Genomic DNA, 55,992 nt, shown 5'->3' with positions numbered 1-55,992 from the left:
GCCAAACGTTTCGCCTCGTGCCGGGCGCCAGGACGACATCGCGTTCGTCGGCCCGTCCCACCTCGGACGGCGGGACCGCGGGCAGCAAGGGTATCGGCGCACCCACGACCTGCCGACGGCCGCCGCGCAGCTTGCCGTACGCCTTGGCCGAGGTACAGCTGATGCGTCCGCCGCCGCGGGCGAGAACGGTGCCGAACCGGTGCAGGAGCAGTTCGACGTGCATGGAACCGATGCTCCCGCGCAGGCGCTTGATCCGGGAGCAGGTCACGTCCACCGTGATGTCCCAGGGCTCGTCGCCGAGCAGCAGCTGGCCGGGCTCGGAGACGTACGCCAGCTCCCACATCACGAACTGGTCCCCGTGCGGGACGCCGAACGCCGCGTGCCCCAGCAGCATCGTGGTCTGTCGCATGGTCTCCGCGATCAGCAACGGGTCCTGGTGGCGGCCCGCCACGGGCGCGAAGAACCGGTGCGCCCGCGGCCAACGGGCCGACACCGAGAACTGGGTGTCGGTCTGCCGGGTCCAGCCGACGGGAAAGACGTCCTGTGCGTCGTGCCGGTGGACCATGCGCCCCAGCAGGTCCGCGTCCACCTGTCTGCCCCTCGGCGTCGTCCCGTCAACTCCGCGTACGGCGACGGATTCGAAGGCCCCGACGTCCTCGGGCCGTGCCGAGGCGCTGTTCGAGATGAGTTGAACCATGAATCTTCCTCCCAGGGGATCCATACCGGGAGGGCAGTCGGCCTCCGCAGTAAGATACTGACAGTCCGGTTTTCCTATCCAGCCATATCGGGTGCTGACCACGCCACGGCTGAGAGAGACTTGTAGCTGATGGCACAGCAGGCGCGCGCGATCCAGACCCGACGGTCGATCCTGGTGGCAGCCGCCGCCGTGTTCGATGAACGTGGCTACAGCAGTGCCACCATCAGCGAGATCCTCGCCCGCGCCGGTGTCACCAAGGGTGCGCTCTACTTCCATTTCACGTCGAAGGAAGACCTCGCGCTCGGCGTGATGGACGTCCAGTTGGACGGCGACCCGCTCCCGCCCCAACTGACGAAGCTTCAGGAACTGGTCGATCAGGGCATGCTGCTCGCCTACCGGCTCCGTCACGAACCGCTGGTGCGCGCCAGCGTCGGACTGGCCATGGACCAGGCGGTGGAGGGGCTGGACCGCGGCACCCCGTTCCGTGCCTGGATAGACAGGCTCGAACACCTGCTGAACGCGGCGAAGGAGCAGGGCGAACTGCTGCCTCACGTCAACCCCCGCGAGACCGCGGAGATGCTCGCGGGATCCTTCTCCGGCATCCAGGTCATGTCCCAGGCGCTCTGCAAGCGCAAGGACTTGGGGCATCGCATCTCGGTCCTTCTGCATTTCGTACTGCCGAGCATCTCGACGCCGTCCGTGCTGGCCACGCTCGACATGGCCGAGGACCGCGGCGAGCGGCTGTTCGGCGCTCTCGACACGGTACCCAGCCGGGCCGGTGCCACCGGCTGACGTCCGCGCACCGATACGTGCGATCCGGTCCGTTCAGCGGACCCGGGCGAGAAACACGTCGGTGACCCGGTGACGGTCACCGTTCACCGCGGCGTTCACCGCGGCCGGGTGGCCCCGAGCCGCGCGTGGGCGAGCACCCCGGCGGCCGTCTCCCGCGCGTATCCGGCGCGTCCGGTGTCGTACGCCTCGGCGGCCCCGCCGAAGTCCCGCCCGCTCGGGCTGTGATGCTGTCGCCGTGTCATCGGGAACCTCGCCTGCCGTCGGGGCGGACGGGGGGAAGTGCCCCGCCCCGTACCGGCGATGCCACCCGGCGCCGGGTGGCGTGCGGGGCGCCGCGGGACGAGACTGGGGCGTCCGGTGGGCGCCCGCCCACCCCCGGCCGGACCCGCTCCCGGCGGGTCCGGCCGGGGCACCCGGAACACGACCCGAGACAGGAGTGGCGGATGTCCGTCCGCAGAATCGTCCCCAACCTCCGTACGACGACCGACGGTCCGGAGGCCGCGATGGAACGGAACGCGGAATTCTACGGCCTGCTGGGACTCCGGGAGGTCATGAACCACGGCTGGATCATGACGCTCGCCTCCCCCGCCCACCCGTCGGCCCAGATCAGCGTCATGGGGGCGGACGCGACGGCGCCGGTCGCCCCGGACCTGAGCATGGAGGTGGACGACGTGGACGCGGCCCACGCCGCCATGGTGGGGAGCGGCGCGGAGATCGTGTACCCCCTGCACGACGAGGAGTGGGGGGTGCGCCGTTTCTTCGTCCGCGACCCCGACGGCCGTGTGATCAACGTGCTGGGCCACCGGTGACCGGCGCCGCCCCGGGGGCGGCGCCGTCGTACGGGAGGATGCGCCGCAGCAGCCCCTTCGGGTGGCCCCGCTTGCGCCACTCCCGCGGGTAGCCGATGGAGACCTCCTCGAAGCGCACCCCGTCGTACCAGGTCGTACGGGGGATGTGGAGGTGGCCGTAGACCACGGCCGCCACGTTGAAGCGGCGGTGCCAGTCGGCGGTGAGTTCCGTGCCGCACCACTGGGCGAACTCGGGATACGTCAGGACGTCCATCGGCTGCCGGACCAGGGACCAGTGGCCGGCGAGGACCAGCGGGATCTGCGGATCGTGTGCGGCGAGGCGCTGTTCGGTCTCCGCCACCCGGGCCCTGCACCAGGCGTCGCGGCCGGGGTAGGGGTCGGGCCGGAGCAGGTACTCGTCGGTGCACACCACCCCCGTCCGGTGGGCGTACGCCAGGGACTCCTCCTTGGTCGTGGTGCCCGGCGCCCGGAAGCTGTAGTCGTAGAGCGTGAACACGGGTGCCACGGCCACCGGCCCCCCGGGGCCGGACCACAGCGGGTACGGGTCCTGCGGGGTGGTCACCCCGATGGTCCGGCACAGCTCGACCAGGTACTCGTACCGTTCCCGGCCCCGCAGTTGGACGGCGTCGCCGTTGACGGTCCACAGTTCGTGGTTCCCGGGCGTCCAGATCACCCGGGAGAACCGGTCCGCGAGCAGGCGCAGCGCCCATTCCACGTCCTCCGCCTGCTCGGCGACGTCGCCGGCGACGATGAGCCAGTCCTCGTCCGTCTCCGGTCGCAGCGACTCGACGATGGGGCGGTTGTCCGCGATCCCGACGTGCAGGTCGCTCACCGCCAACAAGGACCCGCGGTGTGCATCGGCTCGATCGGACATGGAGAACCCTTCCCAGGAGGCAACTGCACAAGATCGTGCCTCATGAGCGGGCCCGGCGCAGCAGACATCGGGCTTCGGCACCTCACCGCCACGGACTTCGGCCCGTCACCGCCCCGGGCCCCGGCGTGTCACCGCCGTCGTGCGGTGCGACGAGGGGCCCCTCACCCGAGGGCGGCGCGGAAGCGGTCGCGCAGATCGGTGAGACGTTCCTCGGGTTCGTCGGCGAAGACGAGTCGCAGATGGTCCGCGCCGCGCGGCCCCCAGCCGGTCATCGGGGTCGCCGCCACCCTTCCCCGCCGGAAGAGCCGGTCGGACGCCTCCCGGGGGGTCAGGCCCAGGGCCGTGGTGTCGACGAGGAGGGACCAGCCGCCGTCCGGGCGGACGCAGGGATAGTCGGCGAGTTGTCCGAGGACGAGCTCGCAGCGCCGCCGCCAGATCTCCGTGGCGGCGGCGACGTCCTCGTCCGCGTCCGGGGCGTTCAGGGCGGCGGCCACGGCCTGCTGCGCGATGCCGACCTGGCAGACGACGTTGGTCATGCCGACCAGGCCGACGTCCGCCATGATGCGTGCCGGGCCGACGACCCAGCCCACGCGCCAGCCGATGAGGCGCAGTTCCTTGGACGCCGATCCCACGGTGATGGTGCGGTCGGCCAGGCCGGGGTGGGCGGCCGGGGGCTCGGGGCGCCGCCCGTCGAACCTGATCCGTTCCATCGCCGCGTCGTGGACGATCCAGCAGTCGTACGGGGCGACCGCGGTGGCGAGGGCCTCCCAGTGACGGTGGTCGAGCAGGGCGCCGGTGGGCATGGCCGGGGCCATCACCAGCACCGCGGCGGTGTTCGGCCCGACGGCCGCGGCCAGTTCGTCGGGGTCGACGGACCATCCGGTCGGGCCGGGGGTGCAGGGGACGTGCCGGGGCACGCCCCCGGCCAGCCGGATCCGGTTGATCAGCCCCGCGTAGACCGGGTCGCACAGGACGACCTCACGGCCGGGTTCGACGGTGGCCAGCAGGACGTTGAGCACTCCGTTGAGCCCGCCCGCGACGCTCACGCACTCGGTGGCCGGGTCGTAGGCGCGGCCGGTCATCCGGCCGACGTGCGCGGCCGCCGCCTCGCGCAGCCCGGAGTGTCCCCGGAACGGCAGATAGCTGTTCGCGGCGTCGTCGTCGATCGCCGCGTGCGTGACGTCGAGGGCCGTTCTCGGCGGCCGGACATCGGTGTCGAGGTTCTCCATGCGCAGCAGGTCGGGATCGTGGGCCGCGTCCGCGGCGTCACCGATCTCGTCGACTCCGATGCCCGGGATGTACCGCAGACGCGACACGCTCATGACGACCACCTCGGCTCGCCGGTCGGGCGGGACGGCGGGATCGCGGTCGCTCCGGCCGCGCGACGGACCCCGAGGCGTTCCATAAACAGAACGTTCTGTTCGTGGAACAATAGGTCCCGCGAACGGTTCGGTCAACGGACCGCGGGGCGGAGTGGAGGAGCGGCGTGGAACCGGCCGACCAGGTGGGCCGCCGCCTGAAGGAACTCCGGACCGGACGGGGGCTGTCGCTCTCCGAACTGGCGCGGCGGTCCCGGGTCGGCAAGGGGACGCTCTCCGAGCTGGAGAACGGACGGCGCAATCCCACGCTGGAGACCCTGTACGCCCTGACCACCGTGCTGGGTGCCCCGCTCAGCGCGGTCATGCCCCTGGCCGCCGTCTCCGGCGGGGCATGCGTCTCGGGCAGCGCCGTGGACGCGGTCCTCATCGACCGGCACGAGAACGCGGACGCCGTCACCGAGGTGTTCCGGGTGCGGATCCGCGCCGGAAGGACGCAGACCTCCGCCGCCCACGCCCCGGGCACCGAGGAACACCTCATCGTCCTGGCGGGCACCGCGCGCGTCGGACGGACCGCCTCCCCGCTCTCGGTGGGACCGGGCGGACACGGCGGCTGGGCCGCCGACGTACCGCATCTGTACGGCGCCCCGTCCGGGGACGTCGAGGCGATCCTGACCGTGCGCTACCCGGCCGGGGCGCCTACCCCCGCCCCCGCCCCCGGGGCGGTTCCCCCAGATGTACCGCCCGGTGCACGACCTGCGCCAACTGCCGGGCGTCCTCGGTGAAGGTGTCGACACGGATCACACGCCCGTCGCGCAGCCCGATGCGGAAGGTGAGGCCCCTACCGCGGGCCTCGGCCAGGGGACGGCCGTCGCCCCCGCCGCCCCCCACCTCGGCGATGTCCTCCCAGGGGATCAGTTCGGCGGCGCCCGCCACCCGGTGGGTCAGCCCCCGCTCGTGGACGTCGAAACACTGCTCACGGGTGCGGAACGCCTGCACCAGCCGCCAGATCCCCAGGCCGCAGCCCACCAGGCCCACCCCGAGCAGCAGTCCCGCCAGTTGCGGAGCGCCCTCGGTGGTGCCGATCGAGGCGACCGCCACCGGCACCCCGAAGGCGAGACCCACGGCGCCGACGACCAGCAGGACACCCGCCTGCCGCAGACGCCTGCCGCCGTCGGTGCGGTGCTCACGAACGAATCCGCCCAACCGTCTGGCCGCCTCGGTGCGCCGCATCGAGCCCCCTCCACCCTCGTGAACATCCCAGAAGTGCGTTCCCGGCCGGACGGGCCCATCCTCACGCCGGACACCGGGGAAACACAACACACCCGTCGCCGTCTCCGCCGCACACCGTGACGGGCGCCTCCCCGCGGCGGCCGTGCACGGATTCCTCGTCCCGGAAACGGCAACAAAGGTTGTCCGGGAGGGCGACGGACCGCACGCTTGCGGCGGAGGTGATCGCCATGACCGGCGCCAACAATCTCACCAACGACCGAACCTCGTACGACGTCATCGTGATCGGCGGTGGGGCGGGTGGGCTGAACGCCGCGCTCGTGCTCGCCCGGGCCCGTCGCACCGTCGCCGTCGTCGACGCCGGGGAGCCCCGCAACGCCCCCTCGGCCCACATGCACAGTTTCCTCTCCCGTGACGGCTTCTCCCCGCTCACCCTGCTGGAGGTCGGCCACGCGGAGATAGCCCGCTACGGGGCAGTCCGGATCGACGGCAGGGTGGACCAGGTGGAGGCCGGGGAGGGCGGGGGGTACGTGGTGCGCCTGGAGGGCGGCGCGACGCTGGGCGCCCGGCACGTCGTACTCGCCTCGGGCCTGCGCGACGAACTGCCCGAGATCCCCGGCGTGCGCGCGATGTGGGGGGCGGACGTGCACTTCTGCCCGTACTGCCACGGCTACGAAGTCCGCGACCGGCCGATCGTCGTGCTCGGTGTGCACCCCGCCTCCCCCGGGCAGGCACTGCTGCTGCGCCAGTGGTCGCCCCACATCGTGTACGTCCCGCACAGCCTGCCGCTCACCGACGAGGAGCGGGAGCGCATGGACGCGCGCGGGGTCGACGTGGCCGAGGGGCCGGTGTCCACCCTGCTCTCCGAGGACGGACGGCTGCGGGCGGTGGAACTCGCCGACGGGCGGACGCTGGAGTGCGACGGGGTGTTCCTCTTCCCGAGGATGACCCCGAACGACGGGGCCTTCGACGGCCTCGGCTGCGAGGTCGACGAGCAGGGCTGGCTGGTCACCGACCGGGCCGGTCGCACCAGCCGCCCGGGGCTGTGGGCCGTCGGCAACGTGGTGGACCCGCGCGCCCAGGCCGTCTCCGCGGCGGGCATGGGGGCGGCGGCCGCCTTCGCGCTCAACCACGACCTCGTCGACGAGGAGATCGAGCGCGACCTCGCCGCGCACCGCGCCGCCGCCGAGCGGTCGCCCGTTCCCGCGCCCTGAGAGTCCGTCGGGCGACGGCAACGGCGCCCCTCCGCCGAACACCCGCCTCCGGCGCGTCCACCGGGGCGGGTGCTCAGCGCTTCGGCCTGGCCCGGACGTGCATCCGCTCGCCCTGGCGGCCGAAGAGACTCAGGACCTCGACCGGGCCCTCCCCCGTGCTGCCGAACCAGTGCGGCAGCCGGGTCTCGAACTCGGCGACCTCGCCGGGTTCGAGGACCAGGTCGTGGTCGGCCAGGACGAGACGCAGCCGCCCGGAGAGCACGTACAGCCACTCGTGCCCGTCGTGGGTGCACAGCTCGGGGGCGGCGCGGCTCGCCGGAAGGATGATCTTGTAGCTCTGCAGCGGACCCGGCTGGCGGGTCAGCGGCAGCACGGTGTTGCCGTTCACCGCGTGCGGCTTGAGCCGGACGCGCGGGTCGCCCACGTCCGGGGCTCCGACCAGTTCGTCAAGGGGCACCTGATGGGCCTGGGCTATGGGCAACAACAGTTCGAGGCTGGGGCGGCGCTGGCCCGCTTCGAGGCGTGACAGCGTGCTCTTGGAGATACCGGTGGCCTCCGACAGCGCGGCGAGGGTCACACCGCGGGCGGTGCGCACCCGCTTGAGCCGGGAGGCGACCGCGGACAGGGCCTGGGCGATGGTCGAGGGCTGATCCACGTCGGCATTAGACCGGCCGGTTCCCGAAACCGCAATGACGGAAGCCGATTTGGTGCCGCGCCCCACCCCGGCGGGCGGGGCGGGGCGGCGCACGGCCCGCGCAGAGCCTGCCGGGTGGCCTTCGGCCCGGCAAGAGGCCGCCCGGCGGGCTCTCAGAGACCGAGGGACCTGCCGATCAGCTCCTTCATCACCTCCGTCGTCCCGCCGTAGATCGTCTGCACCCGGCTGTTGGCCCACTCCCGGGAGATCGCGCTCTCCTTCAGATAGCCGTAGCCGCCGTGGAGCTGGAGGCAGCGGTTGGCGATGTCGACCTGGAGCTCCGTCGTCCACCACTTCGCCTTGGCCGCGTCGGTCACCGAGAGCCGCCCGGCGTTGAGTTCGGCGACGCAGTGGTCGAGAAACACCTGCGCGATCGTCAACTCGGTGTCCATCGTTGCGAGTTGGAAACGACTGTGCTGGAAGTTGCCGATGGGCCTGCCGAACGCCTCGCGCGTCCTGGCGTACTCCAGGGTGTCCGCCAGCATCCGCTCGGCCGCGCCCACGGCCACGGTCGCGATGCTCAGCCGTTCCCGGGGCAGCCCGGCCATCATGTAGGCGAGACCGGCGTTCTCCTTGCCGATCAGGTTCTCGGCCGGCACCCGGCAGTCGTCGAAGAACAGCTCGCAGGTGTCGCTGGCGTGCCAGCCCAGCTTCTCCATCCGCCGCCCGCGGGTGAGACCGGGCGCGCCGCGCTCCACCACCAGCAGGCTGATGCCCTGCGCGCCGCGCTCGGGGGCGGTCTTGGCGGCGACCACGATGACGTCGGAGTTCTCGCCGTTGGTGATGAACGTCTTCTGCCCGTTGATGACGTAGGAGTCGCCGTCGCGGACCGCGGTCGTGCGGATCTCGGTGACGTCGGAACCGGCGTCGGGCTCGCTCATCGCGATCGCCGCGACGAGCTCGCCCGAACAGAGCCCGGGGAGCCACCGCTTGCGCTGTTCCTCGGTGGTCCGCCCGGTGAGGTAGGTGGCGATCACGTCGTTGTGCGCCACGAAGCCCGGTGCCGTCGCCCGCGCCCACATGATCTCCTGCGAGAACACCACCGGGTACCGGTAGTCCGGCTCGCCGCCCCCGCCGTACGCGGGGTCCACACCGATGCCGAGGAGCCCCGCCCGTCCCGCCCCGCGCCACACCTCGCGGTCGACGATGCCCTCCCGCTCCCACCGGGCGTGGTGCGGCATGACCTCGCGCCGCAGGAACTCCCGGCAGGTGTCCCGGAACTGCTCGTGCTCGGCCTCATACCTGCCGCGCGCCATGCGGATACCCCTCTCCGGGTTCGGTGTCGTCGAGGATGGTGGTCAGGGTTTCCTTGGGACACCGCACTGCCGCGAAGTGGCCGCCGTCGATCTCGACCCGGCGGGTCGGGGCCGAGCTGTGCGCGGACCACTGCCAGACCTTCTCCGGCGGTGCGTACGCGTCCTCCCGCGCGGCGATGAGGGTGAGCGGGAAGTCCACCCGCAGCCCGGACGCCTGCTGGGCGAACTCGCCCCTGACGGCGTCGTCCTCCCTGAGCATCCGCAGCAGGATGCGGCTCATCGTCGGGTCGGCGAGCACGGCCGACGGTGTCCCCCCGTCGTCGGCGGTCCTGGCGAGCAGTTGCTCGTCGGGGACGTCGTCGAGCAGCGGGCCGGGCCGCTGGAGGCCGGGCGGGACCGCCCCGGACAGCACGGCCCGTTCCGGTGCCACACCGACCTGGCGGGCCACCTCCGCGGCCACGGCCAGGCTCGTCGTCGAGCCGAAGCTGTGCCCGAAGGTCACCCAGCGCGGACCCGGTCCCCGCTCCCCCTCCGCCAGCAGATCGGCCACCACCGGCTCGGCCATGGCCCGCACCAGTGCGCGGAAGCCGACGGCCCGGCGCTCCTGGCGGCGGGTACCGCGGCCCGGCGCGTCCACGCCCCGGACCAGCAGGTGCGGTTCGCCGAGGGGCTGCCAGCCCCGGTAGACCAGCGAGGTCGCCCCGGCGTGCGGAAAGCAGTAGAGCCGTACCGGGGAACTGGATACATACGGCACAGTCACTCCTTCACACTCCGGGCCAGCTTCTCGGCCAGCATCAGCGTGGTCAGATTGGTGGGCGCGCTGGGGACGGCCGGGAAGAGCGAGGCGTCGACGATCCGCAGGTTCTCGGTGCCGTGCACCCGGCCCTCCTGGTCGGCGACCGTCCACGGATCGGTCCCCGGCCCCATCCGGCACGATCCGGACGCGTGCCAGCCGGGGTTCATGATGTGGCGGACGCCGCTGCGCACCACACCGTCGTTGGCGATCATCCGATCGCTCCAGAACTGCGTTCTGGTCAGCCGGCCCGCCAGGCCGGGGGAACGCAGGAAGCCCCAGGCCCGGCGCACACCGTGGCACAGTCGCTCGACATCCTCGGGGTCGGTGCCCAGGCCCAGTTCGATGACGGGCGCGGCGTGCGGGTCGGCGCTGTCGAGGAAGACCCGGCCCCGTGAGCGCGGGCGCATCAGCATCACCGAGATGCCGACGACCAGGGGCCAGCCGAGGCGGTCGACGAAACCGGGGATGGTGTGGCTCTCCACGTTGTTGAGCAGTCCCAGCTGGACGTCCACGTCGTCGTCGAAGCCGCTGCTCATCCTCGCCGCGACCTGACGCCAGGGCAGGCCCGCGGTGCACACCCCGTCGGCGGGCCTGGACCAGATGACGACCGAGGGGTGGTCCACCAGGTCGCGGCCGACCCCGGGCAGGTCCGCCACCGGGGTGATGCCCAGGGCCCGGAGCAGCCCGGCGGCGCCGACGCCCGAGCGCTGGAGGATGACGGGGGTGCCGACGGCCCCGGCGCCGAGCACCACCTGCCGCGCCCGGATCGTGGTGAGCGCGCCGTCCAGTTCGGCCTCCACGCCGACGGCCCGGTTCTTCTCGAACAGCACCCGGGTGACCCGGACGCCGGTGCGCAGATGGAGGTGGGGCAGGCCGCGGGCGTCGGCGAGGAAGGCGGTGGAGGCGTCGATGCGTTCGCCGTCCACGACGTTGCCGGGGATCGGGCCGACCCCGGCCTCGTCGCCGGAGTTGAGGTCGGGCAGATCGGCGACGCCCCGCCGGTTGCACTCCTCCCAGAACGCCGCGTCCAGCGGGTGCACCCGGTCGCGCGGGGTGCGGTGGATGGGCAGCGGTCCGCTGTCGCCGTGCAGCCGGCCGGGGAAGTCGGCGTCGTTCTCGATGTCCTTGTAGAACGGCAGCACGTGCTCCCACGACCAGTCCGGGTTGCCGGCCGCCTCCCAGGCGGCGAAGTCGCGGGGCAGCCCGCGCAGGGCGATGGCCCCGTTGACGGCGGAGCCGCCGCCGACCACCTTGCCGAGCTGGTAGGGGAAGCGTTCCCACAGGGCCCGGGCCGGCGGCCGGCCGCCGGCCGCCCTCGTGGGGTCCGGTGCTCCGGTCCGTCCCCGGAGGATCTCCTCCCAACGGCCGCTGGTGCGGAGGTTGGCCCGGTAGTCCCAGTTGTAGCCGTCCAGGACGAGCCGTCCGGCGTCGGCCAGGGGGTGGGTGCGGTCCCGGGGGCTCGGCTGGTCGCCGCCCGCCTCCAGGAGCAGGACGTTCCCGGAGTCCCGGGAGGCGAGCCGGGCGGCGGTGACGGCTCCGGCGGAGCCCGCGCCGACGATCACGTGACTCCACTCGCGTACCGAGGTGACGGGGTCGGGGGTGGTGTTCACGCCGCGGCCTCCTCGGCGGTGGCGACGAGTTCGGCGAACGAGACGATCGACGCGTTCATGAAGAGGCTCTCGACCATCTCCTGCTCCATGTCGGCGTCGATGCCGAACTCGGCGCGCAACAGGCCGAGCAGGCCGACGGCGTGCAAGGAGTCGCCGCCGATGTCGAAGAAGCCCTCCTCCACGCCGAAGTCGCCGTGACCGAGCTGCTGGGACCAGAGGGCGAACAGCCGCTCCTCGACGCCGCTGCGTGGCGCCACCCGCCCGGACCCGGTGTCGGAGTCGTCGTTCCACGGTGCCGGGAGCGCCTTGTGATCGATCTTCCCGTTCGTCGTCAGGGGAAGGGTGTCCAGGGTCAGGAAGCGGCTGGGCACCATGTAGCCGGGCAGCAGGGCGGTCAGCGCCTCGCGCAGCACGGCCGGGTCCGGGTCCGTCCCGGGTTCGGGCACCACGTACGCGGCGATCTGCCGCTGCCCGGTACGGGCGTGGGCCGGTGCGGTGACGAGCGCGGTGCGCACCCCCGGTTGACGCAGCAGGGCCGCCTCGATCTCGCCCAGCTCGACCCGGTAGCCGTTGATCTTCACCTGGAAGTCCTCGCGGCCCAGGATCTCGATGTCGCCGCCGGGCAGGTACCGGCCGAGGTCGCCGGTGCGGTAGACGCGCTCCCCCGTGACGGGGTGGCTCGGGAAGCGTTCGGCGGTGCGGACGGGGTCGCCCAGGTAGCCCTGTGCCACGCCGACGCCGCCGATGTGGATCTCTCCGGTGACCCCGACGGGGGACTCCTCAAGCCACTGGTTGAACACGTGCATGGTCTGGTTGGCCAGCGGTTTGCCGTACGGGATGCTCGCCCACTCGGGCCGCACGGTCTCGATCGGGTGGTGGATCGACCAGATCGATCCCTCGGTGGCGCCGCCGAGGCTGATCACCCGCATCGCGGGGAGCTTCTCCCGGATGCGGTTCGGCAGGTCCACCGGAATCCAGTCGCCGCTCAGCAGCGCGAGGCGCAGTCGGCAGCCGCGCGGGACTCCCCCGGCGCCGAGCGAGTCGATCCACATCCGCATCGGCGCGGGGACGCTGTTCCAGATGGTCACGCCGTAGCGGCCGATGAGCTGCGACCAGTGGGTGATGTCGTTGCCTCGGGCCGGGTCGGGCACGACGACGGTGCCACCGGCGCCCAGGACGCCGAAGAGGTCGTACACCGACAGGTCGAAACCGGCCGGGGCGAGGGCCATCGTCCGGTCGTCCTCGCCCACCGAGAAGCGCCGGTTGATGTCCTGCACGGTGTTCGCGGCGCTCCGGTGGGTGATCATCACGCCCTTGGGCTCGCCGGTGGAGCCCGAGGTGAAGATGACGTAGGCGAGGTCGTCGTGGCCCTGCCGGCGCTCGGGCGCCTCGGCGGAGCACGTCAGGGTGGCCTCGTCCTCGGGGGTCACCACCAGCACGTCCCGCGGCCAGGTCAGGGTCTCGCGCAGCTCCGGTTCGGTCACCACCGACCGCACACGGCATCGGGCCAGCAGGCTCAGGCGCCGTTCCTCGGGCAGTTCCGGGTCGATGGCCACGTACGCGGCGCCGGTGTGCAGCACCCCGAGGAGCGCGGAGAACTGCGCGGCGCCCGGCCGCATCGACACCGCGACGATCTCGTTCGGCGCGGCGCCGGGGCCGCTGAGCAGCCGGTGCGCGATCCGGTGCGCGTCCTCGGTGAGACGGCGGTACGTGGTCTCCGCGCCGGGCGTGATCACCGCGATCGCGTCGGGGCGGCGCGCCGCCGCCTCGGCGACCAGCTCGTGCAGCAGGGCGGGCGGGATGTCCTCGGCGGTGGCGTTGGCCCGTCCCCGCTCCTCTGCCTGGGCGGTCGGCAGCGGAACGATCCCCCGGGTGGCGTCCCAGACCGAGGCGTCGTCCACCAGCCGGTCGAGCAGCGTCAGGTACGCCTCGAACATGGCCTCCGGCATGCCCTGCGGGAACAGGCCCTCGACCACGTTCCAGTTCACCGAGAGCCGTCCGTCCCGCTCCAGGATCTGGTTCTCCAGCCATACCTGGGGGGTCCGGCTGTGGTCGTGGACCAGCTTCCCGAACGGCTCCGGCCGTCCCGCGCCCGGTGCGTCGGCGCCGAGGGTGCTGGAGAAGACCACGGGCATCGACACCCGGCCGTCGTCCTTGCGGCGGGCCAGGTCGCGCAGCACCCGGATGCCGCCGTACGCGCAGTGCGCGAGGTCCTCCAGCGCCCGCTGCTGCACGTCCCGCGCCCGCTGCTCGAAGGTCTCCTCGGGCCGGCCTCCGACGGCGAGCAGGCCGGGCGCGAGGAAGTCGCCCACGATCTCGTCGAGTTGCGGGTGCAGTCCGAGGCGGTGGAACTGGGTGACGGTCAGGGTGAACTCCTGCCGCCTCGACCAGGTCCGCACCACCTCCGTGTAGGCGGCGAGCAGCACGCCCGACGGGGTGAGCCCGTGCCGGTCGGCCGCCGTCCGCAGCGCCTGCCAGCGCTCCGGCGCGAGCATCGCCCGGTGCCGGGCGAACCGGGGGACGCCGAGCTGCTCGGGCACCGCGGCCAGGGGGAGTTCGGGGGCGGGGGGCAGCGTGTCGAGGCGGTCCGCCCAGTACGCGGCGGCCGCCTGGCCCAGGGCGCCGTCGCGCAGTTCCTCCTGCGCGAGCACGTAGTCGCGGAACGACAGCTCCGGCGGTTCGGGCCGCCACCCGGGCTCGTCGTAGAACCGGCGCCACTCGTCGAGGAGCAGGTGGAGGCCGCGGATGTCGAGGAAGAGCAGATCCACGGCGAGGTGGAGCCGGACCAGGTCGTCGTCGAGCAGCGTGGCGCGGATGTCGAAGAGCGGTGCCCGGTCCGTGGGCAGCAGACCGTCGGTCAGACCGGCGCGGATCCTGTCGGTCCCGGCGGTCCGGTCCTCGGCGCTCCGGCCCCGCAGGTCCGTGACGGGGATGACGTACGGCGCCACCTCGTCCGCGGCGAGGACGCGTTGGGTCCGGTCCGGTCCGACCACGGTGCGCAGCGCGTCGTGCCGGTCCACGACCTTCCGCAGTGCCCCGGTCAGCCGGTCCGGGTCGAGACCGGGACAGTCGAACTCCAGGTAGTACTGGCTGGAGATGCCGCCGAGTTCCAGGCCCTTGTGGCGGCCGATCACGTAGGCCTGCTGAATGTCGGTGAGCGGGAACGGCTCGTGACGACGTTCCGGCTGCGGCTTGAGGTGCGGCAGCAGGGCCTCGTCGAGGCGGGGGTGAACGGCACCGCCGCGCAGCTTCGCGAAAAGATCCTCCATCGAAGTCTGCCTCTCCTCGTCAGATGCCTCGGGGGCATTCGATTTCCGATACGGAAACGGAGGTTAAGCAGGGCTGCAAACGGCCTCAATACGGTCCGACCGCAGGGACGACCGTAGGGTTTGGCCGGCACTCGACTGCCGCTGGACCCGCAATGGACTTCCTCTGCGCAGCCCATTCGGGACCATTGACCGGCGAGGGGAGCGCGGCGACATCATCGACGCATGGGAATGGAGAACTCCCCGGGGACAACCGGGAAACGCATCCTCGTCGGTGCCACCGGATCCATTGCGGTGACCCGGCTTCCGTCATATGTCGAGGAAATACGCCGACAGATCACGGGCAGTACGTTCACCGTTCTGCTCACGCACACCGCGGCCTCATTCATTTCACCCGAGAGCGTCGCGCTCTTCGCCGAGCGGGTGGTGTCCGGGGAATCCCCGGCGGACTGGCCGACCGACAAGCCGTCCCGGCTCGCCGCCGACCACGACATCCTCGCGGTCCTGCCGGCCACGGCCCACACGCTCGCCTCCGCCGCGGGCGGCGCCGCGCCCAACCGTCTGATGACGGTCGCGCTGTCGGTGGACTGTCCCGTCGTCTACTTCCCGGTGATGGGCGCCAGGATGTGGGCCAAACCGGCGGTCCGGCGGAACGTCGCCCGGATCCGCGAGGACGGGGGGCTGGTCAACGAGCCGGAGTGGCACGACGGTTTCGACCCGACCACGGGCAACGTCAGCCACCACCCCGGCCTGCCCTCGCCCGGGACGGTGGCCAAGGTGCTCGACGAACTCCTCTCCGAACGGCGCTGAGCCGAGGAGCGGCGACACCGGCCGCCCCGCCCGCAGGACGCGTGAGGCCCCGCCGGTCCGGCGGGGCCTCACGCGTCCTGCGGGCGGGGTCAGGCGGCGATGGCGGTCGCCTCGACCTCGATGAGGAAGTCGGGTTCGGCGAGCGTGGCGACCCCGACCAGGGTGGTGGGCCGGATGACGTCGGCGCCCAGTTTGGCCGCCGCGCGTTCGGCGCCCGCGGTGATGGCGTCCCACTTGTCCAGCGACCAGTCCACGACGTAGACGGTGAGGCGCAGGACGTCGTCGAAGGTGGCGCCGGCCGCGGCGAGGCCCGTGGCGATGTTGAGGTAGACCTGCTCGGTCTGTGCCGCGAGGTCGCCCATGCCCACCGGTTCGCCGTCGGCGGTGCGCGGGGTCTGGCCGCTGAGGAACACCACCCGGCTGCCGGTGCCGACGGCCATCTGCCGCCAGCCGTAGGGCTTGGGAAGGCCGGGAGGGTCGATCGCCTCGACTGCCATGGTTTCGTCCTTTCGGGAAGTGCCGTGCGGGCGGGCGTCGTCGCACCTGCCCGCACGGCGGTCATGTGGTTCGGAGGGAAGACGTCGGGGTGCCGCGGTACGGGTCCGGCGCTCAGCGGTACTCGCGGCAGGTCGCGTAGTACTTGTGCAGCAGGCTGACGAGTTCGGGGTCGAAGCGGGAGGCGAAGAGCAGTTCGGCCGGCGGGGTGTACTCGGGGTCCAGCTCGTTGGCCCAGGCGAGCGTGGCCGGCCGCAGGTCCATCTCGATCCAGTGGTGCCACTCGACGGGGATCGTCCAGTCCTGTTCGTAGCCGATTCCCATCTGGTGGTCGATGAGGAGGTCCACGATCTGCTCGCGGGTCCCCGCCTTGATGGGCTGCCGGAGGGGCGCGAACCTGTCGAGGTCGGCCCGGGGCTGCTCGCCCAGGATCCGGGCGGCGAAGTCCTGGGCCAGGAGCGGGGAGAGGTGCAGGCCGTCGCGGTAGGTGCCGGTCATGATCCACAGGCCGTCCATGCCGCCCTGTCCGAGCAGCGGGAAGCCGTCCATGGACACGGGGCGGTTGCCGACCTGGACCTTGGCGACGTCGCTGTTCCAGAGGCTGCGGCGGACCTGGCGGTGGGCGCACTGGAGGAGGAAGACCAGGTCGCGCATCTCGGCCGTGTCGCGCGGCTCCACGGAGATGACGTTGGTGGCGCCGAGGTAGACGTGCCCGTCGGCGCGCGGGACGACGTGCAGACCGCAGGCGAAGGAGCGGTTCGGGGTCCGGATGACGCTGTCGGGCGTCGTGCCGTCCACGGTCCTGATCAGGGAGGAGACGCCGTAGCCGCTGACGAGACGGGGTACGCGGGGGCCGATGGGAAGGCTGTCCAGGAGTTCCTGGCTGCGCGCGCCGGCGGCCAGCGTGACGTGGTCGGCGCCGATCGTGCGCCCGGAGGCCGTGACGACTCCGGTCACCCGGTCGCCCTCGTGCACGACGCGGGTGGCGAATTCGGGGACGAGGGTGGCGCCCGCCCGGACGGCCGCCCGCTCCAGCCGTTCCAGGAGGGCCGTGGCGTCGACCGCGTGCTCACCGGGTATGTGAAAGGCCTTCAGCGGGCGGGAGATCGGTTCCGCGTCCACCCAGTCGAGGTCGGTGGGCTCGACGTCCTCGAAGGGTTCGGCGTAGCGGGTGAGTTCGGCGCGGATGGCGTTGTAGTTGGCGTCGTCGATCTCGGCGGTGCCGATGGTGTTGAGGACGACGGTGGTGCCCTCGGCGGTCTTGACGGAGGCGCCCTCGGTTCCCGCCTCCAGCTCCGCCAGCCACTGCGGCCACAGTTTGGTGGCCTCGATGCCGAGTTCCAGCTTGGCCCGGCCGTGCTCGGTGGACAGCAGCGAGGTGGTGACCTCGCCGAAACAGCCGAGCATGGCTCCGGCCGCGGCCGAGCCCGCCCAGGGGCGGTGCGGCTGGCCGAGCACGGCGACGCGTTGTCCTCGCTGTGCCAGGACCCAGGCGAGCGAGAGCCCGAGGACTCCGTTGCCGACGACGGCGACGTCGAAGCCGGTGGCGTGCGCGTTCCCGTTGGCGCTCATGACATGTCAACCTTCCGGGGCGGTCGTGTCGCCCAGTCGTGGATCGAATGCGGCTGAACTGGTTCTCGTGCCTCCGGGGCTGTCCCGGGCGGCCGGGAATACGGGATCAACGGAGCCCGAACTCGTACATCGTGAAGTCCATGTCGACGATTCCGCGCTCGTTCGTGTGGGCCGCGACCACCGGGGATCCGGGGAAGTCCGCCGCGGGCAGCTCGACGGACTCGCTGCGGTGGCGGTGGCCCTCGAAGCCCGCGTCGGCGGCCGCCCTCAGCAGCTTCTCCCTGTTGCCCATGGCCTCGCTCGTGCCGAGGAAGATCCGTCCGTTCGGCGCGATGTGGGCCACCGCGTCGCGGAAGAACCTGCGCACCATCTCGTACCCGGGGTCGAAGACCGCGCGCTCGATCTGGCCTGTGCAGGCGCGGTTGGCGGGCGCCTCGATGAACGGGGTGTTCCAGAAGACGAGGTCGAACGGCTCGGCGGGCTCCAGGCCGTCGAACAGATCGCTGGTCAGCGCCGTGACGCGGTCGGACACCCCGTGCCGGGCGGCGTTGCGGCGGGTGTTCTCCGCCGCCGCCGGGTTGATGTCCAGGGCCACCACGTGTTCGCTGCCGTGCTGGGCGGCGAGCACCGCGGCGATGCCCGCGCCGCAGCCCATCTCCAGGAAGCGGATGCCCTTCTCGTACGGCACCCAGGAGGCGAAGAGTCCGGGACCGGGGTCCGTCCAGGGCGGGAACACCTCGGGAAGCAGATCCCATTCCATGTCCAGCAGTTCGAAGGTCGTCCGCGACGGACGGTCCGGACCCTGGATCTGCGACACCACCCAATTTCCGAGTTCGTAACCGAGTTTGTTGTCCATGTGAACCTCCCTCTGGGGAGCCGGCGGAGAGAGCTGGTCGGAACTCTCTCCGCGGCTCCCCGCGATGTGTGTGCTGCGGCAGACGGGAAAGGGACGCCGGACGGTGTCGCGCGGATCGGGGCCGCAGGGGCGTGTCAGTCCTCGCCGGTCTGCGGGTTCGACGCCCGGTTGCGGGTCATCGTCCGGTCGATCAGGACGACCGGGATGGTCAGTACGGCGAGCCCGGCGCCCAGCCAGGGGATGGACGTCAGTCCGGCTCCGGCACCGAGGGCGACGCCCGCGATGACGGGAACGAGGCTGATGCCGAGCTGGAACATGGAGACGGCGGTGGCTCCGGCGAGTGTCGGCGCGTTCGACGCCACGGTGAACACCCGTCCGTAGATGGCCGGGTTGAGCACGAATCCGGCGACACCCATGAGCAGGACCAGGGCGACGACGGCGACGGCGTAGTCGGCGAGGAGCGTGAGCAGGACCGACGTGACGAGGATGCCGCCGGCGCCGATGAGGAGCGCGTGGTGGGGGCGCCCGTCGGCGATCCGTCCGCCGATGGACAGACCGACGAAGGCGCCGATGCCGAAGAGCACGAGGATCGGGGGCACCCACACGGAGTCGACGTGGGTGACGTCCCTGAGGAACGCCGCGAGGTAGTTGTACGAGATCATGTACGCGGCGGTGCTCAGCAGGGTGGCGATGTACACCACCCACAGCTGCGGCTGGCGCATCGTGCGCAGTTCGCGCCGCACGCTCTGTTCCTTGGCCGCCGGGGCCGAGGGGATCGCGATCGCCGTCGCGACCGCGCCGAGGACGGTGAGCCCGACCACCGCCCAGAAACCGCCCTCCCAGCCGGTGAAGTGGGAGAGCAGCGCACCGGCCGGGCCACCGGCCACCATGGCGATGCTGAGTCCGCTGACGACCACGCCGGAGGCCCGTGCGGTGCGGTCGGGGGTGACGAGTCCGATCGCCGTGACCGCGGCGACCGCCCAGAATCCGGCGTAGGCGAGGCCGCACAGGAAGCGGGTGATGAGCAGCACGGTGAAGTTGTCGCTCACCAGGCCGATCGCCACGCAGACGGCGAACACGGCCTGCGAGATCACCAGTGTGGTCCGCCGCGGCCAGCGCAGGGTCAGGACCGCGAGGGGCGGTCCGCCGATCACCACGCCGATGGCGAACGCCGAGATCAGCGCACCGGCGGAGGAGAGCGAGATGTGCAGGTCGTCGGCGATGTCCGGCAGGACTCCGGCGAGCAGGAACTCGGCGCTGCCCATGGCGAACAGGCTGAACGCGAGCAGGTAGACCGCGAGCGGCAGTCTGTTGGAGGCCTTGGGGGAGGCCGCCTCGTGCGTTTCGGTCCGGACACTCATCGGCTGCCGCCTCCCGCCCGCTGGACCGCCGACCGCTCGGCGGAACGGGATGGAAGGCGCTCGGGACCCGTCTGCACGGCGCGGCCGTGCACCGGCCCGGGAGTGGATGAACGCATGGGCGAACTCCTTGTGTCGGATGGTTCGGGCGTGCGGATCAGGGCGGGTGCGCGCCGGTCGGCCGGACCTGGGGAGGCCGGCACCGCCGGAATCCTCCGGCGGCCGTCGGCGCGGCACGGCCGCCTCGACGGTCCGCTTGATCACGGTGATCACTACTGGTCCCCATGCTGGAACCGTGCGTGGCGGACGGGCAATATTTGTTGCCGATACCGGGACGCGCCGACGGGGCCGGCCGGGGCCGGGTCATCGGCCCGGTCATCAGGCCGGTCGCCGAGCCGGTCACCGGGTCAGTCATCCCCGGGCAGGGCCTCGCCCCAGCCCCACTTCTTGATGGTGGTACGGCTCGACGGCGCGGCCCCCCGCTGGGAGTTGGCCATCGCACGGCGGGAGCCGAACTCGATGTAGCCGACGAACGCCGAACGGAACTCCGCGTCCGCCGGAAGCCCCACGACGTCCATGGCCTCCAGCATCAGTTCCACCCATCGCGCCCGCTGCTCCGGCTTGATGGCCCGGCCCCGGTGCCGGGACACCATGTGCGGGTAACCGCCGTGGTGTTCGGTGTAGCGCTCGGGGCCGCCGAGGACCTCGCCGAGGAAGGTCGCCACGTGCTGCGGGTGGTCGTCGTCCATGTACTGGAAGAGCGGGGCGAGGAGTTCGTCCTTGCGCACGCGCCGGTAGAACTCCTCCGTGAGCCGTTCCAGCGCCTCGGCGCCGCCCATCCATTCGTAGAGGTTGGGGCTCTGTTTCGTCACTGTGTCACCTTCTCGCTCGGCCGCCCTGGGCAAAGGCGCGGGTGGTCCTGGTGTCCGTGCTGCTCGGTGCCGGTTGGTGCCGGTTGGTGCTCGGTGCCGGTTGACGCTCGGTATCCGTCGGCGCCCGGTGCTCGGCGCCCGCCGGTGCGGCGTGTTCAGGCCGCGTACAGGTCGAAGGTCGGCGTGGGTCTGCCGCCCTGGGCGGGTGTGTCCAGCCGGGGGTCGACCGAGAGCATCGCCTGGTGCAGTCGCTGGAGTTGCGGAGCGGGCTCCAGCCCCAGTTCCTCGATCAGCCGTCGGCGCAGCCTGCGGTACAGGTCGAGCGCCGCGGACTGCCGACCGGAGCGATAGAAAGCCATCATGGCCTGGGCGTACAGCCGCTCGTTGGCGGGATGACGTTCCGTCAGTTGAATGAGGTCGGACAGGAGTTCACGGTGCCGTCCGAGGCGCAGCCCGGCATCGACGAGGCGCTCGGTCACGAGCAGCCTGCTTTCCTCCAGACCGGCCGCGTGAATCCGCAGCACCGGCCCCGTCCGTATGTCCACGAACGCCGGTCCCCGCCACAACGCCAGTGCCCGGCTCAGCCGTTGGGATGCCGGCTCGTCGTCGCCGTCCGCGAAGGCCGCGTGTCCGGCCTCGGCCGCCCGTTCGAACGCGAAGGCGTCCACGTCCTCCTCGGCGATCCGGAGCAGGTATCCCCCGTGGCCGGTGGCCAGCAGCCGCCTGGCGCGGGCCGGGCCGTCCGGACCTCCGAGGGCGGCGGCCAGGATTCGGCGCAGGCGCAGGATGTAGGTCTGGAGGGTGGCGCGCGCGCTGCGCGGTGGCGCGGAGCCCCACAGCTCCTCCCGCAGGGTGGTCACCGGGACGAGCCGCCCCGGCGAGAGCGCGAGGAGCGCCAGGATCTGCCGCGCCTTCGCCGCCGTGGGGACGACCGGGACTCCGCCCGTCTCGACGTGCAGCGGGCCCAGGATCTGAAACTTCACGTGTCCTCCGTCACTCCTGCGCACGCCCGCCCGGCTTCCCGATTTCGCCGGGCGGCGGCTCTGGGAAGGAACGTAGAAGTGCGGGGGCGAGGGCCTCAATACGGTGGGACCGTAGGGCTGACCGAAGAATCTGCGCTCGTGGTCGCTCTACGGTCCCTGTGGGCCGGGCGGGTCGGCGGGGGCGCGAACCGACTCGGGGCGGGTCGGCAGCACCGCCCTCGCGGTGCCGAAGAACGGGCGGACCCCGGTGGGCAGGAAGGCCCCGAAGAACGGGAGGACCGCGAAGAACCGGCGGGCCCGGCGAACAGGCCGATCCCGGCCGAACCGGGGTCCGACCGGGATCGCGTCGCCGTCGCGTCCGTCCGTCCGCGTGTCGCGGGAGCGGTCAGGCCCGGGTCCGGCACAGGCGGGCGGTGTGCACGGTGACCGCGGTGAGGTAGAAGGCGTCGGGCCGCCACAGAATGCCCGTACAGGCGTCCCCGTCCAGGAGTTGCTCCACGGTCAGCCGGTCGACGAGGTCGAGCCGGTCGCCGAGCTCGGCGAGCATGCCGTGCAGCCGGGTGTGCAGATACCGGCGCGTGGACAGCTCCAGCGGGGCCGGGAGGTCGATCAGGAAGGTGCGGGAACCGGTGGGGACGAGTCCGGCGGACGCCAACAGGTACGACCAGTCCTCGACCACGGAGGTCGCGCCCGGCAGTTGGGACCGCTCGTCGGCGAACCGGGCTTCGAGGGCCGCGTCCAGGCGGGCCTGGAGGCCGGGGCGGCCCATGCCGATGTCACGGGGCAGGAAACGCGGCGGCAGCCCGCGTTCGGCGACGGCGACCACTCCGCCGGGTCGCACCGCGGACGCCAGGCTCCGCAGCACCGCCTGCTGATCGCCCAGGTGACGGCAGACGTTGCCGGTCCAGACCAGTTCGGCCGGTCCCAGTCGGCCGAACTGGTCCGGCCGCTCGGCCCGTCGGGTCGCGATCCGTCCGGTCAGCCCTCGCTCCGCCGCGCGGACCTCGGCCTGGGCGAGGAACGTGGCGGACCGGTCCACGGCGATGACGCTCGCCCCCGGGAAGGCGCGGGCCAGTGCGCAGGAAGCCTCTCCGGACCCGCTGCCGACGTCGAGGATCCGGCGGACCGACTCCGTGACCCGGTCCTCCGGCCCGAGCAAACCCCGCAACCAGTGCGCCGCGTCCGCCAGGAAGCCGGCGTGCGGTTCTTCCTCGTGCTCCGGCTCGGCACCGGGGGCCTCGCCGTCGAGGCCCTCGGCACGATAGATGGGTGTCATACGGTCACCTCCGGCGACCAGCATGTGGACGCCGTGGTTCCCGGACAACTCTTGTTGCCGATTCCGCAACCGGCGGCCGGTCAGTGGCCGAGCGTCGACGACAGCACGCGTCGGGCGGCCGGCGGGCGGACCAGGTCGCGTGCGAAGGTGGCCAGCACTTCCCCCCGGGCGGTGAGCGGAAAGTAGTGGTCGCCGGGGAACGTCTCCACGCGCAGGGCGCGCCGGGTGCACCGGCGCCAGCCGGCCAGCTCCGCCCCCGGGACGCTCCGGTCCCGCAGTCCGCCCATCGCGGTGACCGGGCAGTGCACGACATGGCGCGGGTCGCGCCGGTAGGCCTCCATGACGGAGACGTCCGCGCGGAGCGCGGGCAGCGCCCGGGCCGCACGGAGCGGGTCCCGGGCGACCGGGGGCATCCGGCCCCGGTCGCGGAGCCTGCGGACCATCGCCGCTTCCGGCAGATGACCGACCGACCGCTCCGGTGCCCGCCGGTGCGGCACACCGGAGCCCGACACGTAGAGCCGCTCGGCCACCGCGTCGTGCTCCCACTCGAACCGCGCCGCTATCTCGTACGCGAGGAGGGCGCCGAAGCCGTGCCCGTACAGCGCGAACGGCCTGTCGCACATGCGGGCCACGTACGGCATGATCTCGGCCAGCAGGGGTTCCAGACTGCCGCACGGGCTGGTACGCGGATGGCGGCCCCGTCCGGGCAGTTCCACGGGCGTGACGACCACCGAGGGACCGATGGCCTCGGCCCAGGGCAGGTACACACCCGCCGAGACACCCTCGAACGGGAGACAGAACAGCCGCACCGAGTTGTCGCCGCTCATCGGCTCACCCGCCCCGCGAGAAGGCCGTCCGCACCGCGTCGGCCACCGGCGCGCCGCGGGACGCCGCCGCGGAGCAGTGCCCCGTACGCGTCGGCGACCTCCTCCAGCACGCGGAGCCCCGCGCGCCGGCCCATCAGCTCGCGGGCGTACCGCCAGGCGAAGGTCCAGGTCCGGTCGTCGCGCCGGATGAGCGTGGCGCACATCAACGGCGCCCGGTCGAGGGGCAGTCCGGTGGCCGCCTCCCGGTTCAGCCGCTCGGCGAGACGGCAGTCCTGCACCTCCGGGCGCGTGGCCCGCCAGTCCACGGCCTGCATGCGGAAGCGGGCGTCCGGCCGGACGGTGCGGACGAGTCCGCCGCCCGGAGACCGGTGGAACGCGGTGCGGCACAGGGGTGTGCCGTCCAGGACCGCCTGCCAGGTCTGCTCGTACACCAACGGCAGGACGCCGCTCAGGGACAGCACGAACCGCTCGACACGACCGCCGTCGGGCGGGCCGGGGTCCGACCGCGGCAGGGCGGGGCGGATGCCCCATAACGGGCGAAGCTCCTCACTGGTCGCAGTCACGCGGACACCGATCCTTCCATCAGATTTCCGCCATTAAGTTGGGTGAATGTGCCGGGCGCCGGGGCAACACTCACAACGTGGTTCACCGGCCACCACCTCAATACCGTGCAGACCGTACCCATGCGGTCCCCGGGTACATCAATACGGTCGGACCGAAGCAATGGCCGAAGAAACACGCTTCGAATCCTCCGCGCACAAGCCGCTGTACAAATTCGACAGTCGGCCGTGCTAACGTCCCGGCTCGTCGGATGTGAGCACCTTTCACCGGAGAGCGGGGGGTGAAGAGAGGCTCCGAGCCTCCGTCATACCGTCCGGGAAACCCCTTTCCGTCAGGGCGGAGTCGACTTTCCTCCTGGCCGAAAGCCGCCTTGAGGGCACTGGTTTCGCCTGCACCGAGACACCGGCTGTCCTGCCGCACCATTGCGATGAAGAGCGCGACCACACCGGTCGGCGAACGAACGAGAGCGCCTGGTTCGCCAAGCCGGCTGTTTCGTCCGGATCATTCACTGTTGAGGCAGGAGATGTAGGGCGGTGCCCCAGGAACTGTTCGGCAGAACCGAAGAATCGAAGATCATCACCGAGATGCTGGAATCCGCGAAAGCGGGCGCGGGCTCGGGTGCGCTGATAGACGGCATCATCGGGACGGGCAAGACCTCACTTCTGCGCTGGGCCGAGGAAGCCGCCCGTGAGCGGGACATGATGGTGCTGTCCGCCACGGCGTCCCTCACCGAACAGCACTTCGCCCTGGGAGTCGTGCACCAGCTCCTCGCCACGCTGCCCGAGACGGCACAGGGCTGGGAACGCGCCTTCGCGGCGAGCGGCGCGGCCGACGGCGGGGCGGCCACGCCCGCCTACCCGCTGCTCGCGGAACTCTGCGCGGGCGTGGGCAGGGCAGCACGGCGCACCCCGATCCTCCTGACGGTCGACTCCGTCCAGCACACCGACCGTCAGTCCCTGCTCTGGCTGGGCTTCCTCAGCCGCCGTCTCGACAACCTTCCCGTCCTGCTGCTCGCCACCAAACGCTGCGGGGAGACGGCGAGCGACCAGCATCTCCTTGTCGAGTTCATGGGGGGCATCCGGCCCGACCACCACATCCACCTGCACGACCTCAGTCCGAGCGCCGCCTTCGATCTGGCCACCGCACTGTGCGGCCACAGCCACGCGTCCGTGAACGCGCTGGTCACCGACACGGGCGGCAACCCGTATCTGCTGACCGAGCAGATACGGGCCGTGCCGACGGGCCACGACTGCCCGCTCCCCGGCGGGACCGGGCAGTCCCCCGACATCCCCGCCGACCGGACCGCGGCGGGCCCGCCCGACGCGAAGATGCGTCTGGAGGCGGTCAAGGAGCGCATCATGTGCATGCTCCGGCGTCTCGCCCCGCACGGCCTGGAGGTTGCCAGGGCGGCCACCCTCCTGGACCCGCCCCTGGACCCCTCCATCCTGGCCGAACTGTGCGACGTGCCGACGGAGGAGGCCTGTCGGAGCCTCTCGCGTCTCACCGAGTCCGGGCTGCTCTGCCCCCGCGACATGAAGTTCCGTCACCCCCTCCTCGCCGGACTGCTCTACCGGGACATCCCGTGCGCGGAACGCGCCGAACTCCACCGGCTCGCCGCCCGTTTCATGTGGCGGCACAATGCCCCCCGCGAGGAGATCGCCGCCCATCTGCTGCACTCCCACCGACTGGACGAGCCGTGGATGAGCCGGCTCCTCCTCGATGTCGCGCAGGACGTGGTCGGCCGTGACCCCGCGGAGGCACGACGGCTGATCGAGAAGGCCGTGCTGCACGGCGTGCCGGACGAACTCGCCTCCCGCGCCGAGGGACTGCTGATCCAGGCGCTCACCGATCTCGACCTGCCCGCCTCCGCCCGGGCGCTCACCGAGCACGCCACCGGCGACCTGGGGCCCGACGAACGGCTCCAGGAAGCCCTGCGGCTGGCCGACGTCCTTCTGCGGCTCGACAGACCCGCCTGCGCCCGCCAGGTCCTGGAGACCGCCCGCGCGGAGATCGACATCCCGGACCCGTCCACCGCCGCCCGGCTGCGCACCTGCCTCATCCACGTCCGGCTCCACGAGGGCAGCTACCGGCCCGGGGACCCGGACGACGGCGTCGAGGGCGAGGACCGGCTGGAACAGGTCCTGCTGCTGCGCACCGCCACCGGCGATTCGGCGCAGGCGGTACGGCGGATCGCCCACCGCTTCCTGACCGGGCCCCGTGCCCCGTACTCCTCCCCCACCTGGTATCACGCGCTGCTCGCGCTGCTGTGGTCGGGCGATGCCGACGAGGCGCTGCGGCACATGGACACCAAAGTGCAACTCGCCCGCGCCGAGGGCTCCGTGACCCGGATCGCCGAGTCCCTGGCCGTACGCGGCCTGGTCCAGCTGCACCGCGGCCAGCTCGCGGACGCCGAGGGCGACGCCCGCCAGTCGCTCGACTCCCTCACCCGGATCGGCGCCGACAAGTACCACGTGGGGGCGCTCGCCCGCAGTGTCCTCATCGACGTGGCCCTGGAACAGGACGACGTCGCCGCGGCCGGCGCCCTGCTCGACGAGACCCCGCTGCCACCAGGGGAACAACCCGTCGCCTGGTGGCGGCTGTACCTCCTGCACAGCGCCGGACGCGCTCTGGCCCGGCTCGGTCAGGCCCGGCGCGGCCTCGCCCTCATCTCCCACTGCGAGGAGGAACTGGCCCGCCGCGGCGTCGTCAACCCGGCGATCCTGCCCTGGCGCTCCACCCGGTCCGCCCTCCAGCTCGCCCTGCGCGACATGGCCGCCGCCCGCCGCGCCGCCCGGGAGGAAACCGAGCTCGCCCGCCGCTGGGGCGCCCCTTTCGCCCTGGGCCGGGCCCTGGTCGCACAGGCCTCCGCGAGCTCCGGACGCGAGGCGCGCCGCCTCGTGGACCAGGCCCTGGAGATCCTCGAACCGGCGCCGACCCCTCTGCTCTTCGCCCACGCACTGCACGCGGCGGGGCGCGTCCACCGGCAGACCGGCAAGACCCAGCGCACCCGCGAACTGCTCCACCGCGCCAACGAGGTGGGCATCTCGCTCGGCGCCGACGGCCTGGTGGGGGCGGTACAACGAGAGCTGCGGTACGCGGGCGGCCGGCCCGACCCGCGCAAGGACTCCACGGAATCGCTGCTCACCCCCACCGAACGGCAGGTCTCCGAACTGGCCGCGCGCGGGATCAGCAATCGCGACATCGCCCGGTCCCTGAAGGTGAGCCTGCGCAACGTCGAGTCCCATCTCACCCACTCCTACCGGAAGTTACGGATCAGCGGGCGGCACGAGCTTGCCAAGTTCTTTCCCCCGGACGAGGACTCCGCCGCGTCACCGGTACTGCTCTACCAGCTCCGACCGGCGCTGGCCCCGCCGCACCGGCTGCAGATCGGCTGACGGAGGCCGGTCGCCCCTCGACGACCGCCACCGCGTACGGGGCCCACTGCGCGAACGCCGAAGGCTTGGTCCGGACATCGGCCCGGCGAATGCGGCGGAGGGACATGCGCATACGGGATGTATGCGGATGTTCCGACAACGCCGCGAGGTGCCGTAGCTGTCGTCGCGCGCCCGCCAGGGATTGCGAGGCAGCCCTTAGGCTGCGCTGGTCACGTGCGAACACATCCGAGGGAGAAGTTCATGTCTGACGCGCAGAAGGCCGGAGACAGAGCCGTGTCACACGAGGCTGCGGACGTCAGCGACCGAGACGGCAGAACAGGAACCTTCGGGCCGGGGCGGCGGCTTTCCTGCCTTGCCGTTGTGGTGGCCGTTCTCGCCGTCGGAACGGGAGGCTTCGTCTGGTTGTTCCGGGACCAACTGTTCCACCCCTTCGGGGACGCCCGAGCCTGCGAGGGCAGCGACACGAAACTGCCGCAAGTGATCTCGGCGGGCGGTGCACCGATACCCGACGGCGCGTCCGACGTCCACTACTACACCCGGAACGGACGCGCCGAGGTCACCTTCGTGAGTGTCCAGATACCGGACTACCTTCACCGTGCCGGCATCCTTCCGGAAGACGAGCCCCTGTTCGACGAGAAGTACGGCACCAAAGCGGACGCCGACGACGAGATCGAGCTCCCCGACGGTTTGTGCGGCTCTCCGCTGCGTGGCCCCGCCTGGGTCTACGGCTCCACAAGCGCCACCGGATCCGGCGTCAAGGTCATGGTCGAGCGCTCTCCCGAGGTCTTCGACTCCCTCCGCATCCCGGCCCGTGCCGTGGTCACCTACAACCTCCACTGACGCGCACGGTGGAAAGTCACGGCCCGCCGAATCGCCCCATCGTTGCGGGTCGCCCCACCAGTCCCACCCTGCTCGGCATGGACGACCGTGGTGGATCGTGGCGTCCTCGGAGGCATCACTTCGGCGTCATGTCAGCAGTGGCCGGCCGGCCACTACGACCAGCGCGCGTGATGGGCTGCCCGAGCCGGCGTGCAGGCAAGTGAGTCGATGGCCGCCCGAGTGGTCAGATGCGCATGTCCGGGGTGCCACGCACGGCATACGCCGGCAGGGGGGCTTCCTTGAGGCAGGCCGGCGGGAGCGAGAGGCCGAAGCGCTGCTCGATGACGCCGAGGGTGCGCTGGTAGGCAACGGTGTAGTGCTCTCCTCCGGGGGCGACGAGAGTCTGCCCGTCGGGTTGCAGCACGTACCCGCCCACGAGGTCGGCAAGCAGCAGGTCGGGCTCCCGCCCCCAGCGCCGGACTTCCTCGCCCAGCCCGAACCCACAGAGTTCCACGCCGTCTCGGGCGTAGGAGACCGTGGCCGGTGGGTGCTCTTGCATCGGCACGTAGTGGACGGCTTCGGCACCTTCTCGGGAGATCTCCGCCAGACGGTCCCCGCCGGTCGAGTCCCCGTACTCCAGGGCGAACGACCAGCCTCCGTGCTCTCCGACCCGCGCGACACCATCGCCGTCCTCGCCCGGCCGGTACCACTGGCCGAGTTCCCACGCTTCGGCGTCGGTGATGGGCCGCGTCGCACCGCCCCGTTCGCCCCCCATACGCACCGCCAGTTCCTGCGCGGACATCCCGCGTGCAAATACCACGCTGGACATCCAGTGCTCCAGATCCACCAGCCACCGAATCCCGTCACGCATGTCTTCGCCCCTCCCCCACAGGCATTGATCGTCAGGTGCACCCTAGGGTGAGCCTCGTTCTGCCAGGGAATTTTCGTTCTCCCAGAAGCTTTTCAGAGACCCTCGGCGCTGCCCGCGGGCCTTCCGAGGGACCTTTCGTCGCCCGGAGCGGCAAGCCGGCGAAAGCCCGAGAACGGCCTCCGACACGGGTCGCGAGGCCCAGGCCCTTTCCATGGCAGAGCCGAAGCCGAGGGCTGTACGCCGGGTTCTGTCCCCGTACCGCTCGGACATGCGCAAACGCGCGAGAAGGATGCTTTCCTGGCTGCCTTCGTGGCTGCCTAGTTGCTCTGACCCCATAGGTCCACCGGGTTGGCGCTGGCCGGCCCTCGGCCGCTTGGATGTCGTGAGACGTTCAGCTCGGAAGGGGTGCAATGGCAGAGCCGGTCATGGTCCGCAGGCTCACTGCTCACGAAGGCCAGCAGGTACAAAGGATCGTGCGACGGGGCAGCACCAACACGGTGCGGTACCGGCGGGCGGTGATGTTGCCGGCCTCGGCCGGCGGCAACCGTGTTCCGGTCATCGCCCGGCTCGTACAGGCGGACGAGGACACCGTGCGGGACGTGATCCATCGGTTCAACGAGATCGGCCCGGCCTGCCTGGACCCTCGATGGGCGGGAGGCCGTCCCCGCCTACTCAGTCCTGACGACGAGGACTTCGCCATCAAGACGGCCACCACCCGACCCACCAAACTCGGGCAGCCCTTCACCCGCTGGTCCATCCGCAAGCTGCTCGCCTACCTGCGCCGGGTCCACGGCCGGGTGATCCGCATCGGCCGCGAGGCCCTGCGCTGCCTGCTCGCCCGACGAGGCATCACCTTCCGGTGCACCAAGACATGGAAGGAGTCCACCGACCCCGACTACGACGCCAAGCCCGACCGGATCGAGCACGTCTTGGAACGCTTCCCGGACCGCACGTTCGCCTTCGACGAGTTCGGCCCGCTCGGCATCCGCCCCACCGCGGGCAGCTGCTGGGCCGAGCAAGGCAAGCCGGACCGGCTGCCGGCGACTTACACGCGCACACACGGCGTCACGTACTTCCACGGCTGCTACTCGATCGGCGACGACACCCTGTGGGGCGTCAACCGCCGCCGCAAAGGCACCGCGAACACCCTCGCCGCACTCAAGCCGATCCGCGCCGCCCGCCCCGACGGCGCCCCCGTCTACGTGATCCTGGACAACCTCTCCGCCCACAACGGCAAGAAGATCCTCCGCTGGGCGAAGAACAACAACGTCCACCTGTGCTTCACCCCGACCAACACCTCCTGGGCCAACCCGATCGAGGCGCACTTTGGACCGCTGCGGCAGTTCACTCTGGCGAACTCGAACCATCCGAACCACACGGTCCAGACCCGGGCCCTGCATCGCTACCTGCGCTGGCGCAACGCCAACGCCCGCCACCCCGACGTCCTGGCCGCCCAACGCCGGGAACGCGCCCGCATCCGCAGCGAGAAAGGCATCCGCTGGGGCGGACGCCCACTCACCGACGCGGCCTGACGGCACATTCGTCCACTTCGCCTCCGCCCCATCGAAGGATCCAGAGGTCACACTGGTGAACATCCGCAAGACGCATGGCGCTCTGCTGAGCCGACTGCTGCCTGACGACAACCCAGACGACCTCACGGTTCGACAGGGGCAATTCCACAATGTGGTCATTGGTGCAGACCGCGTTGTGTGCCTGCCTCGCACCCAGGCGGCGGCCGCCCGGCTGCCCGAGCGCGTTGCCGCACTACGCGTGCTCGCCGGGCTCGGCCTCGGCTTCCGCACACCCGAACCGCTGTTCCAGGGCGGAGCCCACGGCGCCGACGAGGTGCCGTTCCTGGTGCTCACCCGCATCCCCGGGGAACCGCTCCGAGCCGACGCACTCAACGATCTTCGGGTGGCCGACACCGTGGCGGCGCAGTACGCAACGCTGCTGGGTGGTCTGGCCCGTGCCGGCATCGACGAGACGGCACGAGCAGTGCTGCCCCAAGTGCCGGCAGACCGGTGGAGACGCTTCGCGGAGAGCGTGCGCGCAGAGCTGTTCCGGCTCATGTCCGACAGCGGGCGCCTACGGGCCGAGCGAGAGCTCGCAGCACTCAATAGCCTTCCCCACCTCACCCGAGCGGTGGTGCATGGGGACCTCGGCGCCGAAAACGTCTTGTGGGAGTGGACGCATGGCCTGCCTCACCTTGCCGGAGTACTCGACTGGGATGATGTCGCACTCAGCGACCCGGCCGAGGATCTTGCAGCCATTGGCGCCAGCTACGGTGTCGAGTTCCTGGAACGGGTGCTTGCCCTGGGCAGCTTGCCAAAGCACGCACTCACCAACCGCATTGCCGCGATCCGCAGCACATTCGCTCTACAACAAGCCCTCTACGCCATCCGCGACGGAGACGAAGGGGAACTTGCGGACGGCCTGGCTGATTACCGCTGAGGCGCACCAGCACAACCGTTTCATCGAGAACTTCGATCAACAACGACCCGGTGAACCTATTCGGTCACAGCACTAGGAGGCTACGCACACAGCCGGACGGCCGCGTTCGAACTGATATGGACCGGAGTTGGGTCAAGCCCGCCGATCCACAAAGAAGGGCCTCCGACCTGCTATTTCGCTGGTCAGAAGCCCTGAAGCGGCAGACGAGTCGGGCTGTACGCCGGGTTCTGTCACCCGGTCGCCTCGCGGCGGCCGGGGAGACGGCCATCCATCTAGGACCGGCATTGCTGCCGGCCTCGTGCGGTCTACCCGCGAACTCGGGCGGGCCGCCCTCGAACATTCGCGCAGGGCCGTCGTACGGCGGCCCCTCTTGACCTTGCTCCGGGTGGGGTTTACCTAGCCGCCCGGGTCACCCCGGGCGCTGGTGGTCTCTTACACCACCGTTTCACCCTTACCGAGGACCGGAGTCCCCGGCGGTCTGTTTTCTGTGGCACTGTCCCGCGGGTCACCCCGGGTGGCCGTTAGCCATCACCCTGCCCTGTGGAGCCCGGACGTTCCTCGGGGAGATCCGGAGATCCCCACGCGGCCGTCCGCCCGGCTCGTCTGCCGTGCGGACCATGCTACCCGTCCGGCGGGCGCCGCAGGACGGGGCCATCGGACGGGGCACCGGAGAGACCGCCGGGCGTACGGATCAGGGAGACGCCTCGGTCTCCAGGTCGAAATCGAACGGCGCGGGCAGGGCGAGCACCTTGCCGAAGGGAATGGTGCAGTGCTGCCGGTAGTCGTCCCCCTGCGGATCACTGAAGAGCGCCACCGGGGACTGCTCCCGGTCGACCAGGACTCCGGCAGGGTGGTGCGGGGCGGCTCGGGCGGACGGCTCGGGCGGACGGCTCGGGGCGTGCTTGACCTTGCCGTTGCGTCAACGTTTCTACTGGATCCATGCGTATAGGAGAGATCGCCGCGCTCGTCGGGGTCAGTACGCGGACGGTGCGGCACTACCACCACGTCGGCCTGCTCCCGGAGCCCGCCCGCCGGGCCAACGGTTACCGCGTCTACGGCGTGCGCGACGCCGTGGTGCTGGCCCGGATCCGGCGGCTCACCGAGCTCGGGCTCGCCCTGGAGGAGGTGCGGGACGTGCTCGCGGACGACCGGGGGCGCGAACTCGTCGAAGTGCTTGTCGAGTTGGACGCGGATCTGGCCCGGCAGGAGAACGAGATCCGGGGGCGCAGGCGTCGGCTGGCCCGTCTGCTGGAGGGGTCGGTGGACGACGGGGAGCCGGTGTCGCCCGCGCTGGCGGAGCTGCTCGGCAGGGAGCCGGACACCGGTTCCCCGACGGCCGCCAGGGACCGGGAGCATCTGGTGCTGCTGGACGCCGTGGCCGGTGGCGACAGGATGCGCGACGCCCTGCGTCCGCTGGCCGGGGACCCTGCCGTGCACGCGCTGTACGTGCGCATGGACGACCTCGCCGACGCGCGCGTGGACGATCCGCGGATCGCGCCGCTCGCCGCCGACCTGGTCGCCGCCGTGCCGGACGAGGCGCTGGCGGCGATTCCCGCCGACGGCCCGGTCGGAACGGGGTTCGGCGAGGCCCTGCTCGACGACTGCGCGCCCGCGCAGGCCGCGGTGATGCGCCGGGTGATGACGGGCCTGGCGGAGCGCCTGGCCGGGAGCGGGACGGAAATCGGAACGGAAGCGGAGGGGACATGAGGGGAACGGGCACGCGAGTGGCGCGGTGGGGCTTCGGGGCTCTGGCGGTCGCCGAGGTGACACTGCTGGCCTGCCTGGCGGCAGGGGTCCGGGTACCGGGTGCGGTGCTGGTGGTGGCCGAAGTGCTGGTGGCCACCGTCGTCGGGGTCGAGTGCGTTGCGGTGGAGCGGCTGCGGCGGGCCTCCCGGCGTGCCGGGGCGGGACGGCGGGAGGCGCTGGGTACGGCGTTGCGCACCGCCGTGCCGGAGCGGGTGCGCCGCCTCGTCGGACACGAGGCGCGCGCGTTGCACAGTCTCGTGCTGTGGGTGTCGCGGCGGCGTCATGCCGTGCCCGAGGGAGCGCTCGCCGTCGCGTACACCGGTCCGCAGACGGCGATGATGTACGGGCTGGTCTTCGTCGCCGTCGTGGAGACGGCCGTGCTGGCCCTGGTGATCCCGTGGCCGGTGGTGCACGCGGCCGTGCTGGTGCTCGACGTGTACGGGGTGGTCCTGGTCCTCGCCCTGCACGCCTCGTGTGTGACCCGGCCGCATGTGGTGGGTGCCGACGGGGCACTGCGGCTTCGTTACGGTGTCCTGTTCGACCTGCGGGTTCCGGCCGGGGCGGTGGAAACCGCGCGGGTCGAGCGGCGCTTTCCGGACGGCGGACCGGTACGGGTCGACGCCGAGGGGGTGCTCGATCTCGTCGTGGGCGGGCAGACGACGGTGACCGTGGAGCTGGCCGGTCCGGTGGAGTTCGTGCGGCCGCTGGGAAAGCGCGGCTCGGCGCGGACCGTGCGGTTCCACGCGGACGATCCCGGTGCCGCGGTGGCCGCGCTGAGGCGGGGGCGAGCACCGGGGGAAGCGTCGCCGCCCCCGGACCGGGCCGGACGGGCCTGATCTCCCGGCCACCCCCGGCCGGGGCCGTGGTGCCGCCCGGGGGTGGCGGGGCGGTGCCGCGGGCCCCCGTAGGCTGGTGCGCGGGCCCTGTCGGGCCGTCCCGCCTGTGCGTACGTACGAAGGAGAACCGCCGTGCTGGTGCTGTTGCCGCCCTCGGAGGGCAAGGCCGCGTCGGGGCGGGGTGCTCCGTTGAAGCCGGAGGCGTTGTCGCTGCCGGGGCTGGCCGCGGCACGGGCGGCGGTCCTCGACGAGCTGGTCGAGCTGTGTGCGGCGGACGAGGAGAAGGCCCGCGTGGTGCTCGGGCTGAGCGAGGGGCTGCGCGGCGAGATCGCGAAGAACGTGGAGTTGCGGACGGCGGGGACGCGTCCGGCCGGGGAGATCTACACGGGGGTGCTGTACGACGCCCTGGATCTGGCCTCGCTGGACACGGCGGCCAAGCGGCGCGCCGGGAAGTCGTTGCTGGTCTTCTCCGGACTGTGGGGCGCGGTGCGGGTGGGCGACCGGATCCCTTCGTACCGTTGCTCGATGGGGGTGAGACTGCCCGGCCTTGGCTCGCTCGGGGCGTACTGGCGCGGCCCGCTGGCGGAGGTCATGCCGGAGGCCGCCGGGGACGGGCTCGTCCTGGACCTGCGGTCCTCCGCGTACACCGCGGCCTGGAAGCCGAAGGGCGAGGTGGCTGAGCGCACGGCGAGTGTGCGGGTGCTGCATTCCCAGATGGTGGGCGGGGTCGAGAAGCGGTCCGTGGTCAGTCACTTCAACAAGGCGACGAAGGGGCGGCTGGTGCGCGATCTGCTGGTGGCGGGTGCGCGGCCCGAGGGCCCCGCGGAGCTGGTGGAGGCGTTGCGGGGGCTCGGATACGTGGTGGAGGCCGAGGCTCCGGGGCGAGCGGGCCGACCGTGGTCGCTCGACGTCGTGGTGACCGAGATCCACTGAACGACCACAACACTCCTGAACGATCACGAACACCCCCTCCCTCCTGCGTTGCACCCTGTGCAACGCTCATTGCGCAGGGCGCCGTGCGCGCGGCAGGATGAGCGCATGACCTCCTCTGTGCTGGACCTCGCCCCCGTCGTTCCCGTCGTCGTCCTGGAGGATGCGGCCGACGCGGTGCCGCTCGCCCGGGCGCTGGTCGCGGGCGGGCTCCCGGCCATCGAGGTGACGCTGCGGACGGCCGCGGCGCTGGACGCGATCGCGGCGATCGCGGACGGGGTGGAGGACGCGGTGGTGGGCGCGGGGACGGTGATCTCGGCGCGCAATGTCACCGACACCGTCGCCGCCGGGGCCCGGTTCCTGGTCAGCCCCGGCTGGACGGACACGCTGCTGGACGCGATGAGGGCGTCGGGGGTGCCGTTCCTGCCGGGTGTCTCCACGACGTCCGAGGTGGTCGCGTTGCTGGAACGCGGGGTCACGGAGATGAAGTTCTTCCCGGCCGAGGCGGCCGGCGGCACCGCGTATCTGAAGGCACTGTCCTCGCCGTTGCCGCAGGCCCGGTTCTGTCCGACCGGCGGCATCTCGGCAGCTTCCGCGCCGTCCTATCTGGCGCTTCCCAACGTCGGCTGTGTGGGCGGCAGTTGGATGGTTCCGGCGGACGCGGTGGCGGCGAGGGACTGGGCGCGGGTGGAACGGCTCGCGCGCGAGGCCGCGGCGTTGCGCGGCTGACGGGTCCCGCGCGGCCGGGCCCGGATGCCGTCCGGGGCGCGGTCCCGGCTCCGGTCCGGCGCTGCCGCCGGTCCGCACCGGACCCCGGACCTGGCCGGCGGCTCCCCCGGACCGGAGAACTCCCCGGACCGGAGACACCCCGGATCGGGACCTACCGCAGGTGCGAGGTGTCGTTCAGCAACCGGAGCGAGGCGTTCCCGTCCGCGTAGTAGGCAACCGCGGACACCGAGGCCGCCGAGAGTTCCATCCGGAACATGGCTTCCGGCGGGGCACCGAGCGCCAGTCGCACCAGCGTCTTGATCGGCGTCACGTGCGTGACCAGGAGGACCGTGCGGCCCGCGTGGCGGGCGATCAGGCGGTCCCGGGCTGCCTCCACCCGGCGGGCGACCTCCGCGAAGCTCTCGCCGCCGCCGGTCGGGGCGGCCTCCGCCGAGGCGAGCCAGGCGTCCAGGTCGGCGCCGTGGCGGTCGCGCACCTCGGCGAACGTCAGCCCCTCCCAGGCACCGAAGTCCGTCTCGCGCAGACCGTCCTCGATCCGGACCTCCAGTCCGAGCCGGTCCGCCACCGCGCCGGCCGTCTCGCGGCAGCGGCGCAGCGGGGAGCTGACGATCTCCTGGATCGTGCCCCGCTCGGCCAGCGACCGGGCGATGCGTTCGGCCTGATGGCGTCCGGTCGCCGAGAGTTCGGGGTCGCTGCCTCCGCTGCCCGAGAACCGCTTCTCGGGGGTGAGGGCGGTCTCGCCGTGCCGGAGCAGCACGAAGGTGGCGGGCGCCCCGAGATCGGGGGCCGCGCCCCAGCCCACCTGAGGGGCCGTACCCGTCCGCGCGTCCGCGGGGGCGGTGGCCGGGGCCGCCCCGGCCGCGGGCCGGGACGCGAGGGCCGCGCGCGCCCGGGCCGCACCCGCCGCCGCGTCGCCGGGCGGACCGTCGACCGGGGGCAGGGCCCCGGCCACCGAGGGCCGGGCGGTGTCCAGGGCGGCCGTCGACGCCGACGGCTCCCACTGCTCGCCGCGTCGGCCCGCGTCCATCGCCTCGTTGGCCAGCCGGTCCGCGTGCTTGTTCTTCTCGCGCGGAATCCACTCGTACGTGACGGCGGTGGCCGGAAGGATCGTGGCGGCCCGGGCCGCGAGCGGCTTCATGTCGGGGTGCTTGATCTTCCAGCGGCCCGACATCTGCTCCACGACCAGCTTGGAGTCCATCCTGACCCGTACCCGGACCGTGTCCGCCGCCTCGTCCGGCACCAGCGCCCTCGCCGCCCGCAGGCCCGCGATCAGCCCCTTGTACTCGGCGACGTTGTTCGTCGCGACGCCGATGTACTCGGCGGCCTCGGCAAGGGTCTCCCCCGTCGCGGCGTCGATGACGACCGCCCCGTAGCCGGCGGGCCCGGGGTTGCCCCGGGACCCGCCGTCGGCCTCGACGACGAACTGGCGCGGCTGGGTCATTACAGGCCCGACTCCGCCGTGCGGACCAGGATGCGGCGGCAGTTCTCGCAGCGCAGGACGGTGTCCCGGGAGGCCGCCTTCACCTCGTTGATCTCGGTGATGTTCAGCTCCAGGCGGCAGCCCTCGCAGCGGCGCTGGTAGAGACGGGCGGCACCGACCCCGCCCTGCTGCTCGCGGAGCTTGTCGTACAGCTTCATCAGGTCCGCGGGCACGGAACCGGCGACGACCTCGCGCTCCTTGGTGACCGTCGCGACCTCCCGGTCGAGCTCGTCGGTCGCGGCGTCGCGGCGGGCGGTGGCGTCGTCCACCTTGGCCTGGACGGCGGAGACCCGCTCGGAGAGCTCGGTGACGCGCTCCTGGACGGACTCGCGGCGCTCCATCACTTCGAGGACGATGTCCTCCAGGTCGCCCTGGCGCTTGGCCAGCGAGGCGATCTCGCTCTGGAGGCTCTCCAGGTCCTTGGGCGAGGTGACCGCGCCCGAGTCGAGCCGCTGCTGGTCGCGGGCGGAGCGCTGGCGCACCTGGTCGACGTCCTGCTCCGCCTTGGTCTGCTCGCGGGCGGTGTCGCTCTCCTCGGTCTGCGAGGCGATCAGCAGGTCACGCAGTTGCGCGAGGTCGCTGGTGAGCGACTCGATCTCGGCGTGCTCGGGCAGCGACTTGCGCCGGTGGGCGAGCTGCGACAGGCGGACGTCGAGGGCCTGGACGTCGAGGAGTCGGATCTGGTCGGCGGGCGCGGCGTTCAGTTGGGGGCTCCAGAAGAGTGGTGGGTGGTGGTGGTCCAGGGGTCGGTGACCTGCTTCGAGACATGGACCCGCAGGTCCCATCCGTGGCGGTCGGAGATCGCGTCGAGCTGTGCCGCCGCCTGCTCGCACCACGGCCATTCGGTGGCCCAGTGCGCGGCGTCGATCAGGCCGAGCGGGGAGTGCTGGATGGCCTCGGAGGCCGGGTGGTGGCGCAGGTCCGCGGTGAGGAACGCGTCGACGCCTGCGGCGCGCACCGCGTCGAAGAGGCTGTCGCCGGAGCCGCCGCTGACCGCGACGGTGCGCACCGTCGCCGCCGGGTCGCCGGCGAGCCGGATGCCCTGTGCGGTGGCGGGCAGCCGGGCGGCGGCGCGGGCCGCGAGGTCGGCAAGGCTCTCGGGGTGGTCGAGCACGCAGATCCGGCCCAGGCCCCGGCGGCCCGCGGGGTCGGTGGGGTCGGGTACGAGGGGCCGCTCGACGCGCAGGTCGAGGGCGCCGGCGAGGGCGTCCGAGACGCCGGGATCGGCGGTGTCGGCGTTGGTGTGGGCGACGTGCAGCGCGACGTCGTGCTTGATCAGGGTGTGCACGACCCGGCCCTTGAAGGTGGAGGCGGCGACCGTCGTCGTGCCCCGCAGGTAGAGCGGGTGGTGCGTGACGATCAGCTGGGCGCCGAGCCGCAGCGCCTCGTCGACGATCTCCTGGACGGGGTCGACGGCGAACAGGACCCGGTCGACGTGTGCGGCGGGGTCGCCGCACACGTTACCGACGGCGTCCCAGCTCTCGGCCCGCTCGGGCGGCCAGAGAGTGTCGAGCTCTGCGAGGACTTCAGACAGACGGGGCACAGGGAAAGGCTACCTGCCCCCCGCGCCCCGTCCGCCATGGCTTCGGCGGCCCGTGCGGACGGCCCGCGGTCCGCCGGGGAATCGTTACGGCGGACCGCGGGCCGTCACTCCGCGGGATCGGCACGGAGGCCCTCACCTCACGGGACCGGCACGCGGGTCGTCACTTCACGAGATCGGCACGCAGGTCGTCGAGGACCAGGTTCGCGGCCGTGACACCGAGACCGAGGTACCAGGTCTCGTCGGAGACGTCCTTGGCGCGGCCTTCCTTGACCGCCTTGAGGTTCTTCCACAGCGGGTTGGACTGGGTGGTGTCCCGCTTGGTGGCCTTCACCTCGCCGTAGACACCGGTGAAGATCCAGTCGGCGTCGGCCTCGTCGATCTTCTCCGGGCTGATCTCCGCCGCGAGGTCGTCGATCTGCTGGTTCTCGGGCCGGGGCAGGCCGGCGTCCTGGAGGATGGTGCCGATGAAGGACGCCTTGGCGTAGAGGCGGATCCGGTCGGGCATGTAGCGGACCATGGAGACGGTCGGCTTGTCCGGGCCGATGTCCTCGCCGAGCTTCTTCGCCTTCGCCCCGTAGGCGGCCAGCTCGCTCTTCGCCTTGTCCGTCCTGTCCAGCGCCGCGGCGTTGAGGAGGTAGTTCTCCTTCCAGGTGAACCCCGGGCGGATCGAGAACACGGTGGGAGCGATCTTGGAGAGCGCGTCGTACTTGTCGGCGGCGCGGAGCTGGCTGCCGAGGATCAGGTCGGGCTTCAGGTTGGCGATGGCCTCAAGGTTGAGGTTGTTGATGGTGCCGACGTTCTTCGGGTCGCCCGCGCCCTTCTTCAGGTACGAGGGGATCGCCGCGTCGCCCTCGGAGGGGGCGTAACCGACCGGCTTCACGCCCAGCGAGACGACGTTGTCGAACTCGCCGACGTCCAGCACGACGACGCGCTTGGGAGCGGCCTTGATCTCGGTCGTGCCCAGGGCGTGGGTGAGGGTGCGGGGGAACTCGCCGGGCTTGGCGTCCGTCCCGTACGCCGCCGTCTTCTTGGCGGCGTCGGCGAAGTCCTTGCCGCCGGTCGCGACGGCCGCCTTCTTGTCGCCGCCCTTCGGCTCGGCCGAGCCGCCCGAACCTCCGTCGTCGCTCCCGCAGGCCGAGAGGGAGAGGGCGGCAACCACCGCCAGGCCGACTGCGGCGGTGCCGCGGCGACGAAGGGACATCTCTTGCTCCAGTTGTAGATCACGCAGGCATTGCTTAGGAATGCCTAACCTTATCCGCACTTCTCGCCATTGAGCACAGGCACCCCCTCCCCATCAAGCGGTTCCGGCCGTCGCCACCCTTATGCATGAAGTGGCGACTCTCCCGTTGTTCGGCAGGAAGTGCGAAAACTACCTTCAGTCGCCGGAGGTGACCATTCCATGACTGTCTGTGTCGGTGGGAACGGGGGCGCGGGGGTGCCCGGAGCCCCTGGAGCCAGGGGGATCGGGGCCGGCGGGCCGGACGCGGCGGACGCGCGGCCCGCGTTCACGCTCGCGGCGGACGGCTCGTACGCGGCCCGGCTCGCCCCGCGCGAGATCCCCGCGGAGCCGTCCCACGGGGCCGGGGAGCCGGCCGCCGGGGCCGCCCGGGCGTGGTTCGTCGAGCGCTGGACGCTGGACGGGCACGAGCCGTACGCGGTTCCGCTCCCCCTCGATCAGCCCGAGGAACCGGACTCGGACGTGCTGCCGTTGACCGACGGGCGGGTGCTGATCCGGCGCCGGGTCGCGGACCGGCACGCGTTCTCGCTGCTGTATCCGACCGGTCCCGGCACCGGTGAACTGGCGCTCGGCACGCTCGCGTGCGCGGAACTGACGATGTTGCCGCCGTCCCCGGACGGCATCGGCGCGTACGCCCTCTCGGCCGGTGCGCGGTCCACGAGCGTCTGGATGGTGGCGGGCGGCGTCTTCGGCCCCGAGCGGGTCGCCGAGGTACCGGGGCACTGCACCGGCGGGGTCTGGCTGGACGGGGAGGGGCGGCTGCTGGCCCTGGACCGGAGGCCGCCGGACGGCGGCCCGGTCAAGGCGGTCGTGGTGGACCTGGGGCGGGGCGGCGAGGTGGCACCGCTGTTGCAGATCACCCCCGACAGCGACGACCGGCTGCTGCTGGCGGATCCCGGCAGCGGGCTGCTGCTGATCCGGTCGGACGCGCCGGGTCAGGACCGGCTCGGCTGGGGGGTGTTGGGGAGTCGCCTGCCGGTGCGCTTTCCGGAGTGTCTGCGTCCGGCGGAGGCGACGGTGACGCCCTTCGCCGTACAGCCGGGGCAACTGCTGACACCGGAGAACTGCGCGGTGGCGCTGCGGATCGACGGGGCGGCGGGCAGTTGGCTCGGGCTGTGGCGCCCGTCGGGGCGTCGGCTCCACCAACGCGCCGCCCCCGGGGGGTGGCAGGCCGGGCGCGGGACATGGACCCGGGACGGGCTGCTCCGCCTGCCGTACGCCGACGCCCACAGGGTGTGCGGGGTGGCGCTGGTGGAGGCACCGGTGGACATCGACCCCGGTCCGCCCCGGGCGGCGGGGGCGGGCACGGAAAGCGGCAGGCGGCCTTCCGCGGCCGTCGCGCCTCTTCCCGTGCGCAGGCCGGTCCCGGGGGCTCTTTCTGAAAGCGGCGCCGTCCGGCGGACGGGACTTTCGAGAATCGCCCCGGAGCCGCCCCTCGTGGGGCGCGGGGTGCCCGGTGCGGACCGAGTGGCGCACCGGGTGGGCGAGATCACCTACGCCCTGGGGAGCGATGGGGGCGGACCGGCGAGCGGTGTCATGCGGCTTCGCGTCCGGGGCGGAGGAGCGGGTGAGGGCGGATGGGGCCTCTCCCGTCCGAGCGGAGCCGGGAACGTGGGGAACCCCGCGACCGACGACGACGCGGGAGCCGGAGTCGCCCGGCGCCCGGAGCCGCCTCCTGTCGTTCCCCAGGTCGTCTAAGATTTCGGCCCTGGGCCACGCAACCGTGCCGACGGTCGCCGGAAGGTGACCGTTTCCTGTTGCGGTGGCGTGATCGGCCCTGGTGACACACACGCACACGATCACAACGGGGTGACTTCCCACATGTCTGAAGCCCGCACCGACACGACCCGGACGCGCCCGCTGGGGGCGGACGCGGAACGGGCCGAAGCCGGCGGCTCCGGAAAGCACCGAGGGGATGTGTCGACGGACGACACGGCGGCGCAGCCGCACGGCCGTCACCGCCGCCTCTCCGAGGGGGACAGCCGGGCGGCCTGACCGCACGGACACGACGACGAGGGACGGGTGGGCCCCGGGAACCGATCGGCTCCCGGGGCCCACCCGTTCACCGGCAGGCCGAGGTCAGCTCCGTTTCAGGTGGAGTATCTCCGTCGCCGCGAAGGTCTCGTTCGGCGGGCGGTCCGCGTAGTACGGGGAGAGCAGCTCGTCCAGTTCGTCGAACGAGAACGTCTCCTTCGACGAGTCGAACTTCGCCGCCACCCTGGGGCGTTCGACGACCGCGACCATTCCGCCGTGCACCACGAGCAGTTGCCCGTTGATCCCGGCCGCCGCCGGGGAGGCGAGATAGCCGACCAGTGGCGAGACGTGCTCGGGGGCGAGCGGGTCGAGCCTGCCGTCCTCCGGCTTCCGGAAGCCCGCGAAGACGTCCTCGGTCATCCGGGTGCGGGCGCGCGGGCAGATGACGTTGGCGGTGACGCCGTACTTGGCCAGGGCGAGGGCCGTGGACGTGGTGAGGCCGACGATGCCGCCCTTGGCCGCCGCGTAGTTGGGCTGGCCCGCCGAGCCCGCCAGGAACGCCTCCGAGGCGCTGTTGACGATCCTGCCGTAGACCGGGCCGCCGGACTTCTTGGAACGGGCGCGCCAGTGGGAAGCGGCGAAGTGTGTGGTGTTGAAGTGGCCCTTGAGGTGGACCCGGATGACGGAGTCCCACTCGTCCTCGGTCATCGAGAAGATCATCCGGTCGCGCAGGATGCCCGCGTTGTTGACCAGGATGTCGAGCTTTCCGTAAGTGGTGACGGCGAGTTCCACCAGGGCGCGGGCCTGGTCGTGGTCGGAGACGTCGCCGAGGTTCGCGATCGCCCGGCCGCCCGCCGCGCGGATCTCGTCGACGACCTCCTGGGCGGGCGTCGCCGACGCCTCGCCGGAGCCGTCGCGGCCGGGCTGCCCGTAGTCGTTGACGACCACGGACGCGCCGAGCCGGGCCAGTTCCAGCGCCTCGGCGCGCCCGAGGCCGCGGCCCGCGCCCGTGACGATCGCGCACATGCCGTCCAGGGGAAGTGACAGGGAGGGTGTCATCGGATTCTCTGAACCTCTCGGGAGGAAGCGGGGCGGGGGACGGACGGGGACGGCGGGCCCGGCCCGTGGCGGGGGCCGGGCCGGGCGTCAGAGCTCGACGCAGGTGCGCAGCGACGTGCCGGTGCGCATCTGGTCGAGTGCGTCGTTGATGTCGTCCAGCCGGACCCGGTGGGTGATCATCGACTCCAGGTCGATGCGGCCGGCCCGCCAGAGCGCGATGGCCCGTTCGTACGAGCGGAGCACGTCGCCGCCGCCGTACATGGAGGGCAGGATGCGCTTCTCGTCGAAGAACAGCTCGAACATGTTGACCTGGAAGTTGTCGTCCATCGCACCGGCGCCGACGATGCACAGGGTGCCGCCGCGCCGGGTGTTCTCGTACGCCGTGCGGGCCGTGGCGGACTTGCCGACGACTTCGAAGACGTAGTCGAAACCCTCGCCCGCGGTGACCCGCTGCTTGGCGTCGGCGAACTCCTCGGGCGACACGGCCTCGGTCGCGCCGAACCGCAGCGCCGCCTCGCGCCGGGAGGCGACCGGGTCCACGGCGACGATCTGGGCGGCGCCCTGCACCCGGGCGCCCTGGACCGTCGAGATGCCGACGCCGCCGCAGCCGATCACGGCGACCGACGAACCCGCCTCCACCCGGGCGGTGTTGATGGCGGCGCCCAGCCCGGTGGTCACCCCGCAGCCGATCAGGGCGGCGATCTCGAACGGGACGTCGTCGGGGATCGGCACCGCGCAGCCCGCGCCGACGACAACCTCCTCGGTGAAGGTGCCGGTGCCCGCGAAGCCGAAGACGTCGCCGCCGGGGCGCCTGAAGTTGGGGGTGCCGGCGTTCATGAACCCGGCCAGGCAGAGCTGGGTCTGGCCGCGCTTGCAGGACGGACACGCCCCGCAGGCCGGAAGCCAGCAGACCAGCACCCGATCGCCCGCGCTCAGCCCGGTGACGCCGTCGCCGACGTCGATGACCTCGCCCGCGCCCTCGTGGCCCGGGATGAAGGGGGCCGGCTGGGGCAGCACCCCGTTCATCGCGGAGACGTCGGAGTGGCACAGCCCGGTGGCCCGGATGCGGAGCCGGACCTTCCCGGGGCCGAAGCCCACCGCCTCGACGTCGTCGAGCACCTCGAGTTCGTTCTTGCCTATCTCGTGCAGTACGGCTGCGCGCATGGTGCGGGCTCCCCTCGTGGGACCGTGTCGTGGGCCCGGTGTCGTGGGCCGGTTGCATGGGCCCGGCGTCATGGGCCGGTGGTGTCGGGCCGATTCGCGGGCCGGTGGTGTCGCGCCGCCCCGCAGGCCCGTGATGTCGGACCGTCTGCGCCCGGCCGGTGGCGCGGCCCCGTGGATCGCCCGGCCGGTGGCGCGGCTCCGTCGGATCGCTCGGAATCGGTTTCAGGAGTGTTCGACGAAGGTGTCGCCGAGCACCGGTGCGTCGTCCCGGTCGACGGCGCTCACCTCGATCCGGACGTGGTCCTCGCCGGTCCACATCCGGATACGGAGGGTCTCGCCGGGGAAGACGATCCCGGCGAATCGGGTGCGGTAGGAGCGGATACGGCTGACGTCGCCGTCGAGCACCGTGTCGGTGACGGCCTTGAGCGTCATGCCGTAGGTGCAGAGCCCGTGCAGGATCGGCCGGTCGAATCCGGCCCGCGCCGCGAAGTCGGGGTCGGCGTGGAGCGGGTTCCAGTCCCCGGAGAGGCGGTACAGCAGCGCCTGGTCGGGGCGGATCGGGCGTTCCACGACGTGGTCCGGGGCCACGGCCGGGTACGCGGTCCGCCCCGACGGGCCGCGTTCACCGCCGAAGCCGCCCTCGCCGCGGACGTAGATCTGGGCGTCGTTGGTCCAGAGCGGACCCTCGTCGTCCGCGGCCTCGGTGCGCAGCACCAGGACGGCCGCCTTGCCCTTGTCGTACACCGCCGCGACCTTCGAGCTCTGCACGGCGTCGCCCCTCACCGGGATGGGCCGGTGCACCCGGACGCTCTGCCCACCGTGCAGGACGGCGGCCAGGTCGACATCGACGCCGGGGGACGAGAGCCCGCCGACCACCCCCATGCCCGCGCCCGCGACCGTGGCGAAGGAGGGCAGCACCTGGAGCCGGGATTCCAGGGTGTAGCGCAGTTCGCCGGGGTCGGTGGCGGCGTCGGGACGGCCGGGGACGGTGCCCGCGCCGATGCCCAGGTGGTAGAGCTGGACGTCCTTGTGGTCCCAGCCGATCCGGGTGGAGCGGGGTTCGGCGGCGACAGCCTTTTCGGCATCAATGGGCATGGGGTGGCTGCTCCTTGATGGTGGGAAGACCTCGGCGCGACCGTCCGCACCGTCGACCGCGCCGAGGTCGTGCGGGATCGGCCGTCACGCCTGTTCCCGAGGGGCACCGGGCCGTGTCCTCGAACTGCCTTCTGCCGTGCGACGGCACTTCGGGGCGCGGACTAGAACGTGTTCCAGCCGATGACCCATGTATAACGCAGCCCCGGATCGTTGTGAAGACTATTACTGACGACGCGTCAGATTCGTTGTCGGGTCCGCCCGCCGGCCATGACATTTGTCCTGCCGAAGTCCGTACACCTGCCTCTGCCGGGCTCACGGCGCCTTCCGTAACGTCGTCGCCATGACGGAAACAACGGGGAACGGGACAGCGCGGCCGACGACACCGGCGACGGTGCCGGGGCCGGCGACGCGAACGGGAACGGAACCGGGGCCGACGACGGAACGGACCGGGAACGCGGGGAACGCGGACGGGGTGGCCGCCGTGGCCCTCGCCTCGGTCGTCAAGAGCTTCGGCCGCACGGGGCGGACCGTACGGGCCGTGGACGGGATCGACCTGTCCGTCGGGCGCGGCGAGACCGTGGCCCTGCTCGGCCGCAACGGCGCGGGCAAGTCCACCACCATCGGTCTGCTGCTGGGACTGGACGAGCCGGACGCGGGGAGCGTTCGGGTGCTGGGCCGCACGGCGGAACAGGCGGTGCGCGCCGGTCTGGTCGGCGCCATGCTCCAGGAAGGGCGGCCCATCCCCCGGGTCACCGTCCGCGAGCTGATCACCTTCGTCGCCTCGACCTATCCGCGGCCGATGCCGGTGGCCGAGACGCTCGCGCTCGCGGGCATCACCGACTGCGCGCACCGGCGCATCGACAAACTCTCCGGCGGCCAGACCCAGCGCGTCCGCTTCGCCGTGGCGCTGGCCGGGAACCCTGAACTGATCGTCCTGGACGAGCCGACCGCCGCCCTGGACGTGGAGGCGCGCCGGACGTTCTGGGACTCGATGCGGGCCTACGCCCGACGTGGCAACACCGTCCTGTTCTCCACCCACTACCTGGAGGAGGCGGACGGGAACGCCGACCGGATCGTCGTCATCGACCGGGGCCGTGTCGTCGCGAACGGAACCGGCGACGCGATCAGGGCCTCGGCCGGGCACGCCCTCGTCGCATTCGACCTGGCGGGCAGGCCGACCGAGGGGCTGGAACGGCTGCCGGGGGTCGTCGCCGTCGAGGTCTCCGGCGACCGGGCGCGGCTGCGCACGGACGACTCGGACGCCACGGTCGTGGAGTTGGCCCGGCTCGGCGCGATCCGCGGCCTCCAGGTCTCCCGGGCCACGCTGGAGGACGCGTTCCTCGCCCTCACGGCTCCCGTCGGCCCGGCGCACACCACCACTCACGAAGAAGGGACCGTCTGATGTTCGCCTACGTCGTGCTGGAGGTGCGCCGGACGTTGCGGGACGGCTTCTTCCTGATCTTCGGGACCGGCATGCCGGTGATGATGTACCTGCTCTTCACCAACATCGGCGGGAGCGACGGCGTCGACGGCTGGAAGACGGCCTCGATGGTCGGCATCGCCGCGTACGGGGCACTGAGTTCCGCGATGTCCATCGGGACGGGCGTGGCCTCCGACAAGACGCTCGGCTGGCTCCAGCAGTTGCGGATCACACCGCTCGCCCCGTCGCACGCGGTGGTGGGCCGGGCGATCAGCGGTTCGGTGACCGTCCTGCCGACGATCCTGACGGTGATGCTGGCCGGTGGGCTGGTCAACGGGGTGCGGCTGGAGCCGTGGCAGTGGGTCGCGCTGGTGCTGCTGTTGTGGATCGGCGCGCTGCCCTTCACCCTGCTCGGTCTCGGCAACGGCTACCGGCTCACCCCGCAGGGCACCGGCGTCGTCAACGTGGCAAGCCTGATGGGCTTCGCGATCATCGGTGGGCTGTGGTTCCCGCTGGAGGTGCTGCCCGGATGGCTGCGTTCCATCGGCGAGTTCACCCCCGCCTACCGGTTCGCCGACCTGGGCTGGGCGACCACCGAGGGCCACGCGCCCGGCGTCACCACTGTCGCCATGCTCTGCGCGTGGCTGCTGCTGTTCGGTGCCTACGCGGTGATCTCGTACCGCCGGTCCGCGAGGACCCTGTGACGGGAGCGGACATGTCCAGGTACCGAACGGGAGCGAGAACGGAGGCCGGGGCCGGTACGCGGACGGGCGTGGAAGGGGGCTCCGGGACGGACGCGGATGCGTGCCCGCCGCGGAGCCCCCGGTGGACGCGGCGCGGGCGGCGCGGCGAACGGCGGCCCGGCCCGCCCGGCCCGTACACCCTGTTGCCCTGGCTGCTGATGGGCCTGGGCGCCTTCTCCAACCTCTTCCAGGGCGAGGCGCCCAACCCCTGGCTCGGCGGCCTCGGACTGCTGACGTTCAACTCCCTCTACGTCTCGGTGGTGTTCCGGGGCTTCGACCGGCGCAGGCGCGAGAGTCCGGTGTCCTACGCGCTGCTCTGCGTGATGGCCGCCGTCACGTTCGCGCTGGCGATCGGCTACGGCGGCAGCTGGCTGCTGTTCTTCCCGCTGCTCTCGCTGGCCTGCGGCACCATCCTGCGTGAACGACGCCTGGCCGTGGGCCTGTTGTCGCTCGCCGCGGCCGCCACCCTCGTCGCCGTCTGGCGCGGGACCAGTGCGTCGGAGCCGTGGACCATCGGTTACGGCACCTTCATCTCCGGCGCGGTGACCGCGGCGATCCTCACCCTGGCGGAAACGGTGATGGAACTGCGGGCCACTCGGCAGGAACTGGCCCGCGGCGCCGTGGAGAAGGAACGGCTGCGGTTCTCCCGCGACCTGCACGACCTGCTGGGCCACACGATGTCCGTGATCGTGGTCAAGTCGGAGGCCGCGCGCCGGATCGCCCCGCACGACCTGGACGCGGCACTCGCCCAGGTCGCCGACATCGAGTCCGTCGGCCGCCAGGCGCTCACCGAGATCCGCGAGGCCGTCACCGGCTACCGCGAGGGGAGCCTGGCCACCGAGCTGGACCGGGCCCGGTCGGCGCTGACCGCCGCCGGAATCGCACCGACGGTACGCCGCTCCGGGCCACCGCTCGCCCCGCAGACGGAGGCGCTGCTGGGCTGGGTGGTGCGGGAGGCGGTGACCAACGTGGTGCGCCACTCCCGCGCCACCGCCTGCCGGTTCGTGGTCGACGGCGGCCCCGAACAGGTCCGGCTGACGGTCACGGACGACGGCACCGGCCCCGACACCCCGGCCACGCCCGGCGTGGGCGGCACCGGGCTGACCGGCCTCACCGAACGCCTCGCTGCGGCGGGCGGCTCTCTGGAGGCGGGGACGAGGCCGGGCGGCGGCTTCATGGTCCACGCGCAACTGCCGGTGGACGGCGCCGCGCCCGGCGACGCCCCGGGCCGGCCCGACGGGCCGGAACACTGAGCACGCGCCGGAACGAAGGGCACGCGCCGGGAACCGGTACGGCGCAGTGACCCGCGGCCGTCCCGTCCCCACACGCACGGACGCCGTTCGTCGCCGTACGCCGCCCGGTCTGGGACGCTGGCCGTATGACTGACATGCCCGGTGGGCGGCCCGCGAAGTGTGTACGAGTCCTGCTCGCCGAGGACCAGGGAATGATGCGGGGTGCGCTCGCGCTGCTGCTGGGGCTGGAGCCGGACATCGAGGTGGTGGCGCAGGTGGCCGCCGGGGACGAGATCGTGGGCGCCGCCCTGCTGTCCCGCCCGGATGTGGCGCTGCTGGACATCGAACTGCCGGGCCGCAGTGGTCTGGACGCCGCCGCGGATCTGCGCGAGGAGGTGCCGGACTGCCGGGTGCTGATCCTCACCACGTTCGGCAGGCCCGGCTATCTGCGCCGGGCCATGGAGGCCGGGGCGGCCGGGTTCCTGGTCAAGGACGGTCCGGTCGAGGAACTGGCCACCGCGATCCGGCGGGTGCTGCGGGGCGAGACGGTCGTCGATCCGGCGCTTGCCGCCGCCGCGCTCAGCGCGGGTCCGAGTCCGCTGACCGCGCGGGAACGGGACGCGCTGAACGCCTCGGTGGACGGGGCGACGGTCGCCGACATCGCGGAGAAGCTGCGTCTGTCCGAGTCGACGGTGCGCAACTACCTGTCGTCCGCGATCGGCAAGACGGGCACCCGCAACCGGATGGAAGCGGTGCGGGCGGCCCGGCAGCAGGGCTGGCTCTGACGGGGCCGGGAACGGCGGCTCACCGCGTGGTGGACCGGTGGCGCGGCAGCCAGAGGGCCATCAGCAGCAGCCCGCCGAGCAGGACGACGGCGGCCGTGCGGAAGGCGAGCGCGTACCCGGCCGTGAGTTCCTCGGGTCCGGTGCCGCCCGCGGTGCGGGAGGCGGCGACGGTGGAGAGCACGGCGAGACCGAGCGCACCGCCCATCGTGCGGGAGGTGCCGACGAGGCCGGAGACGAGACCGCTCTCGCCCGGCGCCACGCCCGAGATGGCGAGCGAGGCGAGCGGGGTGGCCGCGAGGCCCGTACCGGCCATCATCAGGAGGCCGGGCAGGCAGATCTCGGTGAGGTACGTGCCGTCGGTGGTCATCGTGGACTGCCAGCCGAAGCCCGCGGCGGCGACGGCCGTACCGATGAGCGCCAGGTTCTTCGCGCCGACCCGGTCCATGATCAGGGGGGCGCACTTGGAACCCAGGACCACGGCCACCGACGTGGGGAGCAGGGCCAGTCCGGCCTTCAGCGGGGTGTAGCCCAGCACTGTCTGGGCGTAGACCGTCATGAAGTACCACATCCCGAACGAGGCGGAGCCGATGACGAAGGTCGCCACGTTCGCCGAGGCCACCGCCCGCGCCCGGAACACCCTGAGCGGCATCAACGGTTCCGCCGACCGTGCCTCGACGGCGACGAAGGCGACGAGCACGGCCGCCCCGCCGAGCAGCGGCGTCAGGGTCCGTGCCGCCGTCCAGCCCGCCTGCTCGGTCTGCACGATGCCGTAGGCGACGGCGGCGAGGCCCGTGGTGACCAGGACAGCGCCCAGGAAGTCGATCCGCCGCCGCTCGTCCGACCGGCCTTCCGCGAGCACGAGGGCGGAGCCGAGCAGGACGAGCGCCCCGACGGGCACGTTGATCAGCAGGACCCACCGCCAGGAGAGCAGGTCGGTGAGCACCCCGCCGATCAGCCCGCCGGCCGCGCCGCCGCCCGCGCCGACGGCCATCCAGGTGCCGATCACCTTCGTCCTCGCCGGCCCTTCGGGCACCGCGCCGGTGAGCAGGGTGAGGGTGGCGGGGGCGAGCACGGCGGCGCCGAGCCCCTGCGCGGCGCGGGCGGCGAGTATCTGCCAGTCCTCCTGGGCGAGCCCACCGGCCAGGGAGGCGGCGGTGAACAGCCCGAGGCCGGTGAGGAACATCCGCTTGCGGCCGTACATGTCGGCGGTACGGCCGCCGAGCAGCATGAAACCGGCGAACGCGATGGAGTAGGCGTTGAGCACCCACTGCAGTCCCGCGGCGCTCATGTCGAGGTCGATACGCATGGACGGCAGGGCGACGTTGACGACGGACACGTCGAGCACGACCAGGAACTGGCCGACGCAGGCGGCGAGCACCGTCGCCCAGGCGTGGTTGCCGCGCTGCTTCCGGGGGGACACGGGTGTCGTCACATCGGCCATGGTGTGCATCCTCTCAGCCGTCCCTCGGCCGTGCTGCGATATACGGTCCCGGCGCGGACCGGGCGCGGACCCGGCGCGCATCGGGCGGCGGGTGCGTGATCACGGCGGAACTGCCGCGGGGCGCAAGGACGTCGACGGGTCGCAACGACGTCTCGTCCTCGGCCCGCACGAGAGGACGGCGGCATTGGGGCCGAGGCGGGGTGCGGGCCTCGACCGAATTGCGACCGCAGGCTGTATATCACCCACCGCATTGACGACAAATCGCCCTCCGGTGAGAGTAAATCCCAGACAGCAGACCTGAGTTGAGTGTCATTCCCGAATGCGGCGACTCGGCGAACTTTGGCTGAAACACATCGTCGCCGACTCAGAAGCACCTTGTCCTGACGTCACATCGGCCACAAGGATTGCGCCGTCTCGCACAAGACCAACACAACCTTCCCCGAAAGGAATCACCTGTGAAGCACTACGGGCGAATAGTGAGCATTGTCGCGGCTGCGGCTGTGACCGGCGCCGCGGCGTTCACGACGATCGGCAGCGCGAGCGCCGCGGACGCGAACGCCGACGCCAGCGCTGTGAGCGTCAGTTCGTCGACGACGGAGGGGACGAAGCTCACGTCCGCCGAGGACGGCCACCAGCTCTTCGCCGGACTCTTCTTCGGCCAGGGGCCCGTGGCCGCGAAGCTCGCGGCCGACGGAAACCTCAACGGCATCGAGCCGGGCGTGAACGACACCCCCGAGGCCCTCCGCGCCGTGGCGGACGTGATCAAGAAGATCGAGCTGAGCTCCCCCGGCGTCTTCGCCGACTTCTCGGTCAAGGCGCGCAGCGGCGACCCCAGACTCGTGGACCAGGCGATGACCACCGTCTCCCGGCTGCTGGTCGACGCCTCCGACTCGGACGGATCGGCCCCCAGCGAGTCGGGAACCTGCGTGGTCCTGGTGGTGACCGTGGCGGTGGCCGCGGCGGCCATGGCCGTGGCGACCGTCGGCTTCTTCGTCAACGCCGCCGCCGTCATCAACGTGGTGGTGCGCAGCAGTGCGCCGATGGACAGCCTGTCGAGGGACGAACTCGTGGCGGAGCTGACCGGGGTACTGAAGACCGTCTGACCGAGCGAACCACGTCCACCAGCACTGCTGGCTTCGGGTACCGGCGAGCCGTCGGCCGGCACCCGGAGCCGGCGCGTACGGAACCCTTGGAGAGACGAACAGTATGTGGTGGAAGGAATTTCCGGGCGGGGCGGGCGGCCGTGTCACCGTGTCCGCCCGGCACACGGTGGAGGTGCCCCGGGGCTGGATCACCTGGGCCGCCGTGGTGTGCGTCGTCGTCGCCCTGTACGTGGCTCAGACGCAGTTGCCGAAGAACGTTCTGAACCTGCCCGGCCAGAAGGCGGTCAAGCCCGTCGCGGTCACCGTCACGCCGCAGGGCTGGGCCTTCTTCACTAAGTCGGCGCGCAGCCCCGAGTTCGAGCCCTTCCGCTGGGACGGTTCCGCCTGGGCGAGCGCCTCGCTCGGCCGCCACTCCGAGCACGGCTTCGACCGGGTCTCGCGCTCCCAGGGCATCGAGACCGCGTTGCTGATCCACGAGGCGCGCAAGGCCACCCGTACCGCGTGCGAACTGAGCCCGGTCCAGGAGTGCCTGAGGAAGACCCGGGTGGCCACCGCGGTCACCAACAGGACACCGGAACCGTCCCTGTGCGGACGGATAGCGGTGGTCGAGCAGAAGTCCACCCCGTGGGCCTGGCGCGACCTCGTGCCCGCCCTCCGTACCCCGCAGAACGCCATCCTGCTGGACGTCTCGTGCTGAGGCCGGTCCCCGTGCCCTGGACCAATGTGTACGGGCTGACCCGCACCCTTCTCGCGCTGGGCACCATGGGCACCCTGGCGTTCAGCAGTACGGGAACCCTCTTCCGTCCCGTGGCGACGCAGGGCGACTACCCCATCTGCGCGGGTCCGATGCGGGCAGGTGTGTTCTGTCTGGCGCCCGAGAACGGTCTGACCGCGGCCCGGTGGCTGTGTGTCCTCGTCCTCCTCGTCGTGGCCTCCGGATGGCGTCCCAGGTGGACCGCGCTCCCGCATGCCTGGGTGTCCTTCAGCGTCTTCTCCGAAATCGCCATCGCCGACGGCGGCGACCAGGTCACCGTGGTCCTCTCCTCATTGCTCGCCCTCACCGCGCTCGGCGATCCCCGGCGCCTGCACTGGCAGCAGCTCCCGGAGGGGGCCGCGTCGCACCGTCGCGGGGCCGTGCTTCTGGGGGCGACGGGCCTGGTGCTCGTACGACTCCAGATGTCGTTCCTCTACTTCCAGTCGTGCGTCGCCAAGCTGCCCCACGCGGAATGGGCCGACGGCACCGCGATGTGGTACTGGGGACACAGCCTCTCGTTCGGCGCGCCCGGCCCGCTTCAGCCCCTGGTCGACCCGGTGCTCGCGTCCCCCTTGGGTGTCGCGCTGCTCACCTGGGTTCCCCTGGTGATCGAGATCGGTCTTGCCGCGAGCCTGTTGCTCGCGCAGCGCTGGCGCTGGCGCCTGTTCGCCGCGGGGGTCCTCTTCCATCTCTCCATCGCCGTGATGATGGGCCTGTGGAGTTTCGCGCTGGCCATGATCGGCGGTCTGGTGGTGCTCTGCTTCCCGCTCGGCGCGCATCTGAACGTCACCGTGCCCGAAGCCGTCCGCGGACTGCTCCGGCGGGGGACCGCCGCCCCGGACCCCGCGACGGGGAAGGACGACGGCGCGGAGCCGGATGCGGGGGACGCGCGGGACGCCGCCGCCTCCTCCTCGCATTCTTCGGGACTGTCGGCAACGGCCGGTTCCGACCGGTAGGGGCGAGCCCCGCACGTGTGCGGTCCCGTCCCCGTCTCCGGCCGGGGACGGGGACGGGGACGCGCACCGGTGCCGAGGTCGGGTGGAGCCCGCCACCGGCGGCGCGCCGGCCCGGCGAGGCGCTCGCGGCCACGGGGTGTGCGGGCCGCCTACCGTCGCAGCAGTGTCACCACCGCCGCCCCGCCGAGACCGATGTTGTGCGCGAGGCCCGTCCGGGCGTCCTTCACCTGCCGCTCCCCCGCCTCCCCCCGGAGCTGCCAGGTGAGTTCGGCGGCCTGGGCGAGGCCGGTGGCGCCGAGCGGGTGTCCCTTGGAGATCAGCCCGCCGGACGGGTTGACCACCCATCGGCCGCCGTAGGTGGTGGCCCCGGACTCGACGAGTTTCCCGGACTCGCCCTCGCCGCACAGCCCGAGCGCCTCGTAGGTGAGCAGCTCGTTGATGGAGAAGCAGTCGTGCAGCTCGATGACGTCGAGGTCGGCGGCGGACAGCCCCGATGCCTCGTACACCTGTTGTGCGGCGGCGCGGGACATCGGCTGTCCCACCGCGTCGACGCAGGTGCCGGAGGCGAAGGACTCCTCGGTGTCGGTGGTCATGGCCTGGGCGACGATCTCGACCGCCCGGTCGCCGAGACCGTGCTCCTCGACGAAGCGTTCCGAGACGACGACGGCTGCGGCCGAGCCGTCGGAGGTGGGCGAGCACTGGAGTCTGGTGAGCGGGTGGTGGACGGTCTTCGCGGCGAGGACCTCGTCGACCGTGTACGGGGCCCGGAACTGGGCGTACGGGTTGTTCACCGAGTGCCGGTGGTTCTTGGCGCCGACCGCGGCGAGTTGTGCCTCGGTCGTCCCGTACCGGTCCATGTGCTCGCGGGCCGCGTTGCCGAAGATCTGGGCGGTGGGCGGACTCGTACCGAATCCGTGCGCGGCGGCCATGACCCCGTAGTGGCGGGCTACGGGCGACGTCCTGAAGTCCGACGCCCCGCCGTCGGCGCCGCCCCCGCCGAGGGAGCCGCGCGCCATCTTCTCGAAGCCGAGCGCGAGCACGCAGTCGCTCGTACCGCCCTCGACGAACTGGCGGGCCATCATGAGGGCGGTGGAGCCGGTGGCGCAGTTGTTGTTGACGTTGTAGACGGGGATGCCGGTCAGTCCGAGTTCGTACACGGCGCGCTGTCCGGCGGTGGAGGGCTGGAAGCAGTAGCCGACGGCGGCCTGCCGCACCCGGGCGTAGTCGATCCCGGCGTCGGCCAGGGCGGCCGTCCCGGCCTCCTTCGCCATGTCCCAGTACTGCCAGTCGCGGGACTCGGGTTTCTCGAACTTCGTCATCCCGACACCGACGATGTACGCCTTCGTCGAAGCCTTCTCGAAAGCCTTCGTTGAAGCCTTCATGGACGGAATCCCTTCCGTTGTTCCGGTCGTGTGGAGGGGCCGGTCATCTCAGTCGCGCGGGAGGCCGAGGATGCGTTCGGCGACGACGTTCAGCTGCACCTGGGTGGTGCCGCCCGCGATGGTCAGGCAACGGGACATCAGGAAGCCGTGCACGGCCCGCTCGGCGGCCCCCTCGGCGGTCGCCCCGGTGGGGCCGAGGAGTTCCAGGGCCAGTTCGGCGACCTTCTGCTGATGCGTGGTCTGGACGAGTTTGCGCACGGAGGCCCCCGCGCCCGGTTCGAGTCCGGACACCTGCCGCAGGGTGGTCCGCAGGGAGACGCAGGCGAGCGCGTGGGCCTCGGCGGCGAGGGCGCCGATCCGGGCCCGGTACGCGCCGTCGAGTTCGCCGGAGCGGGCGATCAGTGCCTCCAGGCCGGTACCGAAGGTCAACTGGTCGGCCATGTGGACACGTTCGTTGCCGAGGGTGTTGCGGGCGACCCGCCAGCCGTCGTCGGCGGCGCCGACGAGCGCGTCCTCGGGCAGCAGCACGTCGTCGAAGTACACCTCGTTGAAGAGGGAGTCTCCGGTGATCTCCCTGAGCGGGCGGATGTCGATGCCCTCGGTGTTCTTCATGTCGACGAGGAAGTACCCGATCCCCCGGTGCTTGGGCGCGTCCGGATCGGTCCTGGCCAGCAGGATGCCGT

General features: G+C 72.0%; 50 protein-coding genes, 1 other RNA gene and 2 pseudogenes (2 of these 53 cut by a window edge). 21 read left to right on the top strand and 32 right to left on the bottom strand.

Annotated elements, in window-relative coordinates; all coding sequences use genetic code 11:
* Window positions 1-697, bottom strand: the 5' portion of a protein-coding gene (locus ACF1CT_RS09805; RefSeq protein ID WP_391783273.1) for a ScbA/BarX family gamma-butyrolactone biosynthesis protein. Its footprint begins 377 nt before the window's first position; 697 of the gene's 1,074 nt are visible here — the first part of the coding sequence; it begins with the start codon at window positions 695-697; the stop codon falls past the left edge of the window.
* Between the two features lie 129 nt (window positions 698-826).
* Here ACF1CT_RS09805 and ACF1CT_RS09800 point away from each other — a divergent pair, with 129 nt between their 5' ends.
* Complete coding sequence (locus ACF1CT_RS09800) at window positions 827-1,489, top strand: ScbR family autoregulator-binding transcription factor (RefSeq protein WP_391783272.1); 663 nt, start codon at window positions 827-829, stop codon at window positions 1,487-1,489.
* A gap of 95 nt (window positions 1,490-1,584) precedes the next feature.
* Here the strand turns inward: ACF1CT_RS09800 and ACF1CT_RS09795 are convergent, their stop codons facing one another.
* Window positions 1,585-1,731: a hypothetical protein gene (locus tag ACF1CT_RS09795; RefSeq protein ID WP_391783271.1), complete on the bottom strand. Its 147-nt coding sequence runs from the start codon at window positions 1,729-1,731 to the stop codon at window positions 1,585-1,587.
* Window positions 1,732-1,932: 201 nt separating this feature from the next.
* Here ACF1CT_RS09795 and ACF1CT_RS09790 point away from each other — a divergent pair, with 201 nt between their 5' ends.
* Entirely contained in the window at window positions 1,933-2,298 is a 366-nt protein-coding gene (locus ACF1CT_RS09790) for a VOC family protein (protein ID WP_391783270.1), read from the top strand.
* Here the strand turns inward: ACF1CT_RS09790 and ACF1CT_RS09785 are convergent.
* On the bottom strand, window positions 2,276-3,172 hold the full coding sequence (locus tag ACF1CT_RS09785) for a metallophosphoesterase family protein (RefSeq protein WP_391783269.1): 897 nt from the start codon (window positions 3,170-3,172) through the stop codon (window positions 2,276-2,278). The genes ACF1CT_RS09790 and ACF1CT_RS09785 overlap by 23 nt on opposite strands.
* Window positions 3,173-3,333: 161 nt before the next feature.
* On the bottom strand, window positions 3,334-4,494 hold the full coding sequence (locus tag ACF1CT_RS09780) for a pyridoxal phosphate-dependent aminotransferase (protein WP_391783268.1): 1,161 nt from the start codon (window positions 4,492-4,494) through the stop codon (window positions 3,334-3,336).
* A gap of 164 nt (window positions 4,495-4,658) precedes the next feature.
* Between ACF1CT_RS09780 and ACF1CT_RS09775 the strand changes: the two genes are divergently transcribed.
* The gene (locus ACF1CT_RS09775; RefSeq protein WP_391783267.1) at window positions 4,659-5,273 is read left to right on the top strand and encodes a helix-turn-helix domain-containing protein; all 615 of its coding nucleotides are present in this window, start codon (window positions 4,659-4,661) and stop codon (window positions 5,271-5,273) included.
* On the opposite strand, the gene ACF1CT_RS09770 is transcribed toward ACF1CT_RS09775, so the two are convergent.
* Window positions 5,188-5,721, bottom strand: coding sequence for a hypothetical protein (locus tag ACF1CT_RS09770; protein ID WP_391783266.1), 534 nt, complete (start codon window positions 5,719-5,721; stop codon window positions 5,188-5,190). The two genes, ACF1CT_RS09775 and ACF1CT_RS09770, sit on opposite strands and share 86 nt — an antisense overlap.
* A 227-nt stretch (window positions 5,722-5,948) precedes the next feature.
* Between ACF1CT_RS09770 and ACF1CT_RS09765 the strand changes: the two genes are divergently transcribed.
* A complete protein-coding gene (locus ACF1CT_RS09765) occupies window positions 5,949-6,932 on the top strand; it encodes an NAD(P)/FAD-dependent oxidoreductase (protein WP_391783265.1) in 984 nt (327 codons plus the stop codon).
* A gap of 73 nt (window positions 6,933-7,005) precedes the next feature.
* On the opposite strand, the gene ACF1CT_RS09760 is transcribed toward ACF1CT_RS09765, so the two are convergent.
* The 5 genes from ACF1CT_RS09760 to ACF1CT_RS09740 form a co-directional block, all read right to left on the bottom strand.
* Window positions 7,006-7,587: a helix-turn-helix domain-containing protein gene (locus ACF1CT_RS09760; RefSeq protein ID WP_391783264.1), complete on the bottom strand. Its 582-nt coding sequence runs from the start codon at window positions 7,585-7,587 to the stop codon at window positions 7,006-7,008.
* Between the two features lie 152 nt (window positions 7,588-7,739).
* Window positions 7,740-8,882 (bottom strand): acyl-CoA dehydrogenase family protein, encoded by a 1,143-nt coding sequence (locus tag ACF1CT_RS09755; protein WP_391783263.1) that lies wholly within the window; start codon window positions 8,880-8,882, stop codon window positions 7,740-7,742.
* On the bottom strand, window positions 8,863-9,636 hold the full coding sequence (locus ACF1CT_RS09750; RefSeq protein WP_391783262.1) for a thioesterase II family protein: 774 nt from the start codon (window positions 9,634-9,636) through the stop codon (window positions 8,863-8,865). The genes ACF1CT_RS09755 and ACF1CT_RS09750 overlap by 20 nt, the downstream gene beginning before the upstream one ends.
* Window positions 9,637-9,638: 2 nt before the next feature.
* Entirely contained in the window at window positions 9,639-11,288 is a 1,650-nt protein-coding gene (locus ACF1CT_RS09745) for a GMC family oxidoreductase (RefSeq protein WP_391783261.1), read from the bottom strand.
* Entirely contained in the window at window positions 11,285-14,557 is a 3,273-nt protein-coding gene (locus ACF1CT_RS09740) for an amino acid adenylation domain-containing protein (protein ID WP_391783260.1), read from the bottom strand. The genes ACF1CT_RS09745 and ACF1CT_RS09740 overlap by 4 nt, the downstream gene beginning before the upstream one ends.
* 222 nt (window positions 14,558-14,779) lie before the next feature.
* Between ACF1CT_RS09740 and ACF1CT_RS09735 the strand changes: the two genes are divergently transcribed.
* Window positions 14,780-15,364, top strand: a complete 585-nt coding sequence (locus ACF1CT_RS09735; protein WP_391783259.1) for a flavoprotein — start codon at window positions 14,780-14,782, stop codon at window positions 15,362-15,364.
* A gap of 89 nt (window positions 15,365-15,453) precedes the next feature.
* On the opposite strand, the gene ACF1CT_RS09730 is transcribed toward ACF1CT_RS09735, so the two are convergent.
* From ACF1CT_RS09730 to ACF1CT_RS09690, 9 genes are all read right to left on the bottom strand, one after another.
* Window positions 15,454-15,861, bottom strand: a complete 408-nt coding sequence (locus ACF1CT_RS09730; RefSeq protein WP_391783258.1) for a RidA family protein — start codon at window positions 15,859-15,861, stop codon at window positions 15,454-15,456.
* A gap of 112 nt (window positions 15,862-15,973) precedes the next feature.
* Complete coding sequence (locus ACF1CT_RS09725) at window positions 15,974-17,431, bottom strand: NAD(P)/FAD-dependent oxidoreductase (protein ID WP_391783257.1); 1,458 nt, start codon at window positions 17,429-17,431, stop codon at window positions 15,974-15,976.
* A gap of 106 nt (window positions 17,432-17,537) precedes the next feature.
* A complete protein-coding gene (locus tag ACF1CT_RS09720) occupies window positions 17,538-18,287 on the bottom strand; it encodes a methyltransferase (RefSeq protein ID WP_391783256.1) in 750 nt (249 codons plus the stop codon).
* Between the two features lie 134 nt (window positions 18,288-18,421).
* Window positions 18,422-19,648, bottom strand: a complete 1,227-nt coding sequence (locus ACF1CT_RS09715; RefSeq protein WP_391783255.1) for a Cmx/CmrA family chloramphenicol efflux MFS transporter — start codon at window positions 19,646-19,648, stop codon at window positions 18,422-18,424.
* A 404-nt stretch (window positions 19,649-20,052) separates the two neighbouring features.
* Window positions 20,053-20,517, bottom strand: coding sequence for a group II truncated hemoglobin (locus ACF1CT_RS09710; RefSeq protein ID WP_391783254.1), 465 nt, complete (start codon window positions 20,515-20,517; stop codon window positions 20,053-20,055).
* A 155-nt stretch (window positions 20,518-20,672) separates the two neighbouring features.
* Window positions 20,673-21,500: a BTAD domain-containing putative transcriptional regulator gene (locus ACF1CT_RS09705; RefSeq protein WP_391783253.1), complete on the bottom strand. Its 828-nt coding sequence runs from the start codon at window positions 21,498-21,500 to the stop codon at window positions 20,673-20,675.
* 385 nt (window positions 21,501-21,885) lie between these two features.
* Entirely contained in the window at window positions 21,886-22,776 is an 891-nt protein-coding gene (locus ACF1CT_RS09700) for a class I SAM-dependent methyltransferase (RefSeq protein WP_391783252.1), read from the bottom strand.
* Window positions 22,777-22,856: 80 nt separating this feature from the next.
* Window positions 22,857-23,603: a thioesterase II family protein gene (locus ACF1CT_RS09695; RefSeq protein ID WP_391783251.1), complete on the bottom strand. Its 747-nt coding sequence runs from the start codon at window positions 23,601-23,603 to the stop codon at window positions 22,857-22,859.
* Window positions 23,600-24,166 (bottom strand): hypothetical protein, encoded by a 567-nt coding sequence (locus ACF1CT_RS09690; protein ID WP_391783250.1) that lies wholly within the window; start codon window positions 24,164-24,166, stop codon window positions 23,600-23,602. The genes ACF1CT_RS09695 and ACF1CT_RS09690 overlap by 4 nt, the downstream gene beginning before the upstream one ends.
* 531 nt (window positions 24,167-24,697) lie before the next feature.
* Between ACF1CT_RS09690 and ACF1CT_RS09685 the strand changes: the two genes are divergently transcribed.
* Both ACF1CT_RS09685 and ACF1CT_RS09680 read left to right on the top strand, forming a co-directional pair.
* Window positions 24,698-27,559: a BREX system ATP-binding domain-containing protein gene (locus ACF1CT_RS09685; protein ID WP_391783249.1), complete on the top strand. Its 2,862-nt coding sequence runs from the start codon at window positions 24,698-24,700 to the stop codon at window positions 27,557-27,559.
* Window positions 27,560-27,799: 240 nt separating this feature from the next.
* The gene (locus tag ACF1CT_RS09680; RefSeq protein ID WP_391783248.1) at window positions 27,800-28,399 is read left to right on the top strand and encodes a hypothetical protein; all 600 of its coding nucleotides are present in this window, start codon (window positions 27,800-27,802) and stop codon (window positions 28,397-28,399) included.
* A 223-nt stretch (window positions 28,400-28,622) separates the two neighbouring features.
* On the opposite strand, the gene ACF1CT_RS09675 is transcribed toward ACF1CT_RS09680, so the two are convergent.
* On the bottom strand, window positions 28,623-29,249 hold the full coding sequence (locus ACF1CT_RS09675; protein WP_391783247.1) for a DUF6461 domain-containing protein: 627 nt from the start codon (window positions 29,247-29,249) through the stop codon (window positions 28,623-28,625).
* Between the two features lie 410 nt (window positions 29,250-29,659).
* Between ACF1CT_RS09675 and ACF1CT_RS09670 the strand changes: the two genes are divergently transcribed.
* Both ACF1CT_RS09670 and vph read left to right on the top strand, forming a co-directional pair.
* Window positions 29,660-30,781, top strand: coding sequence for an IS630 family transposase (locus tag ACF1CT_RS09670; RefSeq protein ID WP_391783246.1), 1,122 nt, complete (start codon window positions 29,660-29,662; stop codon window positions 30,779-30,781).
* A 55-nt stretch (window positions 30,782-30,836) separates the two neighbouring features.
* On the top strand, window positions 30,837-31,700 hold the full coding sequence (vph, locus tag ACF1CT_RS09665) for a viomycin phosphotransferase (RefSeq protein WP_391783245.1): 864 nt from the start codon (window positions 30,837-30,839) through the stop codon (window positions 31,698-31,700).
* Between the two features lie 200 nt (window positions 31,701-31,900).
* On the opposite strand, the gene rnpB is transcribed toward vph, so the two are convergent.
* Both rnpB and ACF1CT_RS09655 read right to left on the bottom strand, forming a co-directional pair.
* Window positions 31,901-32,302: RNase P RNA component class A (gene rnpB, locus ACF1CT_RS09660), an RNA gene on the bottom strand.
* Between the two features lie 89 nt (window positions 32,303-32,391).
* Window positions 32,392-32,550 (bottom strand): annotated as a pseudogene (locus ACF1CT_RS09655) (Uma2 family endonuclease); the annotation flags it as partial.
* 89 nt (window positions 32,551-32,639) lie between these two features.
* On the opposite strand from ACF1CT_RS09655, the gene ACF1CT_RS09650 reads away from it, so the two are divergent.
* The 4 genes from ACF1CT_RS09650 (at window position 32,640) to eda (ending at window position 35,941) form a co-directional block, all read left to right on the top strand.
* A complete protein-coding gene (locus ACF1CT_RS09650) occupies window positions 32,640-33,407 on the top strand; it encodes a MerR family transcriptional regulator (protein ID WP_391783244.1) in 768 nt (255 codons plus the stop codon).
* Complete coding sequence (locus ACF1CT_RS09645) at window positions 33,404-34,282, top strand: hypothetical protein (protein ID WP_391783243.1); 879 nt, start codon at window positions 33,404-33,406, stop codon at window positions 34,280-34,282. The genes ACF1CT_RS09650 and ACF1CT_RS09645 overlap by 4 nt, the downstream gene beginning before the upstream one ends.
* Window positions 34,283-34,414: 132 nt before the next feature.
* A complete protein-coding gene (yaaA, locus tag ACF1CT_RS09640; RefSeq protein WP_391783242.1) occupies window positions 34,415-35,215 on the top strand; it encodes a peroxide stress protein YaaA in 801 nt (266 codons plus the stop codon).
* Between the two features lie 105 nt (window positions 35,216-35,320).
* Complete coding sequence (eda, locus tag ACF1CT_RS09635) at window positions 35,321-35,941, top strand: bifunctional 4-hydroxy-2-oxoglutarate aldolase/2-dehydro-3-deoxy-phosphogluconate aldolase (protein ID WP_391783241.1); 621 nt, start codon at window positions 35,321-35,323, stop codon at window positions 35,939-35,941.
* 151 nt (window positions 35,942-36,092) lie between these two features.
* Here eda and ACF1CT_RS09630 read toward each other — a convergent pair whose 3' ends face one another.
* The 4 genes from ACF1CT_RS09630 to ACF1CT_RS09615 form a co-directional block, all read right to left on the bottom strand.
* On the bottom strand, window positions 36,093-37,382 hold the full coding sequence (locus ACF1CT_RS09630) for a bifunctional RNase H/acid phosphatase (RefSeq protein ID WP_391783240.1): 1,290 nt from the start codon (window positions 37,380-37,382) through the stop codon (window positions 36,093-36,095).
* On the bottom strand, window positions 37,382-38,125 hold the full coding sequence (locus ACF1CT_RS09625) for a zinc ribbon domain-containing protein (RefSeq protein ID WP_391783434.1): 744 nt from the start codon (window positions 38,123-38,125) through the stop codon (window positions 37,382-37,384). Before ACF1CT_RS09625 ends, ACF1CT_RS09630 begins: the two co-directional genes overlap by 1 nt.
* Window positions 38,122-38,964: a Nif3-like dinuclear metal center hexameric protein gene (locus tag ACF1CT_RS09620; RefSeq protein ID WP_391783239.1), complete on the bottom strand. Its 843-nt coding sequence runs from the start codon at window positions 38,962-38,964 to the stop codon at window positions 38,122-38,124. The genes ACF1CT_RS09625 and ACF1CT_RS09620 overlap by 4 nt, the downstream gene beginning before the upstream one ends.
* 160 nt (window positions 38,965-39,124) lie before the next feature.
* Window positions 39,125-40,165 carry an ABC transporter substrate-binding protein gene (locus tag ACF1CT_RS09615; RefSeq protein ID WP_391783238.1) on the bottom strand — a complete coding sequence of 347 codons (1,041 nt, stop codon included), beginning with the start codon at window positions 40,163-40,165 and terminating at the stop codon, window positions 39,125-39,127.
* 198 nt (window positions 40,166-40,363) lie between these two features.
* On the opposite strand from ACF1CT_RS09615, the pseudogene ACF1CT_RS09610 reads away from it, so the two are divergent.
* Window positions 40,364-41,569 (top strand): annotated as a pseudogene (locus ACF1CT_RS09610) (hypothetical protein); the annotation flags it as partial.
* 711 nt (window positions 41,570-42,280) lie between these two features.
* On the opposite strand, the gene ACF1CT_RS09605 reads toward ACF1CT_RS09610, so the two are convergent.
* From ACF1CT_RS09605 to ACF1CT_RS09595, 3 genes are all read right to left on the bottom strand, one after another.
* A complete protein-coding gene (locus ACF1CT_RS09605) occupies window positions 42,281-43,234 on the bottom strand; it encodes a 3-oxoacyl-ACP reductase (RefSeq protein WP_391783237.1) in 954 nt (317 codons plus the stop codon).
* An 87-nt stretch (window positions 43,235-43,321) separates the two neighbouring features.
* The gene (locus ACF1CT_RS09600) at window positions 43,322-44,398 is read right to left on the bottom strand and encodes a Zn-dependent alcohol dehydrogenase (RefSeq protein ID WP_391783236.1); all 1,077 of its coding nucleotides are present in this window, start codon (window positions 44,396-44,398) and stop codon (window positions 43,322-43,324) included.
* 222 nt (window positions 44,399-44,620) lie between these two features.
* Complete coding sequence (locus ACF1CT_RS09595) at window positions 44,621-45,493, bottom strand: MaoC/PaaZ C-terminal domain-containing protein (RefSeq protein WP_391783235.1); 873 nt, start codon at window positions 45,491-45,493, stop codon at window positions 44,621-44,623.
* 340 nt (window positions 45,494-45,833) lie between these two features.
* On the opposite strand from ACF1CT_RS09595, the gene ACF1CT_RS09590 reads away from it, so the two are divergent.
* The 4 genes from ACF1CT_RS09590 to ACF1CT_RS09575 all read left to right on the top strand — a co-directional run bounded on the left by ACF1CT_RS09590 (window position 45,834) and on the right by ACF1CT_RS09575 (window position 49,673).
* Window positions 45,834-46,895: an ABC transporter ATP-binding protein gene (locus ACF1CT_RS09590; protein ID WP_391783234.1), complete on the top strand. Its 1,062-nt coding sequence runs from the start codon at window positions 45,834-45,836 to the stop codon at window positions 46,893-46,895.
* Window positions 46,895-47,617, top strand: coding sequence for an ABC transporter permease (locus ACF1CT_RS09585; protein WP_391783233.1), 723 nt, complete (start codon window positions 46,895-46,897; stop codon window positions 47,615-47,617). The genes ACF1CT_RS09590 and ACF1CT_RS09585 overlap by 1 nt, the downstream gene beginning before the upstream one ends.
* Window positions 47,618-47,628: 11 nt before the next feature.
* Window positions 47,629-48,909: a sensor histidine kinase gene (locus ACF1CT_RS09580; RefSeq protein ID WP_391783232.1), complete on the top strand. Its 1,281-nt coding sequence runs from the start codon at window positions 47,629-47,631 to the stop codon at window positions 48,907-48,909.
* Window positions 48,910-49,034: 125 nt separating this feature from the next.
* Window positions 49,035-49,673: a response regulator gene (locus tag ACF1CT_RS09575; RefSeq protein ID WP_391783231.1), complete on the top strand. Its 639-nt coding sequence runs from the start codon at window positions 49,035-49,037 to the stop codon at window positions 49,671-49,673.
* A gap of 19 nt (window positions 49,674-49,692) precedes the next feature.
* Here ACF1CT_RS09575 and ACF1CT_RS09570 read toward each other — a convergent pair whose 3' ends face one another.
* Complete coding sequence (locus tag ACF1CT_RS09570) at window positions 49,693-51,123, bottom strand: MFS transporter (protein WP_391783230.1); 1,431 nt, start codon at window positions 51,121-51,123, stop codon at window positions 49,693-49,695.
* 446 nt (window positions 51,124-51,569) lie between these two features.
* Here ACF1CT_RS09570 and ACF1CT_RS09565 point away from each other — a divergent pair, with 446 nt between their 5' ends.
* The 3 genes from ACF1CT_RS09565 (at window position 51,570) to ACF1CT_RS09555 (ending at window position 53,927) form a co-directional block, all read left to right on the top strand.
* Window positions 51,570-52,217: a sporulation delaying protein family toxin gene (locus tag ACF1CT_RS09565; RefSeq protein WP_391783229.1), complete on the top strand. Its 648-nt coding sequence runs from the start codon at window positions 51,570-51,572 to the stop codon at window positions 52,215-52,217.
* 103 nt (window positions 52,218-52,320) lie between these two features.
* Window positions 52,321-52,914 carry an SdpA family antimicrobial peptide system protein gene (locus ACF1CT_RS09560; protein ID WP_391783228.1) on the top strand — a complete coding sequence of 198 codons (594 nt, stop codon included), beginning with the start codon at window positions 52,321-52,323 and terminating at the stop codon, window positions 52,912-52,914.
* 11 nt (window positions 52,915-52,925) lie between these two features.
* Window positions 52,926-53,927 (top strand): sporulation-delaying protein SdpB family protein, encoded by a 1,002-nt coding sequence (locus tag ACF1CT_RS09555; protein ID WP_391783227.1) that lies wholly within the window; start codon window positions 52,926-52,928, stop codon window positions 53,925-53,927.
* A 149-nt stretch (window positions 53,928-54,076) separates the two neighbouring features.
* On the opposite strand, the gene ACF1CT_RS09550 is transcribed toward ACF1CT_RS09555, so the two are convergent.
* Window positions 54,077-55,309 (bottom strand): lipid-transfer protein, encoded by a 1,233-nt coding sequence (locus ACF1CT_RS09550; protein WP_391783226.1) that lies wholly within the window; start codon window positions 55,307-55,309, stop codon window positions 54,077-54,079.
* A 48-nt stretch (window positions 55,310-55,357) separates the two neighbouring features.
* Window positions 55,358-55,992, bottom strand: partial view of an acyl-CoA dehydrogenase gene (locus ACF1CT_RS09545; protein WP_391783225.1) — the final stretch only. Its footprint extends 1,543 nt past the window's final position; only the last 635 of its 2,178 coding nucleotides appear in the window; its start codon lies beyond the right edge, outside the window; its stop codon occupies window positions 55,358-55,360.

This window comes from Streptomyces sp. NPDC014734, assembly GCF_043083325.1.
GTDB lineage: Bacteria > Actinomycetota > Actinomycetes > Streptomycetales > Streptomycetaceae > Streptomyces.
Note: the sequence above shows the minus strand (reverse complement) of the source record. Positions and strands in the feature narration are given on the sequence as shown.

Coding starts and splice junctions, on each gene's coding strand:
- ACF1CT_RS09800 (WP_391783272.1), top strand. CDS start 827: ATGGCACAGCAGGCGCGCGCGATCCAGACCCGACGGTCGATCCTGGTG.
- ACF1CT_RS09795 (WP_391783271.1), bottom strand. CDS start 1,731: ATGACACGGCGACAGCATCACAGCCCGAGCGGGCGGGACTTCGGCGGG.
- ACF1CT_RS09790 (WP_391783270.1), top strand. CDS start 1,933: ATGTCCGTCCGCAGAATCGTCCCCAACCTCCGTACGACGACCGACGGT.
- ACF1CT_RS09785 (WP_391783269.1), bottom strand. CDS start 3,172: ATGTCCGATCGAGCCGATGCACACCGCGGGTCCTTGTTGGCGGTGAGC.
- ACF1CT_RS09780 (WP_391783268.1), bottom strand. CDS start 4,494: ATGAGCGTGTCGCGTCTGCGGTACATCCCGGGCATCGGAGTCGACGAG.
- ACF1CT_RS09770 (WP_391783266.1), bottom strand. CDS start 5,721: ATGCGGCGCACCGAGGCGGCCAGACGGTTGGGCGGATTCGTTCGTGAG.
- ACF1CT_RS09765 (WP_391783265.1), top strand. CDS start 5,949: ATGACCGGCGCCAACAATCTCACCAACGACCGAACCTCGTACGACGTC.
- ACF1CT_RS09755 (WP_391783263.1), bottom strand. CDS start 8,882: ATGGCGCGCGGCAGGTATGAGGCCGAGCACGAGCAGTTCCGGGACACC.
- ACF1CT_RS09740 (WP_391783260.1), bottom strand. CDS start 14,557: ATGGAGGATCTTTTCGCGAAGCTGCGCGGCGGTGCCGTTCACCCCCGC.
- ACF1CT_RS09735 (WP_391783259.1), top strand. CDS start 14,780: ATGGGAATGGAGAACTCCCCGGGGACAACCGGGAAACGCATCCTCGTC.
- ACF1CT_RS09730 (WP_391783258.1), bottom strand. CDS start 15,861: ATGGCAGTCGAGGCGATCGACCCTCCCGGCCTTCCCAAGCCCTACGGC.
- ACF1CT_RS09725 (WP_391783257.1), bottom strand. CDS start 17,431: ATGAGCGCCAACGGGAACGCGCACGCCACCGGCTTCGACGTCGCCGTC.
- ACF1CT_RS09720 (WP_391783256.1), bottom strand. CDS start 18,287: ATGGACAACAAACTCGGTTACGAACTCGGAAATTGGGTGGTGTCGCAG.
- ACF1CT_RS09715 (WP_391783255.1), bottom strand. CDS start 19,648: ATGAGTGTCCGGACCGAAACGCACGAGGCGGCCTCCCCCAAGGCCTCC.
- ACF1CT_RS09700 (WP_391783252.1), bottom strand. CDS start 22,776: ATGACACCCATCTATCGTGCCGAGGGCCTCGACGGCGAGGCCCCCGGT.
- ACF1CT_RS09695 (WP_391783251.1), bottom strand. CDS start 23,603: ATGAGCGGCGACAACTCGGTGCGGCTGTTCTGTCTCCCGTTCGAGGGT.
- ACF1CT_RS09680 (WP_391783248.1), top strand. CDS start 27,800: ATGTCTGACGCGCAGAAGGCCGGAGACAGAGCCGTGTCACACGAGGCT.
- ACF1CT_RS09675 (WP_391783247.1), bottom strand. CDS start 29,249: ATGCGTGACGGGATTCGGTGGCTGGTGGATCTGGAGCACTGGATGTCC.
- ACF1CT_RS09670 (WP_391783246.1), top strand. CDS start 29,660: ATGGCAGAGCCGGTCATGGTCCGCAGGCTCACTGCTCACGAAGGCCAG.
- ACF1CT_RS09650 (WP_391783244.1), top strand. CDS start 32,640: ATGCGTATAGGAGAGATCGCCGCGCTCGTCGGGGTCAGTACGCGGACG.
- ACF1CT_RS09645 (WP_391783243.1), top strand. CDS start 33,404: ATGAGGGGAACGGGCACGCGAGTGGCGCGGTGGGGCTTCGGGGCTCTG.
- eda (WP_391783241.1), top strand. CDS start 35,321: ATGACCTCCTCTGTGCTGGACCTCGCCCCCGTCGTTCCCGTCGTCGTC.
- ACF1CT_RS09630 (WP_391783240.1), bottom strand. CDS start 37,382: ATGACCCAGCCGCGCCAGTTCGTCGTCGAGGCCGACGGCGGGTCCCGG.
- ACF1CT_RS09615 (WP_391783238.1), bottom strand. CDS start 40,165: ATGTCCCTTCGTCGCCGCGGCACCGCCGCAGTCGGCCTGGCGGTGGTT.
- ACF1CT_RS09605 (WP_391783237.1), bottom strand. CDS start 43,234: ATGACACCCTCCCTGTCACTTCCCCTGGACGGCATGTGCGCGATCGTC.
- ACF1CT_RS09600 (WP_391783236.1), bottom strand. CDS start 44,398: ATGCGCGCAGCCGTACTGCACGAGATAGGCAAGAACGAACTCGAGGTG.
- ACF1CT_RS09595 (WP_391783235.1), bottom strand. CDS start 45,493: ATGCCCATTGATGCCGAAAAGGCTGTCGCCGCCGAACCCCGCTCCACC.
- ACF1CT_RS09590 (WP_391783234.1), top strand. CDS start 45,834: ATGACGGAAACAACGGGGAACGGGACAGCGCGGCCGACGACACCGGCG.
- ACF1CT_RS09585 (WP_391783233.1), top strand. CDS start 46,895: ATGTTCGCCTACGTCGTGCTGGAGGTGCGCCGGACGTTGCGGGACGGC.
- ACF1CT_RS09580 (WP_391783232.1), top strand. CDS start 47,629: ATGTCCAGGTACCGAACGGGAGCGAGAACGGAGGCCGGGGCCGGTACG.
- ACF1CT_RS09575 (WP_391783231.1), top strand. CDS start 49,035: ATGACTGACATGCCCGGTGGGCGGCCCGCGAAGTGTGTACGAGTCCTG.
- ACF1CT_RS09570 (WP_391783230.1), bottom strand. CDS start 51,123: ATGCACACCATGGCCGATGTGACGACACCCGTGTCCCCCCGGAAGCAG.
- ACF1CT_RS09560 (WP_391783228.1), top strand. CDS start 52,321: ATGTGGTGGAAGGAATTTCCGGGCGGGGCGGGCGGCCGTGTCACCGTG.
- ACF1CT_RS09550 (WP_391783226.1), bottom strand. CDS start 55,309: ATGAAGGCTTCAACGAAGGCTTTCGAGAAGGCTTCGACGAAGGCGTAC.